This is a genomic window from Stenotrophomonas sp. 10N36 (genome assembly GCF_056395005.1).
The window spans coordinates 54,430-111,277 of the sequence record NZ_JBFTIS010000005.1; the positions used below are offsets into that span (position 1 = coordinate 54,430).

Annotated in this window: 48 protein-coding genes and 1 tRNA gene (2 of these 49 running past the window's edge); 28 read left to right on the plus strand and 21 right to left on the minus strand. The window is 68.0% G+C overall.

Annotated features, from left to right (window positions below; genetic code table 11):
- Positions 1-60, minus strand: partial view of a LysR family transcriptional regulator gene (locus tag AC1DCJ_RS07310; RefSeq protein ID WP_478070551.1) — the 5' portion only. The gene continues 837 nt to the left of window position 1, outside the view; only the first 60 of its 897 coding nucleotides appear in the window; the start codon lies at positions 58-60; the stop codon falls past the left edge of the window.
- A 163-nt stretch (positions 61-223) separates the two neighbouring features.
- Between AC1DCJ_RS07310 and AC1DCJ_RS07315 the strand changes: the two genes are divergently transcribed.
- Positions 224-673 carry a multidrug/biocide efflux PACE transporter gene (locus AC1DCJ_RS07315; protein ID WP_312237916.1) on the plus strand — a complete coding sequence of 150 codons (450 nt, stop codon included), beginning with the start codon at positions 224-226 and terminating at the stop codon, positions 671-673.
- A gap of 304 nt (positions 674-977) precedes the next feature.
- On the opposite strand, the gene AC1DCJ_RS07320 is transcribed toward AC1DCJ_RS07315, so the two are convergent.
- The 4 genes from AC1DCJ_RS07320 to AC1DCJ_RS07335 all read right to left on the minus strand — a co-directional run bounded on the left by AC1DCJ_RS07320 (position 978) and on the right by AC1DCJ_RS07335 (position 4,421).
- Positions 978-2,348: a hypothetical protein gene (locus AC1DCJ_RS07320; RefSeq protein ID WP_478070552.1), complete on the minus strand. Its 1,371-nt coding sequence runs from the start codon at positions 2,346-2,348 to the stop codon at positions 978-980.
- A 413-nt stretch (positions 2,349-2,761) separates the two neighbouring features.
- Positions 2,762-3,457, minus strand: a complete 696-nt coding sequence (locus tag AC1DCJ_RS07325) for a hypothetical protein (RefSeq protein ID WP_478070553.1) — start codon at positions 3,455-3,457, stop codon at positions 2,762-2,764.
- A 119-nt stretch (positions 3,458-3,576) separates the two neighbouring features.
- Entirely contained in the window at positions 3,577-4,089 is a 513-nt protein-coding gene (locus AC1DCJ_RS07330) for a hypothetical protein (RefSeq protein WP_478070554.1), read from the minus strand.
- Between the two features lie 65 nt (positions 4,090-4,154).
- The gene (locus tag AC1DCJ_RS07335) at positions 4,155-4,421 is read right to left on the minus strand and encodes a helix-turn-helix domain-containing protein (RefSeq protein ID WP_478070555.1); all 267 of its coding nucleotides are present in this window, start codon (positions 4,419-4,421) and stop codon (positions 4,155-4,157) included.
- Positions 4,422-4,918: 497 nt separating this feature from the next.
- Between AC1DCJ_RS07335 and AC1DCJ_RS07340 the strand changes: the two genes are divergently transcribed.
- The 3 genes from AC1DCJ_RS07340 to AC1DCJ_RS07350 all read left to right on the plus strand — a co-directional run bounded on the left by AC1DCJ_RS07340 (position 4,919) and on the right by AC1DCJ_RS07350 (position 10,137).
- Complete coding sequence (locus AC1DCJ_RS07340) at positions 4,919-5,515, plus strand: restriction endonuclease subunit S (protein WP_137190681.1); 597 nt, start codon at positions 4,919-4,921, stop codon at positions 5,513-5,515.
- Positions 5,512-7,035: an HsdM family class I SAM-dependent methyltransferase gene (locus tag AC1DCJ_RS07345; RefSeq protein WP_478070556.1), complete on the plus strand. Its 1,524-nt coding sequence runs from the start codon at positions 5,512-5,514 to the stop codon at positions 7,033-7,035. The genes AC1DCJ_RS07340 and AC1DCJ_RS07345 overlap by 4 nt, the downstream gene beginning before the upstream one ends.
- A 213-nt stretch (positions 7,036-7,248) precedes the next feature.
- A complete protein-coding gene (locus AC1DCJ_RS07350; RefSeq protein WP_478070557.1) occupies positions 7,249-10,137 on the plus strand; it encodes a type I restriction endonuclease in 2,889 nt (962 codons plus the stop codon).
- A 469-nt stretch (positions 10,138-10,606) separates the two neighbouring features.
- On the opposite strand, the gene AC1DCJ_RS07355 is transcribed toward AC1DCJ_RS07350, so the two are convergent.
- Both AC1DCJ_RS07355 and ubiA read right to left on the minus strand, forming a co-directional pair.
- Complete coding sequence (locus AC1DCJ_RS07355; protein ID WP_181406170.1) at positions 10,607-12,031, minus strand: short-chain fatty acid transporter; 1,425 nt, start codon at positions 12,029-12,031, stop codon at positions 10,607-10,609.
- Positions 12,032-12,272: 241 nt separating this feature from the next.
- Entirely contained in the window at positions 12,273-13,166 is an 894-nt protein-coding gene (ubiA, locus tag AC1DCJ_RS07360) for a 4-hydroxybenzoate octaprenyltransferase (protein ID WP_137190685.1), read from the minus strand.
- Between the two features lie 155 nt (positions 13,167-13,321).
- On the opposite strand from ubiA, the gene AC1DCJ_RS07365 reads away from it, so the two are divergent.
- Both AC1DCJ_RS07365 and AC1DCJ_RS07370 read left to right on the plus strand, forming a co-directional pair.
- Positions 13,322-13,398: transfer RNA gene (locus AC1DCJ_RS07365), tRNA-Arg, on the plus strand.
- An 83-nt stretch (positions 13,399-13,481) separates the two neighbouring features.
- Positions 13,482-13,946, plus strand: coding sequence for a hypothetical protein (locus AC1DCJ_RS07370; protein WP_478070558.1), 465 nt, complete (start codon positions 13,482-13,484; stop codon positions 13,944-13,946).
- A 165-nt stretch (positions 13,947-14,111) separates the two neighbouring features.
- On the opposite strand, the gene AC1DCJ_RS07375 is transcribed toward AC1DCJ_RS07370, so the two are convergent.
- From AC1DCJ_RS07375 to AC1DCJ_RS07385, 3 genes are all read right to left on the minus strand, one after another.
- On the minus strand, positions 14,112-15,467 hold the full coding sequence (locus AC1DCJ_RS07375) for a Gfo/Idh/MocA family protein (protein WP_478070559.1): 1,356 nt from the start codon (positions 15,465-15,467) through the stop codon (positions 14,112-14,114).
- 53 nt (positions 15,468-15,520) lie between these two features.
- The gene (locus tag AC1DCJ_RS07380; protein ID WP_478070560.1) at positions 15,521-18,493 is read right to left on the minus strand and encodes a TonB-dependent receptor domain-containing protein; all 2,973 of its coding nucleotides are present in this window, start codon (positions 18,491-18,493) and stop codon (positions 15,521-15,523) included.
- A 137-nt stretch (positions 18,494-18,630) separates the two neighbouring features.
- Positions 18,631-21,957: a TIM-barrel domain-containing protein gene (locus AC1DCJ_RS07385; protein ID WP_478070561.1), complete on the minus strand. Its 3,327-nt coding sequence runs from the start codon at positions 21,955-21,957 to the stop codon at positions 18,631-18,633.
- 362 nt (positions 21,958-22,319) lie between these two features.
- Here AC1DCJ_RS07385 and AC1DCJ_RS07390 point away from each other — a divergent pair, with 362 nt between their 5' ends.
- From AC1DCJ_RS07390 to AC1DCJ_RS07415, 6 genes are all read left to right on the plus strand, one after another.
- Positions 22,320-23,477 (plus strand): SIS domain-containing protein, encoded by a 1,158-nt coding sequence (locus AC1DCJ_RS07390; RefSeq protein ID WP_478070562.1) that lies wholly within the window; start codon positions 22,320-22,322, stop codon positions 23,475-23,477.
- A 13-nt stretch (positions 23,478-23,490) separates the two neighbouring features.
- A complete protein-coding gene (locus AC1DCJ_RS07395) occupies positions 23,491-24,417 on the plus strand; it encodes an ROK family protein (protein ID WP_478070620.1) in 927 nt (308 codons plus the stop codon).
- 36 nt (positions 24,418-24,453) lie between these two features.
- Positions 24,454-25,782, plus strand: coding sequence for a D-tagatose-bisphosphate aldolase, class II, non-catalytic subunit (locus AC1DCJ_RS07400; protein ID WP_478070563.1), 1,329 nt, complete (start codon positions 24,454-24,456; stop codon positions 25,780-25,782).
- A 33-nt stretch (positions 25,783-25,815) separates the two neighbouring features.
- The gene (locus AC1DCJ_RS07405; protein WP_137190701.1) at positions 25,816-26,592 is read left to right on the plus strand and encodes a DeoR family transcriptional regulator; all 777 of its coding nucleotides are present in this window, start codon (positions 25,816-25,818) and stop codon (positions 26,590-26,592) included.
- A complete protein-coding gene (locus tag AC1DCJ_RS07410) occupies positions 26,589-27,701 on the plus strand; it encodes an N-acetylglucosamine-6-phosphate deacetylase (RefSeq protein ID WP_478070564.1) in 1,113 nt (370 codons plus the stop codon). Before AC1DCJ_RS07405 ends, AC1DCJ_RS07410 begins: the two co-directional genes overlap by 4 nt.
- Before the next feature lie 118 nt (positions 27,702-27,819).
- On the plus strand, positions 27,820-29,619 hold the full coding sequence (locus AC1DCJ_RS07415; RefSeq protein ID WP_478070565.1) for an MFS transporter: 1,800 nt from the start codon (positions 27,820-27,822) through the stop codon (positions 29,617-29,619).
- Positions 29,620-29,650: 31 nt separating this feature from the next.
- On the opposite strand, the gene AC1DCJ_RS07420 is transcribed toward AC1DCJ_RS07415, so the two are convergent.
- From AC1DCJ_RS07420 to AC1DCJ_RS07445, 6 genes are all read right to left on the minus strand, one after another.
- Positions 29,651-30,499 (minus strand): hypothetical protein, encoded by an 849-nt coding sequence (locus AC1DCJ_RS07420; RefSeq protein WP_478070566.1) that lies wholly within the window; start codon positions 30,497-30,499, stop codon positions 29,651-29,653.
- Between the two features lie 22 nt (positions 30,500-30,521).
- Positions 30,522-31,013 carry a SecDF P1 head subdomain-containing protein gene (locus AC1DCJ_RS07425; protein WP_478070567.1) on the minus strand — a complete coding sequence of 164 codons (492 nt, stop codon included), beginning with the start codon at positions 31,011-31,013 and terminating at the stop codon, positions 30,522-30,524.
- Between the two features lie 45 nt (positions 31,014-31,058).
- Positions 31,059-31,610 carry an HdeD family acid-resistance protein gene (locus AC1DCJ_RS07430; RefSeq protein WP_313245072.1) on the minus strand — a complete coding sequence of 184 codons (552 nt, stop codon included), beginning with the start codon at positions 31,608-31,610 and terminating at the stop codon, positions 31,059-31,061.
- A gap of 63 nt (positions 31,611-31,673) precedes the next feature.
- Entirely contained in the window at positions 31,674-32,702 is a 1,029-nt protein-coding gene (locus AC1DCJ_RS07435; RefSeq protein ID WP_478070568.1) for an SMI1/KNR4 family protein, read from the minus strand.
- A 47-nt stretch (positions 32,703-32,749) separates the two neighbouring features.
- On the minus strand, positions 32,750-33,448 hold the full coding sequence (locus tag AC1DCJ_RS07440; RefSeq protein WP_478070569.1) for a ComF family protein: 699 nt from the start codon (positions 33,446-33,448) through the stop codon (positions 32,750-32,752).
- 109 nt (positions 33,449-33,557) lie between these two features.
- Positions 33,558-34,103, minus strand: a complete 546-nt coding sequence (locus AC1DCJ_RS07445) for a CbrC family protein (protein ID WP_478070570.1) — start codon at positions 34,101-34,103, stop codon at positions 33,558-33,560.
- 174 nt (positions 34,104-34,277) lie between these two features.
- On the opposite strand from AC1DCJ_RS07445, the gene bioB reads away from it, so the two are divergent.
- The 5 genes from bioB to bioC all read left to right on the plus strand — a co-directional run bounded on the left by bioB (position 34,278) and on the right by bioC (position 39,161).
- Positions 34,278-35,327 carry a biotin synthase BioB gene (gene bioB / locus AC1DCJ_RS07450; RefSeq protein WP_428711829.1) on the plus strand — a complete coding sequence of 350 codons (1,050 nt, stop codon included), beginning with the start codon at positions 34,278-34,280 and terminating at the stop codon, positions 35,325-35,327.
- Positions 35,328-35,411: 84 nt separating this feature from the next.
- Positions 35,412-36,623, plus strand: coding sequence for an 8-amino-7-oxononanoate synthase (gene bioF, locus AC1DCJ_RS07455; RefSeq protein ID WP_038685682.1), 1,212 nt, complete (start codon positions 35,412-35,414; stop codon positions 36,621-36,623).
- Between the two features lie 16 nt (positions 36,624-36,639).
- Positions 36,640-37,401: a pimeloyl-ACP methyl ester esterase BioH gene (bioH, locus tag AC1DCJ_RS07460; RefSeq protein WP_478070621.1), complete on the plus strand. Its 762-nt coding sequence runs from the start codon at positions 36,640-36,642 to the stop codon at positions 37,399-37,401.
- Between the two features lie 59 nt (positions 37,402-37,460).
- The gene (locus AC1DCJ_RS07465) at positions 37,461-38,243 is read left to right on the plus strand and encodes an SDR family oxidoreductase (RefSeq protein ID WP_313245079.1); all 783 of its coding nucleotides are present in this window, start codon (positions 37,461-37,463) and stop codon (positions 38,241-38,243) included.
- A 33-nt stretch (positions 38,244-38,276) separates the two neighbouring features.
- Complete coding sequence (gene bioC / locus AC1DCJ_RS07470) at positions 38,277-39,161, plus strand: malonyl-ACP O-methyltransferase BioC (RefSeq protein ID WP_478070571.1); 885 nt, start codon at positions 38,277-38,279, stop codon at positions 39,159-39,161.
- A 293-nt stretch (positions 39,162-39,454) separates the two neighbouring features.
- Here the strand turns inward: bioC and AC1DCJ_RS07475 are convergent, their stop codons facing one another.
- Together AC1DCJ_RS07475 and AC1DCJ_RS07480 are read right to left on the minus strand one after the other, a co-directional pair.
- Positions 39,455-40,066: a YdcF family protein gene (locus AC1DCJ_RS07475; RefSeq protein ID WP_137190713.1), complete on the minus strand. Its 612-nt coding sequence runs from the start codon at positions 40,064-40,066 to the stop codon at positions 39,455-39,457.
- Entirely contained in the window at positions 40,051-41,010 is a 960-nt protein-coding gene (locus AC1DCJ_RS07480; protein WP_038685674.1) for a pyridoxal-phosphate dependent enzyme, read from the minus strand. The genes AC1DCJ_RS07475 and AC1DCJ_RS07480 overlap by 16 nt, the downstream gene beginning before the upstream one ends.
- A 146-nt stretch (positions 41,011-41,156) precedes the next feature.
- On the opposite strand from AC1DCJ_RS07480, the gene AC1DCJ_RS07485 reads away from it, so the two are divergent.
- From AC1DCJ_RS07485 to AC1DCJ_RS07525, 9 genes are all read left to right on the plus strand, one after another.
- Complete coding sequence (locus AC1DCJ_RS07485; protein ID WP_478070572.1) at positions 41,157-41,678, plus strand: hypothetical protein; 522 nt, start codon at positions 41,157-41,159, stop codon at positions 41,676-41,678.
- 480 nt (positions 41,679-42,158) lie between these two features.
- The gene (mnmG, locus tag AC1DCJ_RS07490) at positions 42,159-44,048 is read left to right on the plus strand and encodes a tRNA uridine-5-carboxymethylaminomethyl(34) synthesis enzyme MnmG (RefSeq protein WP_478070573.1); all 1,890 of its coding nucleotides are present in this window, start codon (positions 42,159-42,161) and stop codon (positions 44,046-44,048) included.
- A 468-nt stretch (positions 44,049-44,516) separates the two neighbouring features.
- Positions 44,517-45,047 (plus strand): gamma carbonic anhydrase family protein, encoded by a 531-nt coding sequence (locus AC1DCJ_RS07495; protein ID WP_038685668.1) that lies wholly within the window; start codon positions 44,517-44,519, stop codon positions 45,045-45,047.
- A 169-nt stretch (positions 45,048-45,216) separates the two neighbouring features.
- The gene (locus AC1DCJ_RS07500; protein WP_137190718.1) at positions 45,217-45,906 is read left to right on the plus strand and encodes an RDD family protein; all 690 of its coding nucleotides are present in this window, start codon (positions 45,217-45,219) and stop codon (positions 45,904-45,906) included.
- Entirely contained in the window at positions 45,903-46,895 is a 993-nt protein-coding gene (locus AC1DCJ_RS07505; protein ID WP_463601915.1) for a stage II sporulation protein M, read from the plus strand. Before AC1DCJ_RS07500 ends, AC1DCJ_RS07505 begins: the two co-directional genes overlap by 4 nt.
- On the plus strand, positions 46,885-48,510 hold the full coding sequence (locus tag AC1DCJ_RS07510; RefSeq protein ID WP_478070574.1) for a DUF4129 domain-containing protein: 1,626 nt from the start codon (positions 46,885-46,887) through the stop codon (positions 48,508-48,510). The genes AC1DCJ_RS07505 and AC1DCJ_RS07510 overlap by 11 nt, the downstream gene beginning before the upstream one ends.
- The gene (locus AC1DCJ_RS07515) at positions 48,507-49,712 is read left to right on the plus strand and encodes a DUF4350 domain-containing protein (protein WP_478070575.1); all 1,206 of its coding nucleotides are present in this window, start codon (positions 48,507-48,509) and stop codon (positions 49,710-49,712) included. Before AC1DCJ_RS07510 ends, AC1DCJ_RS07515 begins: the two co-directional genes overlap by 4 nt.
- Entirely contained in the window at positions 49,709-50,731 is a 1,023-nt protein-coding gene (locus AC1DCJ_RS07520) for an AAA family ATPase (protein ID WP_051598689.1), read from the plus strand. The genes AC1DCJ_RS07515 and AC1DCJ_RS07520 overlap by 4 nt, the downstream gene beginning before the upstream one ends.
- A gap of 37 nt (positions 50,732-50,768) precedes the next feature.
- Positions 50,769-52,067 (plus strand): DUF58 domain-containing protein, encoded by a 1,299-nt coding sequence (locus AC1DCJ_RS07525; protein WP_313424988.1) that lies wholly within the window; start codon positions 50,769-50,771, stop codon positions 52,065-52,067.
- Between the two features lie 67 nt (positions 52,068-52,134).
- On the opposite strand, the gene AC1DCJ_RS07530 is transcribed toward AC1DCJ_RS07525, so the two are convergent.
- The 3 genes from AC1DCJ_RS07530 to AC1DCJ_RS07540 all read right to left on the minus strand — a co-directional run bounded on the left by AC1DCJ_RS07530 (position 52,135) and on the right by AC1DCJ_RS07540 (position 54,542).
- Positions 52,135-52,470, minus strand: coding sequence for a hypothetical protein (locus tag AC1DCJ_RS07530; protein WP_478070576.1), 336 nt, complete (start codon positions 52,468-52,470; stop codon positions 52,135-52,137).
- A gap of 326 nt (positions 52,471-52,796) precedes the next feature.
- The gene (locus tag AC1DCJ_RS07535; RefSeq protein ID WP_478070577.1) at positions 52,797-53,975 is read right to left on the minus strand and encodes a glutathionylspermidine synthase family protein; all 1,179 of its coding nucleotides are present in this window, start codon (positions 53,973-53,975) and stop codon (positions 52,797-52,799) included.
- A gap of 3 nt (positions 53,976-53,978) precedes the next feature.
- On the minus strand, positions 53,979-54,542 hold the full coding sequence (locus AC1DCJ_RS07540; protein WP_038685652.1) for a DUF1190 domain-containing protein: 564 nt from the start codon (positions 54,540-54,542) through the stop codon (positions 53,979-53,981).
- A 225-nt stretch (positions 54,543-54,767) separates the two neighbouring features.
- On the opposite strand from AC1DCJ_RS07540, the gene ilvD reads away from it, so the two are divergent.
- Together ilvD and AC1DCJ_RS07550 are read left to right on the plus strand one after the other, a co-directional pair.
- The gene (gene ilvD, locus AC1DCJ_RS07545) at positions 54,768-56,600 is read left to right on the plus strand and encodes a dihydroxy-acid dehydratase (RefSeq protein WP_137190888.1); all 1,833 of its coding nucleotides are present in this window, start codon (positions 54,768-54,770) and stop codon (positions 56,598-56,600) included.
- Between the two features lie 213 nt (positions 56,601-56,813).
- Positions 56,814-56,848 carry the start of a hypothetical protein gene (locus AC1DCJ_RS07550; RefSeq protein ID WP_478070578.1) on the plus strand. 556 nt of this gene lie beyond the right edge of the window, so the window shows 35 of its 591 coding nt (coding positions 1-35); it begins with the start codon at positions 56,814-56,816; its stop codon lies off the right edge, out of view.

Sequence of the window (56,848 nt, forward strand, 5' to 3'; positions counted from 1 at the left end):
GGTGCCGCCGCGCACTACTGCCAGCAGCACCATCAGGTTGTCCCAGGGAAAGTGTTTCATATATGAAACGGCCGCCTACGTTATTGGGGGTTTTTCACCAATTTTGAAACTTATACCATGGCCCCCGGGCGCGCTACGAGCGTTGATCGCCGCCCCCTCCCCCTCCTTCGATCCGCTCCCCGCGCTGCCGGCCCTGCCGGCGGCGACCATCAGGTGCTGCACCATGAAAGCTGAAAAGACCCTCTGGGACCGTGTTGTCCACGCCGTGCTGTTTGAAGGCATTGCCCTGTGCCTGTGCGCACCGGTGATGTCGTACGTGCTGGGCAAGTCGCTGTTCGACACCGGCGTGCTCACCATCGCCCTGGCCACCTGCGCCATGCTGTGGAACATGCTCTACAACGCGATGTTCGAGCGCGTGGAAAAGAAGTTCGGGTTCAAGCGGACCGTGCCGGTGCGCATCGGGCATGCGGTGGGCTTTGAAGGCGGGCTGGTGCTGGTGGTGGTGCTGCTGGCCGCGTGGTGGCTGTCCATTTCCTACTGGGATGCGTTCCTTTTGGAGATGGGGCTGATCGCGTTCTTCCTGCCTTACACGTATGTGTACAACCTGGTGTATGACAAGGTGCGGGAGCGGTTGGTGCGGCGTGGGGATGCTGCGCGGGTTAGCGAGGCCTAACTGAGCATCGGAGTTGGGGCGGAGCGCCTGGTCCGCTCTCTTTTCCGGGGTTGATGTCCGATTCCGGCCAGAAGCGGACATTACAGACACATACGGCTTGAAGAGCAGCGTAGTGCTTCCTTCCAACGGAATTCATAAAGAGCTTAGTTCAGGTATAGCAGAGCTCCACGGCTCCAAGGCGGAATCCCGGACATAGCGCGACTCACTGACTTTGCTGCGATTAGAGTGAGTGGATTGCACCACTCATCATCGCGGCCCCGTTCGACCGCGGCCTTGCATCTGCGGCTCAGTCTCGCACTCACTTTTAGGCATCCTCTTCAAGCTCCTGGATTTCGGGAGGACGCCAACCATCAGACTGGAGAGCATTGATAGCTGCGTCATAGATCAGGATTCGCCGCACACCATGCAGGTGAAGATAGAATCGATCACGAACTTCTACGGGCGGAAGATTATCAACGCCTGTGTCGCGCAGTAGCGCAGCGAGGAGCAGACTGGTATCACCTGCATCCCAATTTTGACCATTATCGATCACAGCATCTAGGACTTGACCTATCTGCTGGCCATTCAAACTGTTAGCGAAGGGCTGTATCAACTCTCTGAAGTTGAGCTCCGAGCGTCGCCAGCCGGCTGAACCTCTGTACTCAGAAAGCACTCTTGGCCAAAGCTGAACACGTGGCAGATGAGCAACTGACTCAAGAAGTTGCTCGCGGCTCATATTTTCGATCAGCGCAAGAAGTGGTTCCCTAAATTTCGGGAAGGAGACGCCCGCAAGAACTCGCTGGTCAAGTACGGGTGCGTTTCGAGCGTTGTCCACCGTTGCCTGCAATGCTATCTGAGTTGGAGGCTGCAGGCGGGGCCAGAAATCATGGAAAGACCCAAGAAAGTCGATGGCCCGGGGCCGATCCGCGGGGGATAAATTGTCTAGCAGCAGTACAATCGCCCCTGCCAGCTCTGGCCAAGCGTCCGGCGTGCGCTCTCGAATCGCTATCAATGATGAAATGATCTTCTGCTGATGTGACTCCCAAGTCACCGGAACTCCCTTAAGCAAAGACTTCGCGAGAACAGTGCCGAAATTTCTGACGTTCTGCGCACGAACTCTCGAAAGATAGCGTTGTTCGACGTAATCCACGATGCGCTCATGAATCGTCGGAAAGCCGAGGGACTGCACATCTACGTCGAAGAGCTCGGAGATCGCTCTGCCCTGCAGGGGCTCTTGGGAAAGAACAAGATCCACCGCATTCACGAGGTGAAGTCGGACCAGCTCGGCTGATGGCTCGAAGAGATCTGCTTCTGCAGAGAAAGCGGGGTGCGCACAAAGATGCCTGTCTTCCCGTAGCCTATCCAACTGTGTCCGCGCAATCCGATTGACCACCTGAGTATTGACGGTAGCATCTTCGATGATCGTGCGTTCCAAATTGAGCAACCGGGAAACATCTCCCGCGGTGGTTGCGTTGTCCCATGAGACTAGGAATGCTGTTGCTGCAGCATCGCCTAGCGCGCTGAGCGCTCGATACTTTGCGATCAAATCGTAGACAATCGCCACCCATGCCGATGTGAGAGCACCGCGTAGTGCCCCAGCCTTGTAGGCCTTTACTGCATCAAGGAAGTAGACCTTGGAGCGCGGATTTCGGATGCGCGTGAGAAGTATATCGAGATCGATAAAGGCCGTATCCACTTCTTTTCATCCATGCGCTTTAAGGGAGTGATAGTTTGGAAGCTGTCGGCGCATCAGACGCCTTTACAGCCCAGGCTCTAGTCCGACCAAGGCATTCCTGCTCTCATGCCTGCCAAATTTTGAGCTTACGTCATCCTCCAACCCAACGCCATTTTATCGTCTTCGGTAAAGCCTAACCAAAAAGCTCCATGGCCGTCTTGAATGGGACAGGTCAGTGGGCGTCCCGATCTTATCTCTTATCTCTTCGCGATGAACAATCATGGTCGAGAATGGCGAGCCCCCGGCAAGCACCCTCCGGCCATGTTCTACTGGCGGGAGTTGAGGAGAGAGCGGCGCACGCAAACCCCATCGACTGAATTGCAAACTTCCACCGCGGCGGGGTCATAACGCCGCCTTGCTGCTTCTGGTCGGCCCTACCCCAAAGCAAACTCGAGCTGATCGAAGAAGCGCGGGATACTCTCGTACTGGTACATCCTCCAGTAGGTGCGCGCTTGCTGGTCTATCCTCATATGCCCAAATAGAAGAAAATCGGGCATCGATGGAAACGTACGCGACGCCGCTGCACGGGAAGCCGCGTCGACATCGTTGAAGTAGTCGCTCCCCATGAAGGGCGCGTCAAAGCTACGTATCACCTCCCCCACGATCACAAGTGCGGCCACTACGTGGACCATATCGAGGAGTTCGAGCTCGTACTCCTGCAAAGAAAGATGCGCCGCTGCGCGATCGGCATGCTGCTTTAGAAGACCGACCCGCTTGTGAAGTCGACCGGGCGCTTTCAGCAGATCAGTATCCGTACGTGCATATTCACGGAAGAATTCTCTTAAGAAGACGAGGGCGCGATGAGCATCATCGAAAGTATTGCCTCCGCGCTCGGACCAGTAGCGCGCATGCTCTTCAAGCACGGCGTCGGACAGGCGCCCGAAATTGCCCCCAGTAAGATCTGGCTTCGCGGCATGATCAAAGACTTTCCGGCAGCTCAGAGACAGTGAGTTCAGCGTTGAAAACTCTAGGTACGACTGTGCAACGCGAAAGGGAAAGTCGTCCGAAGCCTTCGCATCTTCAATAGCGTGCGCGGTGCCAAGGAAGTAGTAGAACGCCGGCAGGATCATGCTCGCACGTGACATGACCCCGCGCAGGAAGTGGACTGATCGTAGCTTGCCGTGGAGCCGAAAAGGCTCCTCCTTCCGTTGCATCCTCTCTGCACGCGCCTCCAGATCGAATTTTCGCCTCATCGCTTCGTGCTCGCCTGACTGCACTTCTCAAGAGTCAGAAGATGACGCTTGATTGGATCCAGAACGCAGATATGAGAACCGCAGAGCTTGTATAAGAGAGCACTTGGCGCAGATTCATTGCGACTCGCGCAGTCAAGGTTCATGCCCTCGATGATCGAATCCGATGTAGCTTCCTCGCTGAAGCACTCCGACCATCCGTCGAACTTTTTAATAGGTTTGACCTGGAACGGCTTCATGCGGCTCAAGAACTCCCGCTCTGCCACTAGCGCGTCGCCTTCGAGCTGGTAGTGCACCTCGTGCAGCACCTCAAACTCGTAAGGCAGGTTCTGGATGTACTTCTTCTTTTCGACCAGGGCGAGCTGGAACTTCTGACTCAGAGATAGCCCGCTGCCGACGACCTTCGTGGTCCCAAAGCTAAGTCGAGACGACGCGCCATACCTAGTGACGCCCATCTTTCGAAAAGACTCGGTGCCATCGGGTGCAAAGAGGCGTGCAAGGTAAAGCCACATTCCATCCAATTTTCGATCTCCGCTTTAAACGAGGCGGCGTATAACCCGATCCGGAAATTTTGACGCTAACGCTTCGCGCTGGTCCGCTTCTTCTTCAACCGAGCCTCAAATTCCGCGACCGCGTCCGCCAGTGAGACACCGCAGACCCCGGCCAAGTCCCTTAGCTCGATCAGGTCCAGGCGTCTCGTACCCCTCTCAACATCACTCAAGTGAGACTGGGTGACACCGAGCTGCGCCGATACGTCGGTCTGGGTGAGACCTGCCTCCAAACGCATTTCCCGGACCAATTCGACTAGAACTGCGTACTCCGGACGATAGATGGTCTTTGGCATGGCCGCGTATATGGGAAGAGCGGCTTCCAAAGCTATATCCCACTTCCATATATCGGAACATACGATACGCTAGAGACTCTTCCAAGGCGGAGAGAACGAATGGATGTGTTGACGTCGGGCCTTCTTCGGCCGTGCGAGAGGCGACTCCAGTGCGGTCGCCGCGGCTCTGACCTTTTTCGACGCCCTCTATGGGCCTTACATAGATGTTGGAACCACGTATCTTTGGCGGCTACTGGATGGCCCCTTGTACAGGTGGCAACTGCGAACGCAGCGCCTATTCTTGCTCCGCGCACCGCCAGCTTGCGCACGAAGACTCCCACCATCACCCCCACCTCTCCAAACCCCCAACTCCAGTTCACCGCATCGTTCGCACCAGCTGCGACCCCCTGCGAGCTTCATCCCACTTCCGCACATCCACCGCACTCCACTTCGCATCATCGCGAATGCTGCCCACCTGTTCGGTTGACCCTCTGCATACCCGAACGCATGGTGCACGCATGAACACACTCACGCGCATTGCCCTGCTCGGCGACGTGGCCAGCATCCGCCAAGGCCACCCCTTTCGCGGTGCCATTGCCGCCGTGCCGGAGGGCCCGGTGCAGGTCATTCAACTCAAGAATCTTGCCCTGGATGGGCTGCAGGAACGCGACCACCTGCTGCGCACCGCACTGCGTGCGCGCAAGCCGCCCGACTGGGTGCAGGATCAGGATGTTCTGATCGCCGGGCGCGGCAATCATCCGCTGGCGATGCTGCTGCACAACCCGCCAGAATCCACGGTGTGCAGCCCGCACCTGTATGTGCTGCGGGTGTGCACGCCCGATCTGCTGCCGGCCTTCCTGGCATGGCAGTTGAACCAGCGCGCGGCGCAAGCCTACCTGCGCCAGCAGGCGGCCGGGTCGCGCCAGCAGAGCCTGCGCAAAACAGCGGTGGCGCAGTTGCCGGTGCACGTGCCACCGGTGGCGCAGCAGCGGCGCATTGTGGGCATTGCCAGTGCGGCGCAGGCCGAACAGCGCTGCCTGGAAGCGCTGATCCACATTCGCCAACAGGAGATTGCCGTGGTGGCCGAGCAGGTGTTGCAAGGGAGTGGTGCATGAAGATGATGGCGGGCCTGCCCGGTGCACATGCCACGCACGCCGCGCTGAGCGCCGCGCGCGAACCCCTCAACGACGCCGCCGATGGCAACGCGGCCACTTACTTGCTGTTGGCGCTGTTGCTGCTCAAGATTGCCAGCGACACCGACGCCGCCGCGCAGGACCCGGATCAAACCTACGGCGCACCGCTGCACTGGCCACCCACCGCACCCGGGGCACAGCTGCTGGTGGTGCCACCCGAGGCGCGCTTTGAGCTGCTGTTTCGCCAGCGTTTCGCCCCCGGCAATGACCGCCGCATCACCACCGCGCTGCAGCAGCTCACCCAGGCCAACCGCGCCACGCTGGCCGAGGTGTTCGATGTGCTGCGCCTGCACGACGGCTGGCCGCGCGACGCCGAGCAGCGCGATGTGGCGCTCTCTCGCGTACTGGGCCGCATGACCGTGCCGGCGCTGGACTTCCGCCCCCTGCGCGGCACCTACCGGGCCGACATCGGGCAAGCCGTGGACCGCCTGCTGGAACGCAGCCAGCCCCGCCGCAGCCCCGCGCCCGTGGTCCACGTGCCCGACCCGCTGGGCTGGCTGATGGCCGGGCTGATGGACCCGCGCGAGGACGAAACCATCTGCGATGTGGCCTGCCACCACGGCAGCCTGCTGCTGGCGGCCAGCCGCTGGGCGCGCACCACCCACGGCGCACGCCGGCACCAGTTGCTGGGGCAGGAAGAGAACGACACCGCATGGGCCTGCGCGCGCCTGCGCCTGCTGTTGCATGGCGAAGACAACCACGCGGTGCATGCGGGCATGCCGCTGCTGCACGACGCCCTGGTGGATGCCACCGGGGAGCTGCGGCGGTTCCACGTGCAGCTCACGCGCCCGCCGTTTGCGCTGGCGTGGTCGCCCGAGCGCGGCATCCGCGATACGCACCAGCGTTTTGTGCATGGCATGCCGCCACGCCAGTGGGGCCACCTGGCGCTGTTGCAGCATATGGTGAGAACGATGGACCGGCACACCGGGCGCATTGCGATGGTGGTGCCGCACGGGGTGCTGTTCCGCGATGGTGAGGAGGCGCTGATTCGCCGCAGCCTGCTGGACGCCAACCTGATTGAGGCCGTGGTCGGCCTCCCCGACCGGCTGTTTGCGGGTAGCCCGGTGGCCACTGCGCTGCTGGTGCTGCGTGCGATGCGCGACGACGAGAACGTGCTGTTTGTGGACGCGCGCCAGCTGCAGCCGGCCACCAAGCGTGGCCCCCGGCTGGACCAGGCCGCTGCAGAGCAGGTGCTGGCGCTGTGCCGCCGCCGCGAGGACGTAGCCGGCGTGGCCTGTCTGGCGACGCCGCAGATGCTGGCCCTGCAGGGCAGCAACCTGAGCATTGCGCGTTATGTGCAGCCGGGCGAGCACACCCAGGTGCCCACGCTGGAGGCGCTGCGGGGGCAGCGTGCACGGTTGCGTTCGCGGTTGGGTGCGTTGGAGCAGGCACTGGACGGTGATCTGGCAGAGCTGGAAGAGCGGCCAGCAAAAGCGGGCTGACACTGCGGCGCGTGCCGGGTTGATTGGCGCCCGCTATGTGCATGCTTCGGTGCATTGAAACTGTTCACTGCACCGTGCAGCGGATGTGCAGGAAACGGAATGGTGCACACGGCGTGGCGCGTAGCGGCTGCGCCAGACTGCGGGCATGCGCTATCGAACCTTCTGCTTCGCCACGCCGCCGCTGTTCCGTTTCCCGCTGCAAGGCGCGCTGTCATGAGCCGCGCACCGGTGCGCGGGGTGGTAACCCGCTCCACCTTGGGCTGGTTGCAGCGCCTGGGCTGGCAGTACCTGGCGCCGAATCGGCGCTGTTCCCTGCGCGGCGATGAGGGCAGCATGCTGCTGGATGGTCGTCTGCGGCAGTACCTGCAACAGCTGCGCTTTGAGGCGCACGGTGAGAAGTGGGCGCTGGATGCGGACGGCATTGCGCAGGTGCTGGCCGCCGTAACCCAAGGCCCGCTGCGGCGCGGATCGCAGGCAGGCAATGACGCCCTTCTGGTCGCGCTGCGCAACGGTGTATGCGTAACGCAGCGGCTGCCAGATGGCCGCACTGTGCGGGCAACGGTGCCGCTGGTGGATTGGGCCGAGCCGCTTAACAACCAATGGGACATCGCCAGCGCGCGTGACGAGGGCCAGCCGCTGCTGGATGCGGCGCCACGGATTGATGTGCTGATGGGCTACGTCAACGGCCTGCCCTTGCTGCGACTGCTGTGCGTGGAGCGCGACGGGCAGGCGCGCTGGGGCCGGGATGCGGCGGCCATTGCCTTGCATGGACGGCAGGTGCGCACCAGCCGCAGTGGGTGCAGCCCACCATTGCTGCTGGCGCTGGACCGGCGCGGTGGGCGCTATGCGTGCAGCGGCGCGCCCGCTGGCGGCTGGGTGCGGTGGCGCGAGCACGGCTGGACCGCGGACGCCGTGCAGCAACTGCGCGATACCGTGCCCATGCCCCGGACCGGTGCCGCAGAGGCCAATGGCCGCTGGCTGCGCGCGGTGCACGCGCCGTTGCTGGCCGGCGTGGCGGCGCCGGCGCGGGTGTTGGCGCTGCTGCGGGGTTTCATGCACACCGGTGCGGACGGCCAACCGCGTATTGCGCGGGCGGCGCAGTTCTTCGCGGTGCAAGCCGGGCTGGCGCAGTTGCGGCGTATCGACGCGCAGGGCTGCCGGGGGCGTGGACACCTGCGGCTGGCAGCGGGCGCCGGCATGGCGCTTACGTGGCACTGGTTGGTGCAGCAGGTGCAGCGCGACCCGTGGTTGCGCCACTGCCGGGTATTACTGGTGCAGCAGCACCCTGCCGTTGCGCCTCAGCCGGGCAGGCGGGGCGAACAGCCGGTGTCGCCCGGGCGGCGGCTGGCAGCCTTCATGGCCGACGGGCGCGGCTGCACCCTGCAGACCACGCCGGGCACGCTGCAGGCCTGGCTGCGCCGCCGCGACGCCGGGCATGACGGTGACGACCTGATCGTGCTGGCAGACGCCCACCTGCAGGCCGGCCAGCCAGCGTGGGTGGAACGCGCGCGTGAGCGGCTGCCGCGTGCGGGGTGGCTATGGCTGGGCAACGGCGCGCCGCCGGAAGCGGTGCCGAACCTAGCGAGCGAGCCGCTGCTGTTTGCATGCAGCAATGCCGACGCCATCGCCGATGGCCTGTTGGCGCCGGTGTACCACCATGCGCTGCAGCCCACGCCGCCACGGCGGCAGAAAGCCAAGCGCGGGGCCACGCTTCTGGTTGAGCCGGCCACGCCGCCCAGCGGCCGCTGGGCGTCCAACATCGCCCAGCACCTGCGCGATACCTTGCAGCACACCGAACGCAACCTGCGCGCGGTGCTGCTGGTGCACGATGCCGACACCATGCGTCGCTACCAGCGTGCCTTTGTCAGGGACGGGGCGATACACAGCGCGATGATCGGCCCCGGCTGCGGGCGGGCCAGCGCGGCGCAGCAGCAGGCGCAACTGCTGATTGCCAGCGACCCGCACGCCCTGCCCTATCTGGATGCACGGCTGGCGCTGGTCTACCTGGACACGGCTGTGGACAGCGCGGGGCTGGCGCGGGTGTTGGCCCTGCTCAACCGCCCGCATCCGCACAAGCACTGCGCGTGGCTGGTGCATCTGCCGGGTGTGCCAGCGCCTTGGCAACACGTTGCGGCAGATGCCTGGGCTCCGCTGCCGTTGCAACAGGTGCAGGCCGGGCTATCGCGCCAGCACCGCCGCCTGCGGGCGTTGCTGCCACCCACCGGTAGCGCGGATTTCCACGCCTGCCGCGCGCACGTGGGGCCGCGATGGGGCGTGGATGCGCTCGGGCAGGAGCGCGACCTGCACCGCCTGCGCCGGCGTTGCCTGCACCAGCGAGTGACGGGCTTCGGCCAGCAGTTGCAGGCCGCAATGCTGGCGCTGCCCGGCGAGGGCAGCGGAGCCGAGCTGGATACGCCGCAGCAGCGTTATCGGTATGACCTGCATTTCTGTTCGCTGCTGCGCGATGCGGTGGCCGCGGAGGCGTGCGAGGCGCATTTGAGTGCGGACGAAGATGTGCGCATTCGCCATTGGGCGCGCGAGCGCGCCCCAGAGGTGCGTGATGCGGGGTGGGACTACCTTGGCGCAGTGGACACGCTGCCGGCCAACCCACGCCGTGAGGCGGATGCGTTGCACAGCCAGCTGCGCCATCAACTGGAAACCAGCACGATCGGGGCCGCCGCACGGCTGCAACTGCAACGGCAGCTGCGGTGCTTGTTGGCCACGCCGCGTACGCCTGCCGAGCGGTTGCATTGCCTGCAGGCGCTGCAGGCATTGCAGGCACTGCGGCTGCGGGCGCTGGAACTTCCCGCTGCCGGCAGCGCGACGCGGGTGCAACTGGCCTGCCGTGGGGTACTGGTGCGCATCCTGGGTGCGCCGAAAAACACCGCGCAGCGGCAGCTGCATCACGCGGTGGCCGAACAGCTGCTCAGCGCCATCGGCGCAGCACATGCGGCACAGCCCCGCGCGCAGCACCTGGCGCTTGCAGACCTGCAACGCCGGCTGGCCCCGGCACTGGCAGCGGTGCTGTCGCCCGCGCACTGCGAGGCGGTGCTGGCACAGTTGCCAACGCTGCTGGCCGACACCGCACCTGCCCCCACGTAGAGCGGGGCTCTACGCGCCATACCCATCAACCTCGTAGAGCGGGGCTCTGCCCCGCTGCCATGGACCCCGAGCAGCCGGGCAGAGCCCGGCTCTACGCCGCGTACCCATCAACATTGTGGAGCGGGGCCGCCCATCAACGCTCGTAGAGCGGGGCTCTGCCCCGCTGCCGTTGACCCGAAGCAGCCGGGCAGAGCCCGGCTCTACGCGGTGTGCCCATCAACATTGTCGCGCGGGGCCGCCCACCAACGCTCGTAGAGCGGGGCTCTGCCCCGCTGCCATGGACCCCGAGCAGCCGGGCAGAGCCCGGCTCTACGCGGCGTGCCCATCAACATTGTCGCGCGGGGCCGCCCACCAACGCTCGTAGAGCGGGGCTCTGCCCCGCTGCCGTTGATCCGAAGCAGCCGGGCAGAGCCCGGCTCTACGCGGCATGCCCGCCAAACTCGTAGAGCGGGGCTCTGCCCCGCTGCCGTTACGGCATGACCGGCGGCACGTAAGTCAACGTCATGCCCAACAGCCACAACAACCCCAGCACCAACGGGATATGCACCAGCAGCTGGATGAACGTAAAGCCCACGATGTCACGCGCCTTCAAGCCCAGTACGCCCAGCAGCGGCAGCATCCAGAACGGGTTGATCAGGTTGGGCAGCGCTTCGGCAGCGTTGTACACCTGCACCGCCCAGCCCAGGTGGGCCTTGAGTTCGTTGGCAGCCTGCATCACATACGGCGCCTCGATGATCCACTTGCCGCCGCCAGAGGGCACGAAGAAGCCCAGCACCGCCGAGTACACGCCCATGACCAGAGCGAAGGTGTCGGCGGTGGCGATGTGCACGAACAGGCTGGACAACCGGTGCGCCAGGGTTTCGTCGCCGCTGCCCACCGCGTGGGTGAGGATCATGGCGATGCCGCCGTACAACGGGAACTGGATCAGCACGCCGGTGGTGCTGGGCACGGCCTTGGCCACGGCGTTGAGGAAGCTGCGCGGGCGCCAGTGCAGCAGCAGGCCCAGCGAAATGAACAGGAAGTTGTAGGTGTTGAGGTTGGCGATGGCGCTCACCAGCGGCTTGTTGGCAAATTCGCCAAACAGCCAGCCAAACGCCAGCAATGAAAGCAGCACGGTGAGCAGCGGGCTGTATTCCAGCCACTCGCCCGGGCGGGTGCGCGGCTGCAGCGGTTGCGGCTCGGCCTGGGCGGCGCCGTCGAAGTCCCGTGCGGTGCGGGCGGTGGCCGGGCCAGGCGCGGTGAGCCAGGCGATCAGCAGCGACACCAGGATCAACGCGGCGGTCAGCGCGATGGACTGCCACAGGAAGATGGTTTCGGTGAAGGGCAGCACCCCGGTGATCTCCACCAGCCCCGGCGGCATGCTGGCCGGGTTGGCCTGCAGCTGGGCGGCCGAGGAACTCAGGCCCATCGCCCACACCGCGCCCAGGCCCAGGTAGGCCGAGGCACCGGCGGCGCGGTAGTCCATTTTCAGGTCCTCGCGGCGCGCCAGCGCGCGCACCAGCAAGCCGCCAAATACCAGCGAGAAGCCCCAGCTGAGCAGCGAGGCCAGCATGCTCACCAGGCCTACGTACACCACCGCGCCACGGCCGGTGCGCGGCACCCGCGCCAGCTGGTCGATGAAGCGCGCCACAATGGGCGCGGTGGCCAGGGCGTAGCCGCCGATGACCACGAAGGCCATCTGCATGGTGAAGGGGATGAGGCTCCAGAAGCCTTCGCCGAAGGCGCTGGCGGTGGCCTGCGGGGTGGCGCCGAAGCCGATGGCGGCGGCCGCCACGATGACCACGCCGAGCACGGCGAACACGTAGGCGTCGGGGAACCATTTTTCCGCCCACGCGGCCGAGCGCAGTGCTGCGCGCGCCATCCAACCGTCTTGTGCTGCTGTCGACGTGGCCATCGCCCTACCCTCCCAGGTGATTCAGATGGGGAGCAGTGTGTGGGTTGGGTGGCGGGCTGTCAGTCGCCTATTGGTCGTAGGGGCGAGGTGCCGTGTGGCGGCCGCGGGGCGGCGCGTCGGGATGGTCGGGAGCCGGCCAGCGGCCGGCACTACCGGGTGCGTGCTGCCGAGCGTGGCTCGGCACTACCGGTTCATGGGCACCTCGACCGGTCGGTAGGCCCCGACCGTTGGTCGGGGCGCCTTAATGAAACGCCAGGGCCGCGGCGATACCGGCGAACAGGGTGGCGCCCACCCAGTTGTTGTGCAGGAACGCCTTGAAGCAGGCATCGCGCTCGCGTTTGCGGCACAACAGGAACTGGTAGGCGATCAGCAGCGCGGCCACGCCCACCGACATCCAGTACGCCGCGCCCAGGCCGGCGCGCAGGCCCACCAGGCTCATGGTGCCCAGGAACAGGGTGAACAGGATGCCCTGGATGACCAGGTCCAGGTCGCCAAACAGGATGGCGGTGGAATGGGAGCCCATCTTGAGGTCGTCGTCGCGGTCCACCATGGCGTACCAGGTGTCGTAGGCGGTGGACCACAGGATGTTGGCGCCATACAGCAGCCAGCCCACCACCGGCACTTCGCCCTGCACGGCAGCGAACGCCATCGGGATGCCCCAGCCGAAGGCCATGCCCAGGTACACCTGCGGCAGGTGGGTGTAGCGCTTGAGGTAGGGGTAGCTGGCGGCCAGGAAGATGCCGATGAAGCTCATGCCGATGGTCAGCCGGTTCAGGGTGAGCACCAGCGCGAAGGCCACCAGCATCAGCCCGGCGAACAGCAGCAGCGCCTCGCGCCCGGACACCCGCCCACTGGCCAGCGGGCGGTCCTTGGTGCGCTTGACGTGCGGGTCCAGCCAGCGGTCGGCGTAGTCGTTGATGACGCAGCCAGCCGAACGCGTCAGCCAGACCCCGGCACTGAACACGAACAGGGTCCACAGCGGCGGCAGGCCACCGGCGGCCAGCCACAATGCCCACCAGGTGGGCCACAGCAGCAGCAGGGTGCCGATCGGGCGATCGGCGCGCATCAGTTTCCAGTACTGGCCCCAACGCGACGGTGCGGGACCGTCGGGGGCTTCAAAACGTTCATAAGCCATGCGCAAAGGATACCGCCAAGCCCCGCCGCCAGCGTTGCCGTGCCGGGCAATTGAACGGGGGGCAGACCTGCGCCGCGTTTACCGCTAGAATGCTCCTCCCGCGCCATCAAGGCGTACGGCGGCCCGCATCGGCGCCCGGGACTGCAGGACACAACGCGCTCGTAGCTCAGCCGGATAGAGTAGTGGCTTCCGAAGCCATTGGTCGGGGGTTCGAATCCCTCCGGGCGCACCATCCTTGCCTTGTGGCCCATCGCCACACCCCCCTGAACGTCCAGAACCCTGCCCTACGTCGCATTGCGATACCTGCAGCCCAGCGTGGACGGCCCGCTTTTCTGGGACACTTCGGCCATGAAACGATCCCATGCGTGGCAACAAGACGGCACCGTGTCGCTCTGGCGTTATCGGGACAACCTGCGCAACTATCCGGGCTGGCACATCGGCGCCGATGCCGCCGGCTGCATGTCGATGCTGGCATTGTTGGATGCGCTGGCGCTGGACGGTCCGGGCGCGACGCGGACGCTGCAGCTCTCCCCACCCAGCCCCGCGCAGTTGGCCGTGCCGAACAACCGCGATGCGCGGTGGGACGCCCCGGCAACGTTACGGCTGACGGTGGATGAGGATGTGGCGTTCTGGCAGTGGGATGTGGACGGCGCGCGCGCCACGCTGCGGCTGGGAGACGCCGCGTTGGGAAATTTTCGACAGGGCGTGGTGGATATTGCCGCGGGTCGAGGCGATTACAGCGTGGGCCAGGGCGTTCAGGCGTTGTGGTTCTGGTGGTAGTGAGCCGACGTTTGAACAGGCAACCCGACAGGCGATGATGCGAGTGCAACTGCCACTGGGCCTGAGTGACAGTGCGATGGTGGATGGCGTCGGCATGGTGCGCACCGATCGTAGCCGGTGCGCTGTGGGACGGCAGCCGACCAACGGTCGGCTCTACCGGCTGGATCAATACGTCCCGTCGAACGCAAAGATCGGCTTGCGCTGCTTCCACAGCCCGGCGGTGAAGTCCGGGAATTCCAGCGTCTGGAAGCTGTTGGCGATGGACTGCTCCGACAGCGGGGTGATCGCACTCCAGGTGATGGCGTCGTAGATGTCGATCGGCATCGGCGCGCGGGCCTTCAGGGCCTCAACGAACGCATGGATCACGAACCAATCCATGCCACCGTGGCCGGCGCTGGCGGCGGTGTCGGCGTGCTGCTTCCACAGCGGGTGCTCGTACTGGTCCTGGTAGCCCTTGAAGTCTTCCCACTTGTGCGGCGGGCTGCGGCCTTCGATGTGGATGGACTGGTTGACGTCCATCCACAGGCCCTTGGTGCCCTGCACGCGGAAGCCCATCGAGTACGGGCGCGGCAGCGAGGTGTCGTGCTGCAGGATGATGGTTTCGCCGTTCTCGCAGGCCAGCGTGGTGGTCACCACGTCGCCCAGCTTGAACGCCACCTTGGTGCTGGGGTGGGTGGTGCCGCCGCTCTTGGCCACGGTGTAGTCGTGCAGGCCACGCGCCTTGCTGGCAAAGGCGTTGATGTGGGTGAAGCGGTTGCCGCGGTTGATGCCGGTGTACATGGCGCACGGGCCGATGCCGTGGCTGGGGTACAGCTCGCCGTTGCGCTTGACCGAGTGCTCGGTGCGCCAGCGCGCCTCGGACCAGCCCTTGGCGCCGAACTCCACGCCACTGTCATAGGGCTGGCTGGGGTCGCCGGAGTTGAACTTCACCCCGCGCAGGTCGTGCTGGTAACCGGCCTGCAGGTGCACCAGTTCGCCGAACAGGCCCTGCCGCACCATCTGCAGCGCGGCCATCACATCGCGCCGGTAGCAGACGTTCTCCAGCAGCATGTACGGGGTGCCGGTGGACAGCTGGGTCTTGAGCACGTCCCAGTGGTCCTGCAGGGTGATGCCGGCCACCACTTCACAGCCAACCGCGATCCTGGCCTGCATGGCCGCGATGGCCATCGGGGCGTGGTACTCCCACGGGGTGGCGATGACCACGCCGTCCAGCCCGCGCTGTTCCAGCAGGCGCTTCCAGGCGTTGACGTCGCGGTCCTGGCCGTAGGTTTTCGGCGCCGGCTTGCCTGCCTTGGCCACCATCTCCACGGCGCGGCCGAGCATGATCGGTTCGATGTCGCACAGCGCCACCACCTCCACGTCGTCGCGGCGCACCAGTTCCTTCAGCAGCACCTGGCCGCGCATACCCGTGCCGATCAGGCCCAGCCGCACCTTGCGCCCGCGCGCCCAGGCCGGTACCTGCGGCAGCAGGCTGCTGGCGGCGACGGCGGCGCTGGCCGCGATGAATTCCCTACGTTGCATGGATCACTCCTCCTCTTGAGACCTCGCCGGCGGGGGCCGGCGCGGTGGAACCGTCAGAACTTGTAGCCGACGGTCAGACTGTAACCACGACCGAAGATGGTCGCGTAATCGCTGGAATCGCCCAGGAAGCTGTTCGGATCGTAGAACGGCAGGCGGTCGAACAGGTTCTTGATGGTGAAGCCCACGTTCCAGTGGTCGTCCGGGCGCCAGGCCACGCTCAGGTTGGCCGTCCACCACGACGGAGCGCCGTCGCACTTGCTCTGCTCCACCGGCAGGTAGCCGGCGGTGCAGGTCTGCGGGTTGTTGTCTTCTTCATCGATCTGCTGGAGCGCCCACTTGGTGCCGCCCACGTAGTTGATGAACATGCTGGTGGTGACCTGCTTGTAGCTCCAGTCGGCGTTCAACGTGGCCCGCAGGCGCGGGTTGTTGTAATAGCCCACCAGGTCACCGTAGTACCAGCCGCTTTCGTCGTCCAGGTAGGAGCGGTTGCGGTTGGCGATGGTGGCGGCCACGCCGATGTTCAGGTTGCCCCACTCGCCCAGCGAGAAGCGGCTGCGCGCGTCGATGTCGAAGCCGTCGATCAGGGTCTTGCCGCGGTTCTTGTACTGCCCTACCACGCTGGCCACGTTGCCGGTGCTGTAACCGGGCAGCGTGCCGGGGCAGCTGACGCCGGTGGCCGGGTCGGCGCACATGGCCGCCAGCGCCGCCTGGTTGGCGCGGTCGGCCTCGGTGATCGGCGAGCGGGTGGAGGAAATGATGTCTTCGTCGCGGGTGTAATCCGGCGCGACGATCTCGTTGGTGCGGTAGATGAACCAGTAATCGGCCGACACCGACAGCCACGCGGTGGGTTCGTAGACGAAGCCCAGCGTGGTGATCTTGGCCTTCTCCGGCTTCAGCTCCGGGTTGGGCTGGGTCATGCGCGCCACGGTACGGCTGCAGTCGCTGTTGAGCAGGGTCTTGCCCAGGTCCACGTCACCGCCGCGCTGGGATTGCAGCAGCAGGTTGGCAATGGCGTTGGTCTCGTTGCAACGCACTTCGTCGCGGTAGCCGCCGAGCTGGGCGAACACACCGCCGTTGCCGGATTCGGCCAGGCTGGGGGCACGGAAGCCGGTGGAATAGGTGCCGCGCAGCATCAGCTGGTCGAACATCTGGTACTTCAGGCCCACCTTCGGGGCCAGGTTGGCGCTGAAGTCGGGGTACTTGTCCACGCGCAGCGCCGCGTCCAGTTCCAGCTTCTCGGTGAGCGGGGCCACGGTTTCGGCGAACAGCGCGTAGGTGTTGCGCTTGCCGTCGAACCACGAGCCGCCCTGCTGGGTGATCAGGCCGTTGGCCGCGTCCGGGTTGCCGGGGGTGTAGAAGGTTTCGCGGCTGGCATTGAAGCCGAAGGCCGCGCGCACTTCACCGGCGGGCATCTGGAACAGCGGGCCTTCAATCTTGCCGTCCAGGGTGTGCAGGCGGGTCCAGGACTGGATGTCGAAGGTGGGGAATGCTTCGCGGATCAGCGCCGCGTTGGCTTCGCTGTACTCGCCGAATTTATAGGCCGGGTGGTCGGAGATGATCACCCGCCCGGTGCCCGGGTCGACGCTGTACGGGCCAAACGCCTTCTCGAAGCCGGCCAGGTTGACGTTGGTGGTCTGGTAGGTCACCGAGTGGCTGCCGGCGGTGGCAAAGGCGGTTTCCCAGTTCCAGTCGCCCACGTCGCCCCGCAGGCCGGCCACCACGCGGTAGCTCTGGTCGGTGTTGCGCTGGCCGAAGTGGTTGGCGCCTACGTCCTGCAGCAGGTAGTTCAGGCCCACCACGCCGCCCATCAAGGCTTTCAGTTCGGGCGAGGCGTGGTTGTATTCGTTGTTCGGGCCGAGGTACGGGTACAGGAACTGGTTGACCGTGGTGCCGGTGTTGCGCGAGAACCAGCTGGTGGGGTTGCCGGTGGTGGTGCCGTAGGCACGCGGGGTGCCGCCATTGGCAGTCAGGTCGATGTCGGTGTAGGTCGCTTCGGCGAACGCCTCGGTGCTGTCGCCGATCAGGAAGTGGGCGTTGACGTAGGCGGTGTTGCGCTCGGACTTGGCACCGGCGTCGATCTCGTTGTTCATCCACGTCTCCCAGATACAGCGCGGGCCGGCCGCTTCACTGGTGAGCACGTTGTTGCAGCCCGGCGCGGCTTCCTGCACGCGGCGGCCGGTGACCGGGTCGAAGGCGAAGTAGCTGCCCGGGTTGAACTCGCCCGGCTTGCTGCCGGTGCCCAGGCGCAGGTTGGGCAGGTAGTTGGGGTTGTTGACGTAGTACTGGGACGGGCGCTTGTCGTAGAAGTCACTCAACGGAATCGCATCACGCCGGTACAGGTTGACCGAGGCGTACACGTTGTAGCGGTCTTCATCCAGGTCGCCGAAGCCGGCGGTGATGCTGCCCTGGTGTTCGCCGTAGGAGCTGATGCGCGACGATTTGTCGGTGGTGAGGTTGATCTCCGCGCCCTGGTAGGAGCGCTTGGTGATCACGTTGATCACGCCGGCCACCGCGTCGGTACCGTACACCGCCGAGGCGCCGTCGGTGAGCACTTCCATGCGTTCGATCGCCGCGGCGGGAATCGCATCGATGTTGACGAACTGGGTCTGGAAGCCGGCGGGCGCGCCGTAGTACGACAGGCGACGGCCGTTCAGCAGCACCAGCGTGCCCTGCGCGCCGAGGCCGCGCAGGTTGGCCTGCGAGGCGCCGTCGGAACCGGTGAACAGCGAACGGGAATCCTGCTGGGCCGGCCGCGCGGCGGGCAGGTTGTCGAGCACCTGCAGCAGCGTGCGCGCGCCCATGTTCTCGATGTCCTGCTTGCTGATCACCTGCACCGGCGAGGCGGTTTCCACGTCGCTGCGGCGGATGTTGGAGCCGGTCACTTCAATGCGCTGCAGCTCGGTGGCCTTGGCAGCGGGCGCGGCCTCCTGCGCACCGGCGTTGCCGACCACGGCAAGGGCCAGGCCCAGTGCGATGGACAAGGGGGTAGCGGGGATGCAGCGATGGCGATGGCGTTCGGTCAACATCTGTGTCTCCTTGTTCGATCCGCAGCGTGGGGCTGGCGGTGGATGGGTGTTTTCGGGCAAACGTCCCCCGTGCCGCGGCCACACGGCCGCAGACGGGAAACGGAGAGAACTGTTTTTCTGAACGCGTGTTGCGTCGGTTACGGCGACACGATGCTGGCGGTATCGCCCTCCTGTCCGATCAGCGCGGCGTTGGCCCAGTTACCGCAGACCTGCGCGGGGTGGTCGCCCTGCGCGCCCAGCGTGCGCAGGCTCAAGGTATGCAGGCCGCGCACGTCCAGCTCCGGTTTGACCACGCCGGGCGCCTTGACCAGGCCGCTGTCATACAGCAGCCGGTTGTCGCCCCACACCTGGAACTGCATGCCGCCGGCGGCGCGGCACTGGTCATCGATGCCGAGATCGGCGCGCAGCAGGCGCCAGCTGCCGGTGAGCTTCAGGTCGATGCGGCTGTTGGCATTCACCCCCAGGCCGCGGCGGAACAGCAGGCCGTTCATGCGCAATGCCGCCTGGCCGCCAAAGGCGTGGTCGCTGGCCACGCTGGCCTGCAGCGCGGCCGGCAGCGTCAGCGCAGACAGGTACAGCTGCTGGGCCGGGGTGGTGGGCTGCGGATGTTCCAGCACATGGAAGCTGGACAGCACGATGGGGCCAACGTCGCGCGGCTGCAGCGCATCCACTGCACGGGCCACGCTGCCCTGCGCGGCGGTCACCATCGGATCACTGGCGCCGGCACCGTCGCCGTCGGGGTTCTGCGTGCTCAGCACACGGAAGCGCAGCAGGCGGCCGGCGTGGGCGGGGAAGTCGATCTGCTGCGTGCCCTGCTGCAGGGTGAGGCGGCCACGCTTGACCGGTTCGCCCCACTCGCCGTTGCTGTCGGCCAGGTAGATCTCGTAGTCGCGGATCTGGCCGTTCTTCCAGTGCGGGTCGTTGCGCGGCGCCAGCGCGATGCCGTCGATCAGCTTGCGCTCGCCGAAGCCGAGCACCCATTCGTGCGCGCCGGTCTTCACCGATTGGTTGCGTACCGTGCGGAACCAGGTGGCCGGGTCGTCATCGAAGGCCTTTTCCAGTTCGTAGCCCTGCTCTTCGGCCGGGCGGTTGACCACCAGCAGGCTGTCCGACGGCAGTGCGCGGCCCAGCTCCGGCGCGGCCGGGTACGCGTCGTCCGCAACGGCGGCGGCTACCGGCAGGGCCAGCTGCAGCGCCAGCGGCTGGCGGATGTCGGTGGGCGCAGTGCGTACATGCAGCGTGCCGCGACGCTCGGCGGCATCGAAGTACCAGCCTTCGCTGGCCGCCTGCCACGCCGCCTTGTCGGCCAGCATCGGCAGCGTGCGCTCGCCCAGAGTGACCGCGGTGGGGCGCTGGCGGCTGAGCACGCGCAATGCGTAGCGGCGTTGCGGCAGCTGGCCGGCGTACTGGCCCTGCACCGCACCGATGGTGACCTGCACCGGGCCCGTGCCCTGCGCGGGCGCTGTGACGGTCACCTGCTGGGTGCTGGATTCGCCCTTCTCGTAGCGCCGGGTGTTGCCGTCGTCTTCGTACAGGGTGTACTGCGCATCGCCCTGCGGGTACAGGTCGAAGGTGACTTCATCCAGCGGCTTCTGCCCGTCGTAGAGCATGTCCGGGTACATCGGAATGATCGCGCCGGCCCGCACGAACACCGGGATCGTGGCCAGGTCCACGGCACGGTCCAGGGTGCGGCCGTCGGCACCGGCGTGCAGTTGGCGGCCGTCCCAGTAGTCGATCCAGCGGCCCTGCGGCAGGTGGATGTCACGGCGCCAGCCACGGCTGGCCGCCTGGCTGCGGTATACCGGCGCGATCAACAGTTCGCGGCCGAGCAGGAACTGGTACTTGTAGGCTTCGGTGTAGGCCTGCGGGTCCTGCGGGTAGTCCCACATCAGCGCGCGCAGCAGCGGCGCGCCGGTGGTGGCCGCGTCATGCGCCAGCCCGTACATGTACGGGGTCATGCGCATCTTCAGCTTGAGGTAGTCGCGGTTGACGCTGCGGTAAGGCTCGTCGAACCACCACGGGTGCTTGCGGGCGTTGCCGGACCAACCGGACATGCCCATCAGCACGGGGGTGAAGCTCTTCCACTGCAGGTCGCGGGTGAAGGTTTCAGCGCTGCCGCCGAAGATCGCATCCACATCGCCACTGGCGTAGGCCATGCCCGAGAGCCCCGAGCCGACCAGGGTGGGAATGTGCCAGCGGATGTAATCCCAGCTGCTGCTCTGGTCGCCGGTCCACGCCACCGCGTAGCGCTGGATGCCGCCCCAGCCCATCACCGTCCACAGGAACGGGCGCGAGTCGGAGTTGTGCAGGATGCCGTTGAACGCGGACTGGTTGGCGTCCATCGCGAACTGGTAGCCCTTGCCGGTCCAGGCCACGTCCAGCTTCTGCACGCGGCTGCCGGCGGTGCCCACTTCCCAGGCAATCTTGTCCACGCCGTTCTCGGTCCACAGCCCGGTCTTGAAGCCGTACTTCGCCAGGCCCTGCACGGTCTCGGGCAGCTTCTTGTAGCCGCAGCCGTAGCCATCGTTGGGCAGGATCCAGCCACCGGGCATGTCGTGGTCGCGGTACTGTTTGGCCACGCTGTCCACCACGTCGGGGGTGGTGCCGGTGGGACCGTCGCTCCAGCCGTCGGGCACGCTGCCGGGCTTCTTGATGTTGTCGCCGTCGTTGTAGCAGTCGGCGTCGCCGTAGGAGAACGCCCAGCGCGGCAGCAGGCCGGCGCGGCCGGTCAGCGCGGTGTAGCGATCCAGCAGCGTGTGCAGGCTGGGACCGACGAAGTAGTACGCATCAAAGCGGTCTTCGCGGTGCAGCAGCGTGGCCTGGTCGGCCTGGCGCAGATCGTAGGTGCCATCGCTCCAGGTGTTGCGCAGCATGCCCCAGCCGCGTGCGCTCAGCAGCATGGGCGCGGGGTTGGGGCGGTCGCCCTCCTCCCAGCCACCGGAATAGGACACCTCCAGTTCGCGGCCCTTGAAGGCGAAGCGGCCGTTCTGCTGGCCGCCACCGAAGAAGTGTTCGTCGGCATCGCTGGACAGCACCTGCACGCTCTGGTCCTTGCCCAGGTCCAGCGGCTGCAGCTCGCGCCACAGCGGCACCGCGCCGCCTGCGTCGCGGCGGTCCAGTGCCAGGCGAAGCGGCTGGCGCTGGATGTGCAACACCAGCGCAGCGGTGCGGATGCGGACTTCGGTGCCGTCTTCTTCCAGCTGGGCGGCAACCTTCGCGGCCGACTGCGGCACCACGATCGGGGCGGCCTTGTCGCCCGCGCCGCTGAGCGTGCCGTTGCGTCCGGCCTGCACGCGCAGCATGTCCTCGCCCAGCAGGTCCACGCGCAGCACCATGCCGTTGTCGGTGCGGATATCCCAGCCGGGGCTGCCGTCCTTGTTGGGAGCAGCGCTGATACGGGCCAGGTTGCCCAGGGGCTCGGCCACGGCCGGTGCCGCCGCCAACGCGGACAGCAGGGCCACCATCAGGCCAGTACGTCGAAACCGGGATTCCACCTTGCCCCCAAGCCCGCGGTCAGCGGGAATCTGAAACCAGTGCGGCCGACTCTAGGGCAGGGTCTCGAAAGATGTCAACAAATTGCAAAGAAAAAGGAAGGATATTTTCTTTAAAACGAAAGATATGCCGGGAGCCGCTTTCTATATAGCGGCTGAATACGCGATTGTTGCCGCCTGAAACCTTGCTGCGGTGCGGCATCCGCAGGGAGGCGCCCTGGGGTCGAGCTGATGGATTCGTAAAAACTGTGACCGCCCTAGCTTTTCTTTATCTTTCGATATTTGACATTTCGAAAGAAAACGCAGAAGGTGCGGTCGCCCAACAGGAATTGCGAATGGACGCTTCTGTGCTTACCGACTTGCCCGCGTGGCAGCGCCTTGGCGGCGCCTATACCGCCGAAGAAATCGCCCAGCAGCCGCGCATGTGGACTGCCCTGGCCGACCTCCTCGATGACGCGCAGGCGCGCATCGACCGCTTCCTTGGGGAGGCACTGCGCCAGCCCGGCCAGTTGGTGATCTTCACCGGTGCCGGCAGCTCGGGCTTCATCGCCGAAATGGTGGCTGACCACCTCAATGCGCAGTGGCCCGCCGAGGTCCGCGCGCTCCACACCACCAGCCTGCTCACCCACCCGGCGCTGTACCTGCGCCGCGACCGCCCGACCCTGCTGGTGTCGTTCGGGCGCAGTGGCTCCAGCCCGGAAAGCGTGGCGGCGGTGGAACTGGTGCGCGACCGGGTCGACGACGCGCGCTTCCTGGACATCACCTGCAATGCCGACGGCGAACTGGCCCGGCGTGGCCATGGCCGCAGCGACACGCTGTCGTTGCTGATGCCGCCGCCCAGCTGCGACCGCGCCTTTGCCATGACCAGCAGCCTGAGCTGCATGCTGCTGGCCGCGCTGAGCGTGTTCGACGGCGCGCCGTGGCCGCAGCGCGTGCAGCGCCTGCGCAGCCTGGCCAGCCACGGCGAACGTGCCCTGCTGGCGTGGGACGGTGCCGTGCGCACGCTGGCCCAGGCCGCGTATTCGCGTGTGATCTACCTGGGCAGCGGCCCGCTGGAAGCACTGGCCCGCGAAGCGGCGCTGAAGGTGCTCGAGCTCACCGCGGGCCAAGTGCTGGCGCTGGCCAACACCCCGCTCGGCTTCCGCCACGGCCCCAAGTCCACGCTCAATGGCGACACCCTGGTGGTGATGCTGCGCAGCGCGCAACCGCTGTCGCGCCGCTACGAACAGGACCTGCTGGACGAACTGCGGGGCGATGGCATCGCCGCACGGGTGATCTCGGTGGGTCCCGATGGCGATGACCGCGCCGACGGCGACTTCGTGCTCGACGCACCCGCGCTGGACGACAGCTGGCTGGCCCCGCTGTGGCTGCTGATGCCGCAGTGCTATGCGCTGCAGCGTTCGGCGGCGCTGGGCATGACCCCGGACAACCCCTTCCCCGACGGCACCGTGAACCGGGTCGTGCAGGGCGTGACCATCCATTCCCATGGCTGAGCAGGGCATGCCCATGCAGTGCTGGTACGGCATCGACGTTGGTGGCACCAAGATCGAGCTGGTGGCCTACGACGCCACCCTGCGCGAACTGCACCGTGAGCGGGTGACCACGCCCACGCAGGACTACGACACCTTCCTGCAGGCGATCACCGGGCTGGTGCACAGCGCCGACCGCACGTTGGGCGGCGCGTGCCGCGCCATCGGTATCGGCCTGCCGGGCGTGCGCGACCGCAGCACCGGGCGGCAGCTGAGCGCGAACGTGCCCAGCCTCACCGGCCGCCTGGTCGGCGAGGACCTGCAGGCCCGGCTGCACCGGCCGTTGCAGTTCGGCAACGACCTGCAGTGCTTCGCCCTGAGCGAAGCCCATGGCGGCGCGGGCGCGGGGTACCCGAGCATGTTCGGCGCGATCCTCGGCACCGGTGCCGGCGGCGGTTTCTGCGTGGGTGGCCAGTTGCTCACCGGTGCCAACGGCATCGCTGGCGAGTGGGGGCACTGGAGCATTCCGGCCACCCTGCTGCAACGCCACGCGCTGCCGGTGCTGCCCTGCGCGTGCGGCCTGCGCGGTTGCCTGGAGCGTTACGTGTCCGGCAATGGCTTGGCCCTGATCCACGAAGGCCGCGGCGGTGACGCCGTGGACGCCACCGCCGTGGTGGCGCTGGCCCACGCCGGCGATGCCATCGCCACGCAGGCGCTGGCGATCCACCGCGACCTGCTGGGCTACAGCTTCGCCAACCTGATCCTGGCCATCGACCCGCACGTGATCGTGCTGGGCGGCGGCCTGTCCAAGCTGGAGCAGCTGTACCACGACCTGCCCGCCGCGATCGTTCCCTACCTGTTCCAAGGGGTGCGCGTGCCGCCGATCCTGCCGCCCACCTTCGGCGATGCCGGCGGTGCGCGTGGCGCGGCGCTGCTGGCCCGCCAGCACCACCCTGCCTGCTGATACCCCCTTGTTGCACCGCTTGTTTCCGGAGTTGCCATGTCTGCCATCCAATCGCTGATCGCCGCCCATCGCCAGGGCCATCCCGTGGGCCTGTACAGCGTGTGCTGCAGCAATGAACAGGTGCTGCTGGCGGCCATGCAGGTCGCCCAGCGCTACGACACCCTGCTGCTGATCGAGGCCACCTCCAACCAGGTGGACCAGTTCGGTGGCTACACCGGCATGACCCCGCCGCAGTACCGCGACTACGTGCTCCACCTGGCGCGCGATGCCGGCTTCCCGGCCGAGCGGCTGGTGCTCGGCGGCGACCACCTGGGCCCCAATGCGTGGCAGAAGGGCCCGGCCGAGGTGGCGATGGCCAACGCGCGCACGCTGATCGAAGCGTACGTGGCCGCAGGCTTCCACAAGATCCACCTGGACTGCAGCATGTCCTGCGCCGATGACCCCACCCCGCTGCCCGATGCGGTGGTGGCGGCACGCTCGGCCGAGCTGGCCCGCATCGCCGAGCGCACCGCCGCCGCGCACGGCCTGCCGCCGCCGGTGTACGTGATCGGCACTGAAGTCCCCATCCCCGGCGGCGAAGCCTCGCTGGCCGGTGGCCTGCAGGTCACCACGCCGGCCGCGGCAGCCACCACCCTGGCCATCCACCGCGAGGCGTTTTCCGCGCCGGACCTGCTGCCGGCGTGGGAGCGCGTGATTGCGATGGTGGTGCAGCCCGGCGTCGATTTCGACCACAGCAGCGTGCACTACTACGACCCGTCCGCAGCGCGCGCGTTGTCGGCGTTTGTTGACGCGCAGCCGCGCATCGTGTTCGAGGCGCATTCCACCGACTACCAGACCGAAGTCGGCCTGCACGCGCTGGTGCGCGACCACTTCGCCATCCTCAAGGTCGGCCCGGCCGCCACCTATGCCTTCCGCGAAGCGGTGTTCGCCCTGGCCATGATCGAAGCCGAGCTACTGCCGGCGGCGCAGTGTTCCAACCTGATCGACGTACTGGACCAGTGCATGCGCGACAAGCCGGGCAGCTGGCGCAGCTACTACCAGGGCGACGAACGCGAACTGCGGTTGCTGCGCGCCTACTCGCTGAGCGACCGCAGCCGCTACTACTGGGGCGAGCCGGCGGTGGTGGCCGCGCTGCAGACGCTGGTGGCCAACCTGCGCCAGCACGCGCCGCCGCAGATCCTGCTCAGCCAGTTCCTGCCCAACCAGCAGCTGGCCATTGAAGCCGGCGAGCTGACGGCCGAGCCGTTGGCGCTGATCCAGCACAAGGTGGCCGAACGGCTGGGCGAGTACGCCCGCGCCTGCAATCGCAACCGCGCCGGGGCCAATAACGAAACTTTCCGGGCCACGGAGCTTTCGGAACGGTAAGCTTTGGCTTTCCTTCCGAACGGAATCGCCCCCATGCGCAATACCCGCCAGCGTCGCCAACAGATCCTGCAGTTGCTGGTCGAGCACGGCAACGTGCAGGTCAGCGAGCTGGTCGCGCGTTTCGGCGTGTCGGCGGTGACCATCCGCGCCGACCTGACCCACATCGAATCGCAGGGCCTGGCCACGCGTACCCATGGCGGCGCCACCCTGGTGCGCACCCCGCCGCAGGAACAGGACATCCACGAGAAGGACGCCCTGAACCTGCCGGTGAAGGACAGCATCGGCACGCACGCGGCCGGGCTGGTCAAGGCCGGCGACAACATCATCATCGACTCCGGCTCCACCACGATGACCCTGGCCCGGCACCTGCGCGGGCACCGCGACGTGACGGTGATGACCAACGGGCTGAACATCGCCTGGGAACTGGCCAACGCACCGGGCGTGGAACTGCTGCTCACCGGCGGCCTGCTGCGCAAGCAGTCGCTGTCGCTGCAGGGCAGCCAGGCCGAGGCCAGCCTCAACACCTACAGTTTCGACACCCTGTTCCTGGGCGTGGACGGCCTGGACCTGCAGTTCGGCCTCACCACCCACCACGAGGCCGAAGCCAGCCTCAACCACCGCATGGTCGAGCGCGCACGCCGTATCGTGGTGCTCACCGATGCCTCCAAGTTCGGCCGGGTCAGCCTGCACCGCATCGCGCGGCTGGACCAGGTCCACACCGTCATCACCGACGCCAGCATCGACGCCGAGTACCTGGAAGGGCTGCAGCGGCTGGGCATCGAAGTGATCATCGCCGAGTCCCCCGCGTGACCCAGACCCGCTCCCTTTATGGCCGCATCCTCACCCCGCTGGGGTGGCGCCGCGGCCACGTGCACTTCGACACCCATATCCGGCAGCTGCAGGTGGACGACCACAGCGGCGCCGATAATCCGCAGCTGCCGGTGATCCTGCCCGGCTTCATCGACCTGCATGTGCATGGCGCGGCCGGCGTGGACCTGATGCAGGGCGGCGACGTGGCCCGCACCATCGCCCGCACCCACGCGCGTTTTGGCACCACCACGCTGCTGGCCACCACCATGACCGCCGGCCTGGATGAGATCGCCCATGCGCTGCAGGGCGTTGCCGCCACCATGGCCGCGCCCGACGCCGCGGCCGCCTGCATCGCTGGCGTACACCTGGAAGGCCCGTTCATCAGCCCGCAGCGGCTGGGCGCGCAGCCCAACCGCACGCTGGAGGCGACGCTGGCGCTGGTGCAGCAGCTGCATGCGCTGGCACCGATCCGGGTGATGACACTGGCCCCGGAGATCGGCGCGCACACCGCGCTGATTCCCGCGCTGTGCGCACTCGGCATCCGCGTGCAGCTGGGCCACAGCGCCGGCACCTACGAAGACGGCGTGGCCGCCTTGCAGGCCGGTGCCTCCGGCTTCACCCACCTGTTCAACGGCATGACCGGCGTGGACCACTACCGCCCCGGCATGGCCGCCGCCGCCCTGGCGCATGCGCAGTACGCCGAGATCATCCCGGACCTGCAGCACCTGCACCCGGGCGTGATCCGGCTGGCCGCACGGGCAATTCCGCGCCTGTATGCGGTGACCGACGCCACCGCCGCCACCGGCATGCCCGACGGCGAGTACGCGCTCGGCGAGCAGCGCGTGCACAAGTGCGGTGGCTGCGTGCGCCTGGCCACCGGTTCACTGGCCGGCAGCGCGCTGACCATGGACCAGGCACTGCGCAACCTGGTGCAGGTGGGGCTGGAGCTGGCCGATGCATCGCAGCGCGTGTCCACCTTCCCGGCCCAGTACCTGGGCCTGGACGACCGCGGCAGCATCGCCCCGGCCGGGCGCGCGGACCTGGTGGTGCTGGATGCCGCCCTGCAGTTGCAGCAGGTGTTCGTCACCGGCCACCCGATCCCCCTGTAATGCCGGGCGCTGCCCGGCCATGCCCCGTAGCGCCGGGCTCTGCCCGGCCAGCAGCCAACCTTCGCCAGGCCCGGCTGCTGGCACCGCCCCCTCTTCCCGTCTTTCCAGGAACGCGTAGATGACCACCGCCGCCGCCACTGCCGTTCCCACCGCCGACGCCCCGCGCTGGCCAATCCGCTACCTGCTGTTCATGGGGGGCATGGGCGGCCTGCTCTACGGCATCGACATCGGCATCATCGCCGGCGCCCTGCCCTACCTGGAGGCCACCGCCACCGCCAGCTGGCACCTCACCAGCCAGCAACTGGGCTTCGTGGTGGCCGCGGTGCTGCTGGGCAGCGTGCTGTCGTCGCTGTTCGCCGGCATGGTGGCCGACCTGATCGGCCGACGTGGCGCCATGTTCGTGGCCGGCGTGCTGTTCACCGCCAGCATTCCGATCATGGCGCTGTCCGACGGCTATGCCGCGCTGCTGATGGGGCGACTGCTGCAGGGCATCAGCGGCGGCCTGATCGGCGTGGTGGTGCCGCTGTACCTGGCCGAAGTGCTCAGCCCCGAACGGCGCGGCCGTGGCGCGGCGATGTTCCAGCTGCTGCTGACCATCGGACTGGTGCTGGCCGCGGTGATCGGCCTGTACCACGCCCATGCGGTGGACGCGGCCACCGAAGCGGTGCGCCAGCTGCCCGTTGCCGAACAGCAGCGCCTGTTGTTCGACGTCAAGGACCACGCATGGCGCACCATCTTCTGGACCTGCCTGCTGCCGGGGCTGGTGTTCACCGGCGGCGTGCTGCTGATCAGCGAATCGCCGCGCTGGCTGGTACGCCGTGGCCGTATCGATAAGGCGCGGGCTGCCCTGCAACGCACGGTGGCGCCCCGCGATGTGGAACCCACCCTGCAGCGCATCCAGGCACCGGATGCCGTGCAGACCGGCGCCAGCGGGAAGCGCGACCCGCTGCTCAGCCGTCGCTATGTATGGCCGTTCGTGCTGGCCTGCCTGGTGCTGGCCTTCACCCAGGCCACCGGCATCAACTCGGTGCTGGCCTATGCGGTCAACATTCTCAACCAGGCCGGCCTGCCCGGGTCGGTGGCCAATGGCGCCGACGTGGCCATCAAGCTGCTCAACGCGGTAATGACGGTGGTGGCGCTGGTGCTGGTGGACCGCAAGGGCCGCAAGTTCCTGCTGATGCTGGGCACCGGTGGCATCACCGTGGCCCTGCTGGCCGCCGCGCTGCTGTTCGTCAAAAGCGAGCACGGGCGGCTGGACGTGCAGGCACAGCTGCAGCAGCAGGTGGCCGGCAGCAGCCTGTCGTTGCCGTTGGATGCGGCCCAGTGGCACCGCCTGGACCGCAACGCCGGCGGCGCCCCGCAGCAGCTCACCGTGTCGTATGCGTACGGCGGTTTCAGCAACGTGCGCTCGCTGCGCAGCGACAACCCCATCGACGCCACGCTGCAGATCCGTCGCGAAGACGCGGTATCGGCCGACAGCGTGATCGGCGCGTTCTTCCGCCGGCTGCACCTCAACCCCTTCCCCGATCCCGCCCACGCCGCACAGGCGCCGCTGGTGATCGAGCGCGCAATGATCGGCCCGGTGCCTTCGCCCACCCACGGCTGGCTGGTGGCCGGCTGCATCCTGCTGTTCGTGGCGTTCTTCGCGGTGGGTCCGGGCGTGTGCGTGTGGCTGGCGCTGTCCGAACTGATGCCCACCCGCATCCGCTCCAACGGCATGAGCATCGCGCTGCTGATCAACCAGTTCGTGTCCACCGTGATCGCCGCGATCTTCCTGCCCACCGTGGGCCACCACGGCTACGCCAGCATGTTCTTCTTCTGGGCAGCGTGCACGCTGCTGTACTTCCTGATCGCCGCGTTCTGGCTGCCGGAGACCAAGGGCAAGTCGCTGGAACAGATCGAAGCCAACTTCCGCTGACGCATACTGCCGGGCTCCGACTCTGCCCGCCCTACCGTAGCGCCGGGCTCTGCCCGGCCGCCTGCCCGACCGTCCCAACGGCGGGCAACGACGCGGTATACAGAGGCACGGTGTAATTACCGTCATACCCCGACTGCACACGGTCGCCAGCGGCATACCCCACCGACGCGTCGCCCACGCGCTGATTGCCAAACGCGCGTACCCCACACACCGGCGCGCACACCCACGCCTCACCGCCGTGGGCACCCACGCGTACGCCCAGCGGTGCGAGCCCACGCAGCAGATAGCCCGCCGGCGCGTAGTCGGGCAGGTTCGGCCGCCCCAACCGCTGGCTGGCATGCACGTTGCCCAGCAGTGCAATCACCCGCCGGCCGGGTTGCACCGCACGCGCGATGTGCTCGGCCATACCCACATCGCGGGCACCGATGCGTTCCTCGTCCACCGCAATCACCGCGATGCGGCGGCCGTCGGCATTCAATCGGCGCAGCCGTTCCAGCAACGCCAGCATCGCGGTGCTGGACCGCCCGTCCTGGGTGGATCGGGTCCAGAACGGGCCGGCCAGCACCGCCGCCCGCGCGGCCGGGGTGCCCGCCGACGCGAGGTAGGTGTCCAGCCGCGGCTGTTCTTGGGCGCTGATTTCCAGCGCAACGGTCACCGCCGTGCCATCGGCCGAGGCGGCGCAGGCCAGTTCACCTACCAGTGCCGGCGTTTCCACGGTGCCATGGACTTCGCCCACCAGTACCAGCGCGCGCACCGGCATCGCCTCCGGCCAGGTGCAGCGCTCGCGTGCGACGGCGCCCACGGGCAATGCCAGGCCCAACATCATCAACACCGTCATCCAGTCTTTGGCCATGTCGCGCAGACGCCTGTTCTGGTCCATCGGTCCCTGCGGGCGGTCGCGCTCAGGGTTGTTTGCCGGTGATCTCGGTGAACATGCGCTGTGCCGCGGCCGGGTCGCCCAGCCCCGCCACCTGCATCGCCTTGCCGAACGGGCCACGGATGGTGGCCACCGACAGCACCTTGTCATTGATGCTGAAGGCGACGCGGCGACCGACGCGTGCTTCGGTGGCGGCCTGGATGCGCGGGGCGGCAGCGTCGGTCATGGTCAGGTTCAACACCGGCTCCTGGCCCTGTTCGGTCCGGGCCAGGGCGATCGATGCGATGTCCGCAGTGGTGATCAGGGCCGGCTCAAGGACCGCCAGCGGCCGCCCGTCGGTGTCCTTGAGCAGCGTGGCGCCGGCGTGGCCCTGTTCGTCCACCTCGCGCAGCAGCAGGCGCGCCTGGGGTAGGGGGGCCGCCGAGGAAGGCGGATCGAACACCTGTTGGATCTGCTGGCAACCGGCCAGGCCGACCGTGCCGGCCAGCAACATCACGGCAAGAAACATCCTGCGCATACGCCCTCCTCCTTGTTGGGGGGTGCGGGCCTGGCCCGGCACCGGTCAGCGCAGGCGGCGAAGGCGGAACGCCACCACCACCTGCAGTACGCCATAGATGAGGCTGCCGATTCCGATCCACAAGGTGGTGACGGCGACACCGGCCAGCGGGTTGGCCACCAGCAGCGCGCCCAGCACGATCGCCAGCACGCCGCTGAGAATCAGCAGCCATTCGCCCTGGATGTGGCGGCGCACGCGCACCGCGAACACGATGCGGTGGATGCCGGCCACGATCAGCCACACCGCCAGCAGCAGCACCAGCACGCTGGCCGTGGCCAACGGATTGATCACCGCCAGCACGCCGAACACCAGCGATGCCAGCGCGTACACCGCCAGCCAACCGCGCGATACCCCGCTGTTGCCGCCGAACAGTGCAACCAGACTGATCACGCCCTCCACCACGGCCATCACGCCGATCGCCCATGCCAGCGCGGTGGCGGCCGCGAGCGGCTGCAGGATGGCCACCGCACCAAACACCAGCGCGACCAGGCCGTACAACAGCAGCACCCACCAGCTACGGGCAAGCAGCGACACCACAGGCGATACCGGAATGTTCATGGGCAGCTCTCCATGCAGGGAGGGGGACTGCCCCATGCTAGCGCCGGCGCATGAAAGCCGCAGTCACACCACAGCGTGGCCGGGCACTGCCTTCAGCTCATCCAGCAGCGCCTGTTCGGCCGCCGCGCTGAAGCGCCAACCGCCGTCCACCGGCGCGATCGCCCCCTCGGCCACCCGCGTATCCCACCACTCTTCGACGAAGCCGGGCGCGAACCCACCGGTCTTGAAGCCGAAGGGCGCCACGACCAGGTCGAACGGCACCATGAGTTCATAGCACGGCGTTGCGTAGTCGTTCTGCTCGGCGGGGAGCTTGAGGAAATGCGTGAACGAGGTGGCCGTGGTCAGCTGCGAGTACAACCAGAACATCAGGTCGTACACCCGGTGCGAATCGGGATCGGCATGCAGCGCGAAGAAGCCCTTTTCCTCGGTGATCCGGCGCGCCAGTGCACGCAGCGCGCGCTCGCCCTCGGGCAGCACACCGGCCGATGCATCCAGCGCGCGCTGCACGATCGGCGACAATGTGCCGCGGTCCACCGTGACCAGATCGATCTCCAGGGTTTCGGCTGCATCGTCGAACGCTTCTTCATCCACCAGTCCGTGGATGAACGTGACGAAGTCCGGGGCGACCACGGTGATCGCGTAGTCTGCCTCCTGGTCCACGTGCACCACCTGGGGTTCGCCCTGCGGGCCGCACTGGCGGTAGTCGAGCATCACCAGGTCGTGCCCGGCGCTGGGGCAGTCTGCGATGACGATACCGATATCCGGGTAGCCCCACTCCTCCTGCATGAAGCGCGAACCGAATTCGCCGCCCAGCGCGTAGGGCTTCTGTCGCCCAAGCGCGTACAGACCGCAGACCTGCACGTGATCCTCGGCCCAGCTGGTGGCCTCGTCCATCGGGTGGCAACTGCGCTGCAGCAGGCCGCCGTTGTGGCGGCGGGCCAGTGCGATGTACGCATCGGGGATGCGATAGCCCAGCTCGGCCTGCAGCTCGGCAATGAGCGCATCGCTGGGCGGCGGTTCCTGATAGTTCTGCTGCGAGTACTCGCAGTCGTCCCAGAAATCGGCGAAGTCGAACGTGGCGAACGGATCCATCGGCGGCGGTCTTTTTCTGTGACAGCCCCGGAGTATAGAGCGGCCACTCACGGCACCCGCGCGCAGACCCACACCGCGGGATCGGGCAGGCCAACGCGCTGCAACGCGTGCACGGCCGCGTCGAGCGTGGCGCCGGTGGTCATCACGTCATCCACCACGGTCAACCGCGCCGGCGGGGGGGTGGTGATCGCAAAGGCATCGTGCAGGTTGCGCCGCCGCGCATCGGCATCCAGCGCCGACTGCGCGGACGTCAACCGATCCCGATGCAGTCCGCACCACAACGGCTGCCGCAGCGCGCGCGCCAACGGCCGGGTGAGTTCCAACGCCTGGTCGTAACCGCGCGTGCGCAGTCGCTGGCGGTGCAGCGGCACCGGGGCCAGCGGGCCGATGACGAAACCGGGCACCCGCTGCAGCATCAACTGCGACAGCAGACGCCCGGCGGCCAGGTCGTGGTGGAACTTGAAGCGACGCAGCAGCTGGTCCACCGGCGCGGCGTACAAGAACGCCGCGGCAGCGGCAGCCTGCCGGGGCGGGTCATGCAAGCAGACACCACAGCACCGTGCAGGCGTGCCCTCCGGCAGCGGCAGCGCGCACAGCGGGCAGGCGTGGTCGTTCCAGGGCAGGGCGGCATGGCAGGCCGCGCACAGGTCCAGCCCGGCGCTGCCGGGTTCTTCGCAGACCAGGCAGCGCAGTGGCAGGGCCTGCTGGCCCAGCCAGGTCAGCGCAGCAGACGCCCGGGAAAGCACGCGATCACCGTTTGAAGAGGCCGGCCCCCAGCGTGGCGGCCCGCCCCAGACGTGTCTGTCGGTGCTTGCCGGTGCGTGCGGTCAGCCTTCTACCGGACGCACCCGCCGATCAATCGCAGTCCTGGTAGCCACCCAGTTCGCCACAGTGGGTGCAGCGGAACATGTACGCGGTGGGCGATCCGTCCTTGCGCAGCGCGCCGAAGAAATGGTCCCACTGCGGGCCATCATCCAGCCCGGTGCTGTCCTGGATCGCCGCGATCGCGCCTGCACCCAGTGCCTGCAGTTCTGCCTGCCCGGCACGGCCAATGAACTGGCCCGCGTCCCCGCAATGGGTCCACCACTTTTCCTGCTGCCAGGCGCTGAAGCCGGGGGTGCGCCGCGCGACTTCCTCGACCACCGCCTTCGGCACTTCGTCCCATTCACCGCCGCCGCCAATGCCTTCGTCATCGGTGAAGCTGGCATCGAGCCGCGCGCTGGCCGACCCGTCGGCAATGCACCACGGGCAGATCTCCGCGTCGTACTCCTCTTCGGCATACACCGGGCCGGTGTAGACGTAGCCGCGCGCCTGGTGGCAGCTGACGCAGACCGTGGGGGAGGCGATGACGCTGCCGGTGGCGAGCGGGTCGGGGTGGTAGGTGAAACGGGGCAGGGACATGCGGTCTCCTTCTGGTGCTTGGGTGGAGACTGTAGTGAGTTTGGGGTTGGCTGGGTTGCCGGCCGGCGGCCGGCACTACCGGGCTGTAAACCTTAGACTCTGATGGTTGGTTGACAGTGGGTTGGGTCGGCGACCACACTGCCGCCCCCGTTCCTGCACGCCGAGGGCTGCTCCATGCCAAGCGACATCCGCCACGACTGGCGCAGCGAGGAGCTGCTGGCCCTGTTCGCGCTGCCGTTGCCTGCACTGCTGCACCGCGCCGCCAGCGTGCACCGCGAGCACTTCGATCCGGCGCAGGTGCAGGTGTCCACGCTGCTGTCGGTCAAGACCGGCGGCTGCCCCGAAGACTGCGCGTATTGCCCGCAGGCCCAGCGCTACAGCACCGGGGTGGATGCGCAGAAACTGATGGCCACCGAGGACGTGGTGGCCAAGGCGCGGCAGGCCAAGGCGGCCGGCGCGTCGCGGTTCTGCATGGGCGCGGCCTGGCGTTCGCCCAAGGAACGCGACATCCCCAAGGTGGCGGCGATGATCCGCGAGGTGAAGGCGCTGGGCCTGGAAACCTGCGCCACGCTGGGCATGCTCAGCGGCGACCAGGCCGTGGCCCTGCGCGAGGCCGGGTTGGACTACTACAACCACAACCTGGACACCGCGCCGGACTATTACGACTCGATCATCCACACCCGCCAGTACCAGGACCGCCTGGACACCCTGGGCCACGTGCGCGACGCCGGGTTGAAGACCTGCTGCGGCGGCATCGTGGGCATGGGCGAGACCCGCGAGCACCGCGCCGGGCTGCTGCTGGCACTGGCCAACCTGCCGGCCCATCCCGATTCGGTGCCGATCAACCGGCTGGTGCAGGTGGCGGGCACGCCCCTGCACGGCACCGCCGAACTGGACCCGTTCGAGTTCGTGCGGATGATCGCGGTGGCCCGCATCGCCATGCCCCGCGCGATGGTGCGGCTGTCGGCCGGGCGCGAGGCGATGAGCGACGAGCTGCAGGCCCTGTGCTTCCTGGCCGGGGCCAACTCGATCTTCTACGGGGAAAAGCTGCTGACCACCGGCAATCCGGACACCGAACGCGACCTGGCCCTATTCGCACGGCTGGGCCTGCGCCCGATGCCGGTCCAGGTGGATGCGGCCGACCACGACCATCCCGGCACGGTCCATGCCGACATCACCCAGGACACCGGGCGGTGCGGGGGCGGCTGCGAGCAGGCGGCCTGAGGCCCGCCCGGTGCCCGCCCCCCGGGGCAGCGCCGCGCCCGCCAACCGGGTACGCTAACCGCCCATCCATGCCAGCCGACGACCATGGCCCGCCCCGACCTGCACGACCGCATCCAGGCCCAGCGCAAGCTCCGCGACGCGCAGGGCCGCATCCGCGTGCGCCGCACGGTGACCCGTCGCGACGGCGTGCGGCTGGAGATCGACGGCCAATGGCTCACCGGCTTCTGCAGCAATGACTACCTGGGGCTGTCACAGCAGTTCGGGGTGGTCAGCGCGCTGCAGGACGCCGCCGCACGCGAAGGCGCCGGTGCCACCGCTTCGCACCTGATCTGCGGCCACCATGCGCTGCATGAGGCGCTGGAGCGGGAAATGGCCGAGTGGCTCGGCTACCCGCGCGCGCTGCTGTTTGGCAGCGGCTTTGCCGCCAACCTGGCGGTGCAGCAGGCGTTGCTCAGCGAAGAAGACGATGTGTGCGTGCAGGACCGGCTCAACCACGCCAGCCTGCTCGACGCCACGCGCCTGGCCGGTTGCCGGCTGCGCCGTTACCCGCACCTGGACACCGAAGGCGCGCTGCGCCAGTTGAAGCACGCGCCCGACGGCGCGGCGATGCTGGTCACCGATGGCGTGTTCAGCATGGACGGCGACATCGCCCCGCTGCGCTCGCTGTCGCTGGTGGCGCGCATGCAGGAAGCGCTGTTGTACGTGGACGACGCGCATGGCATCGGTGTGGTGGGCGAACATGGCCGCGGCTGCGTGGCCGATGCCGGGCTGGGCGTGGCCGACGTGCCGCTGCAGCTGGCCACCCTGGGCAAGGCGCTGGGTGGCAGTGGCGCGGTGGTGCTGGGCGATGACGCCCTCATCCAGCACCTGGCCGAAACCGCCCGCCCGTACATCTACACCACGGCGGTGTCGCCGGCACAGGCGGCCGCCTCGCTGGCCGCGGTGAAACTGGCCCGGCGTGACGACTGGCGACGCGAAAAGCTCGGTGAGCTGATCGCCGTGTTCCGCGCCGGTGCGCGCCAGCATGGCTTGGAACTGATGCCGTCCGATACGCCGATCCAGCCGTTGCTGTGCGGCGCCGAGTCCACCGTGATGGCCTTGTCGGCCGCGCTGGAAGCATCCGGGTTCCTGGTCAGCGCGATCCGCCCGCCCACCGTGCCGGAAGGGAAAGCGCGCCTGCGCGTGACCTTGTCGGCACTGCACACCCCGGCGCAGGTGCGCGCGCTCACCGACGCGATCGGGCACGCGCGCGATACCGTCCTGCGTCAGCAGTCGCTGGATGCACTGAGCGCGTGAGCCCGGTGCTGTGAGCCTGCATATCGAGGTGGTCGGCAACGGGCCGGCGCTGGTGCTCATCCATGGCTGGGCACTGCATGGCGGCGTGTTCGCGCCGCTGGTGGACCGCCTGGCCGCGCACTACCAGCTGCATCTGGTGGACCTGCCCGGCCATGGGTTCAGCCACGACGATGCCACGCCGCTGCGGCTGCCCCACGTGGTCAACGCCATCGCTGCCGCCACGCCACCGGCGGTGTGGTGCGGCTGGTCGCTGGGCGGGCTGTTCGCCCTGCATGCCGCCGCCACGCTGCCGCAGGTGCGCGCGTTGGTGATGATCGCCGCCACCCCGCGTTTCGTGCGCGGCGACGACTGGCCACACGCGGTGGAACCGGCGGTGTTCGAACAGTTCGGGCAGGACCTGGCGCAGGACTACCGCGGCACCCTGGAGCGTTTCCTGGCGCTGGATGCGATGGGGTCCGAACACGCCCGGCAGGAACTGCGCACCCTGCGCGACATGCTCGTCGCGCGCGGTGAGCCGGGCGCGCGTGCGCTGCAGGAAGGGCTGCGCCTGCTGGAGACCACCGACCTGCGCGGCGCGCTGGCCGGGCTGGGCAAGCCCAGCCTGTGGCTGGCTGGCCAGCGTGACCGGCTGGTCTCCGCCCGGGCCATGGCGGCCGCCGCCGCGCTGTCGCCGGGCGCGCAGGCGCATGCGGTCGCCCAGGGCGGCCATGCGCCGTTCTTGGGTCACACCGACCAGGTGGCCACGCAGCTGCAACACTTCGTTGCCGGCCTTCCCTGACCCATCCACCGCGCGCATCGCCGATCATGTACGCCCGTCTTTCACTGCAGGAGTGACCCATGGATCTTGGAATCGCCGGTCGCTGGGCGCTGGTCTGCGCGGCCAGCAAAGGCCTGGGCCTGGGCTGCGCCCGTGCGCTGGTGCGCGAAGGCGTGAACGTGGTGGTGGCCGCACGTGGTGAAGACGCGCTCGACCGCGCGGTGCTGGAACTGCAGGCGCTGCCCGGCGCGCGCACGGTGATCGGCGTGGTCGCCGACATCACCACCGAAGCCGGCCGCGACGCGGCCCTGGCCGCCTGCCCGCAGGTCGACATCCTGGTCAACAACGCCGGCGGCCCGCCCGCCGGGGATTTCCGCCAGTTCACCCGCGACGACTGGATCGCCGCGCTGGATGCCAACATGCTGGCGCCGATCGCGCTGATCCGCGCCACCGTGGACGGCATGATCGAACGCGGCTTCGGCCGCGTGGTCAACATCACCTCCTCATCGGTGAAGGCGCCCATCGACATCCTGGGGCTGTCCAACGGCGCGCGCTCGGGCCTCACCGGCTTCGTCGCCGGCCTGGCCCGCAAGACCGTGGCGCACAACGTCACCCTCAACAACCTGCTGCCCGGTCAGTTCGACACCGACCGCCTGCGCGGCAACTTCGCCTACCTGGCCCAGCAGCAGGGCATCGACGCCGGCCAGATCGCCGAGCGCAAACGCACCCACATCCCGGCCGGCCGCTTCGGTACCGCCGATGAGTTCGGCGCCGCCTGCGCCTTCCTGTGCAGCGCGCACGCCGGCTACATCACCGGGCAGAACCTGCTGATCGACGGCGGCGCCTACCCGGGCACGTTCTGACCTTCGCACCCTTGTTTTCGCAGTGAGCCTTCCATGACGTCCAGCTTCGATCCCCGCCACGTCCGCCGCGCGTTCTCGCGTGCCGCCGCCAGCTACGATGCCGCCGCCGCGCTGCAGCGCGAGGTGGAAAAACGCCTGCTGGAATCGTTGGACTACCTGGAAGACCGCCAGCCGCAGGTCGTGCTGGACGTGGGCAGCGGCACCGGTCATGCCAGTGCGGCGATGAAGAAGCGCTGGCCCAAGGCGCAGGTGATCGCGCTGGACCTGGCCGAACCGATGCTGCGCGAAGCGAAGAAGCAGGCCGGCTGGTGGAGGCCGTTCACCCGCGTGTGCGCCGATGCGCAGGCCCTGCCCTTGCTGGACCAGAGCGTGGATGTGATCTACAGCAACCTGTGCCTGCAGTGGGTGGAAGACCTGCCGACGGTGTTCGCCGGGTTCCGCCGCGTGCTCAAGCCGGGCGGGCTGCTGCTGTGCTCCACCTTCGGCCCGGAAACGCTGATCGAACTGCGCGATGCCTTCACCCAGGCCGACGCGGTGCCGCACGTGAGCCGCTTCGCGCCAATCGCGCAGTTCGGCGACGCGCTGATGATGGCCGGCTTCCGCGACCCGGTGCTGGACCGCGACCTGTTCACCCTCACCTACGACGACATGACCGCACTGATGCGCGAGCTGCAGGCCATCGGTGCCACCAACGCGCGCCATGACCGCCGCCACACGCTCACCGGCCGCGGCCGCTTCGCCGCCGCCCGCGCCGCCTACGAACCGTTGCGCCGCGAAGACGGCAAGCTGCCCAGCAGCTGGGAAGTCATCTACGCCCACGCCTGGGCCCCCGAAGCCGGCGCCCCGATCCGCGAACGGGGCCACGACGTGGCCAGCGTACCCGTATCGGCCATCCCGATCCGCCGCCGCACCCCCTGAAACCGCCCGGGGGGTAGAGCCGACCGTTGGTCGGCTGCACGTATACCCGCCCGGCGGTAGAGCCGACTGTTGGTCGGCTGCACGTGTACCTCCCAGCGGTAGAGCCGACCGTTGGTCGGCTGCCCGTATACCGGCCCAGCGGTAGAGCCGACCGTCGGTCGGCTGCCCGTATACCGGCCCAGCGGTAGCGCCGACCGTTGGTCGGCTGCCCGTATACCCGCCCAGCGGTAGAGCCGACCGTTGGTCGGCTGCCCTTACGGCGGCCAGGCAATCCAGCCGCCCAACGGTCGGCTCTACGCCGGAAACAGATCCCGGTGGAAGAAATAGATCTCCTGCACCAGGAATTTCCAGCTGGTGTGGAAGCTGCGGAAGCGCGTGCTCGGCGTGGACGATGCCAACGCATCGATGCCCAGCTCGCGCGCCAGCCGCAGCGCGCGCGCCATGTGCAACGGGTCGCTGACGATGATCACCCGGTGCAGCTTGCGCTGCTGCATTAGCCGCCGTGCCTCGATCAGGTTCTGGCGGGTGGTACGCGAGGCGGTCTCGATCAGGATCGCCTCGTCCGGAATGCCCTGCTTGAGCGCATAGCGGCGTGCCACCTGCGATTCGGAGAAGCGCGCGCCGGTACCGCCGTAGCCGCCGGTGAAGATCAGCAGCGGCGCATAGCCGGCCTCGTACAGATCCAGGCCATGCCGGATGCGTTCTTCAAACACCGGTGACGGCTTGGCGTCATACGCGGCCGCGCCCAGCACGATGATCGCGTCGGCCTTGGCCGCCTGGTCGCGCTCGCCTACCCATACGATCCACGCGGTGACGCCCAGCAGCCAGGCCACCAGCAGAATGCACAGCCGCCACACCCACCCCAGCAGCCCTACCCCGGCACGGCGGCTCATGCGCGCGCCCAGGGCAAGGCATCCAGGTCGACATTGCCGCCGGACAGCACCACGCCCACCCGCTGCCCGGCAAACCGCTGCGGCGTGGCGAGGATGGCAGCCAGGGCGATTGCCGACGACGGCTCCACCACCTGCTTGAGCACCTGCCAGAGCAGGCGCATGGCGGCCACGGTGGCGCTATCGGCCACGGTGATGACCTCGGCCGCGCCATGCAGCAGCGCGAAGTTCGGCGCGCCCAGGGTGGTGCGCAGGCCATCGCACAGCGTGTCGGGGGTGAAATCGATGCGGCGTTCGCCGGCGGCCAGCGAACGTGCGGTGTCGGCCGCGCCCTCCGGCTCGGCCAGCACCAGCCGGGTCTGCGGTGCCAGCGCCTGCAGCGCCAACCGCGTGCCCGACGCCAGCCCACCGCCGCCCACCGGCACCACCAGCACGTCGAACGGGCCGTGGCTGCGCAGCAGCTCCAGCGCCGCCGTGCCCTGCCCGGCGATCACCCGCGGGTCGGCATAGGGGTGCACCAGGCTCGCGCCGGTCTGGGCCTGCACCTGCGCGCACATGGCTTCACGCGCGGCGATGCTGGCCTCGCAGCGCCACACCGTGGCGCCGTGACGGGCGATGTTGGCCAGCTTGGCGCCCACCGCGCCCTGCGGCACCACCACGTTGCAGGCGATGCCGCGGGTACGCGCGGCCAGCGCCAGCGCGGCACCGTGGTTGCCCGAGGAATGGGTGACCACCCCGCGCGCGGCCTGGTCCGGGTCCAGCGACCACACCGCATTGCAGGCCCCCCGGAACTTGAAGGCCCCGCCGCGCTGCAGGTGCTCGCCCTTGAACAGCAGCGACGCCCCCGCCAACCCGTCCAGCGCGCGCGAGTGCAGCACCGGGGTCACGCTGGCATGCGGGGCAATGCGTGCGGCGGCCGCCAGCAGGTCGTCGACACAGGGCAAGGGTGAATCGCTCATGACGCAAGATTAACGTATGGCCCCGGTTCGCACCGCCCCGGCTGAACGTGACACGATGGCAATCATTCAGCGGATCGGCCCGGAGTTAAGGGCCGATTCAATGCGCCGGGCCGAAGCTGGCCACATACCCTCGGGGGGAACCCATCATGAAAATGCGCCTGATCCTTGCCGGTGGCCTGTTGTTGGCCCTGTCCGGCTGCGCCACGTACGACTACGTCGGCGGTGGTGCTGGCAGCGGCTACTACCACGGCGCGCCATCGGTGGAGTACCGCTACCCGTATGGGTACCCGTCCGGTTACGGCCCGGGCTACTACGGTGGCGGGTACTACGGCGGTGGCTATGGCTACGGCAACCCGTATTACCGCCCGCATCCGAACTATCGCCCGCCGCACAACCACCGCCCGCCGCCGCGCCCCGGCAACGGCGGCAATCCGCCGGTCCGGCCTGATCGTCCGGATCGCCCGCGCCCGTCGTACAACGGCGGTTCGCCGTGGCGGAACATGGATTCGCTGGGGGGCCGGCAGCAACAGCAGCGTCCGCAACCGCAGCAGCGCCCGTCGGCGCCGCCGCAGGCACGTCCCGCGCAGGCACCGCGCCCGGCCCAGCGGTCCAACGGTTCTCCGTGGCGGAACATGAACAATTTGAACCAGCGCACAGTTGAGCCCTGATCCATCTTGATTTTCACCACCCACCCGGTTCAATCTAGGCGGGTGGTGACGGCTTCGGTCGCAAAGTGACAAAAGCGACACAGCACGTCACATCCAGTTCTATGTCGATATCCGCCGGGATTCTCTGGATCCCCCCTGTTCCGGCCCTGTCGGATGTCGGCACCTACAACGCAGAAGGCCCCGCCATGGCGGGGCCTTCTGTTTTTGGATCGTGGCATGGGCTGAAAAAAACAGGGCCGGCAGTCCCCCGACTGCCGGCCCTTCTGCTTCCCCTGGTTGCGCATGGACCGGCCCCTGTTCCAATTCCGGTCCGTAACGCCAAACGACGCCTGCCAGCCTGGGTGCTATTGGGTTATCTGCAGAAAACGTGCCAACTTGAGGGTTGATTTCAGCGACAGGCCCGATTGGCGCTAAAATCACCACCCCACGCCCTGCGTCCAGGGCCGTTCCGGGCCCCCCGCGCCCCCGAGCCCCATCGAAATGACCGACTCCTTCTACCGTTACGACGTCATCGTCATCGGCGGCGGCCACGCCGGCACCGAAGCTGCGCTGGCGGCTGCGCGCAGCAGCGCGCGCACCCTGCTGCTGACCCACAACGTGGAAACCATTGGCGCGATGAGCTGCAACCCGGCCATCGGCGGGATCGGCAAGGGCCACCTGGTCAAGGAGATCGACGCCCTGGGCGGGGCCATGGCGCATGCCGCCGACCGCGCCGGCATCCAGTGGCGCACCCTCAATGCCTCCAAGGGCCCGGCCGTGCGCGCCACCCGCTGCCAGGCCGACCGCAACCTGTACCGCATGGCGATCCGCCAGATCGTGGAAGCCCAGCCGAACCTGACCGTGTTCCAGGCAGCGGTGGACGACCTGATCATCGACGGCGACACCGTGCGCGGCGCGATCACCCAGACCGGGCTGACCTTCCACGCCGCCGCCGTGGTGCTCACCGCCGGCACCTTCCTGGCCGGCAAGATCCACGTGGGCCAGACCCAGTACGCCGCCGGCCGCATGGGCGACCCGCCGGCCACCACGCTGGCCGCCCGCCTGCGCGAGCGCCCGTTCGTGGTCGACCGCCTGAAGACCGGCACGCCGCCGCGCATCGACGGCCGTTCGCTGGACTACCGCGTGATGGACGAGCAGCCCGGCGACGACCCGCGCCCGGTGATGTCCTTCCTGGGCCACCAGGCCGAACACCCGGCCCAGGTGAGCTGCTGGATCACCCATACCAGCGAGCGCACGCACGACATCATCCGCAGCGCCCTGCACCGCTCGCCGCTGTACAGCGGGCAGATCGAAGGCATCGGCCCGCGTTACTGCCCGTCGATCGAAGACAAGGTGGTGCGCTTTGCCGAGAAGGCCAGCCACCAGATCTTCGTCGAGCCCGAAGGGCTGGACGTGGTGGAAATCTACCCCAACGGCATTTCCACCTCGCTGCCGTTCGACGTGCAGCTGGCGCTGGTGCGCAGCATCGGCGGCTTCGAGAACGCGCACATCACCCGCCCCGGTTACGCGATCGAGTACGACTTCTTCGACCCGCGCGGGCTGGACAACACCCTGCAGACCAAGAGCGTGTCCGGGTTGTTCTTCGCCGGCCAGATCAACGGCACCACCGGCTATGAAGAAGCCGCCGCGCAGGGCCTGCTGGCCGGCATCAACGCCGCCCGCCATGTGCGCGAACAGGCCGGCTGGTGCCCGCGCCGCGACGAGGCCTACCTGGGCGTGCTGGTCGACGACCTGATCACCCACGGCACCACCGAGCCGTACCGCATGTTCACCAGCCGCGCCGAGTACCGCCTGCAGCTGCGCGAGGACAACGCCGACGTGCGCCTGACCGGCACCGGCCGCGAGCTGGGCCTGGTGGATGACCACCGCTGGGCCGCGTTCCAGACCAAGCAGGAGGCAGTAGCCACCGAATCGGCGCGCTTGCGCGCGCTCTGGGCCACGCCCGGCAACGCACTGGGCCGCGAAGTGGAAGCCACCCTGGGCGTGGCGGTCAGCCGCGAAACCAACGTACTGGACCTGATCAAGCGCCCCGAACTGGACTACGCCCAGCTCATGCAGGTGCCGTCGCTGGGCCCGGCGGTGGCCGACCCGAAGGTGGCCGAGCAGGTGGAGATCGGCGTGAAGTACGCCGGCTACCTGGACCGCCAGCGCGACGAGATCGCGCGCCAGCAGCGCCACGAGAACACCGCCATCGCCAGCGACTTCGACTATGCCGGCGTGCGCGGCTTGTCGGCCGAAGTGCAGCAGAAGCTCGAGCGCGTGCGCCCGCAGACCATCGGCCAGGCCCAGCGCATCCCCGGCATGACCCCGGCGGCGATCTCGCTGCTGCTGGTCCACCTGGAACGCGCGCGCCGCATCCGCGCCGCATGACACGCCACCCCGCCAGGTAACGCGGCACCCACCGGGTAGAGCCGACCGTTGGTCGGCTGCTCCAAATGCCCGGTAGAGCCGACCGTTGGTCGGCTGCTCAGCACACGTTGTCCGGCTGCTCCAGGTCCCGCGCAGCCGACCAACGGTCGGCTCTACCGGGTCCAGGCGCAAGGCATTGCGGCTGGTGTCCAAATCCAACCCGACCTGTCCGAATGGCTACGCTCGCTGATCGTGTACCGGCAGGACGATGCGGCGGTGGCCGCGCCGCTGGATCGGGTAGAGCCGACCGTTGGTCGGCTGCCAGGAACCCGGCGGCGGATGCTGTGCAGCCGACCAACGGTCGGCTCTACCCCCCCGGGTGGGTGCGTGCCGATACGCATGGCGGGCGTCGGGCGCCCCCGCGTTATCATCGGGGGCCGGGACAACGCTGCAGGCGGCGTCCCTGCCCTGCGTTGCCGGAGTTTGCACATGTCCCCGATCCGCCCCTTCCTCGACACGCTTCCCGTCCTTGGCCAGCGCTGCTACATCGACCCGGCCTGCACCATCATCGGTGACGTGGTCCTGGGCGATGACGTATCGGTCTGGCCGGGCACGGTGATCCGCGGCGACGTCAACCATGTCCGGATCGGCGCGCGCAGCAACATCCAGGACGGCACCATCATCCACGTCAGCCACCATAGCCCGTACAACATGGAAGGCTTCCCGACGCTGATCGGCGAGGGCGTGACCGTGGGCCACGGCACCATCATCCATGCCTGCACCATCGGCGATTACAGCCTGATCGGCATGGGCGCGTGCATCCTCGACGGGGCACGGGTGGAGCAGCACGGCTTCGTCGGCGCCGGTGCCGTGGTGGGCCCGGGCAAGGTGGTGGGCGAAGGCGAACTGTGGGTGGGCAACCCGGCGCGCCTGGTGCGCACGCTGACCAGCAAGCAGATCGAATCGCTGCACTACTCGGCCGACCACTACGTCCGGCTCAAGGACAAGTACCTGGGCTGATCCCGGTCGCGGCGGTCGCATCCGCCACCGCCCCGCCCCCGGTGCTGGGCATCGGCCCGGCCGCACGGTAAAGTCCACAGCCGACCAGGAAGCAGTCGAGAACCCGCATGCCCCCGCTGGCAGCAGACCGGAGAGGATTCCGGCACATCTTTTCCGGCCCCGTGCGCGCATGAGCGCGACGATGCTGGACACCTACCGTGAAGTGATCACGCCCGAAGGCGTGCCGCTGCACCTGCCGGCCGCCGGTCCGGTGCCGCGTGCGCTGGCGTGGGCGATCGATTTCACCCTCCGCGTCGGCGCGTTGATGATGCTGAGCATTCCGCTGGCCTTCCTCGGCGAGTTCGGCCAAGGCCTCTACCTGGCGCTGATGTTCCTGTTGATGTGGGCCTACACCATCGTGCAGGAAGCGCTGTGGGGCCGCACCGTGGGCAAGCGCGTGCTGGGTCTGCGCGTGGTCGCGCGCGATGGCGCACCGATTGGCTGGATGGCCGCCATCACCCGCAACCTGCTGCGCACCGTGGACATGCTGCCGTTCGGCTACGCGCTGGGCCTGCTGTCGAGTCTGTTCGATGCGCACGGGCGCCGCCTGGGCGACCTGGTGGCCGGCACCGTGGTGATCCACGACAGCGCGCGCCCGGCGCTGGGCAGCGTGCCCATCGACACCGTACTGGCGCCACCGCAACCGTTGCAGCCGGCCGAACAGGCCGCCGTGGTCGCCTTTGCCGAACGTGCCGCGCGGCTGTCGGCCCCGCGCCAGCAGGAACTGGCCGGTATCGTCGCCCCGCTCAGCGGCGGCGGTGGCCAGGTGGGCGTGTTGCGCCTGTATGCGATGGCCAACTGGTTGCTGGGGCGCCGATGAGGCAGGAACAATTCGTCGCCCGCTACCAGCACGAATGGCAGGCGCTGGAGCACTGGCTGGCCACGCGCGGCGACAACCCGCGCAGTGGGCGCGGGCAACCGGCAGCCGACGGGCTCAATGATGAGGACATTCCGCAGCACTACCGGCGCCTGTGCCAGCAGCTCGCGCTGGCCCGCAAGCGCGGCTACAGCCCGCAGCTGGTGGCACGCCTGCAGCTGCTGATGCAGCAGGGCCACCGCCTGCTCTACCGCACCCCACCGCCCCGCTGGCGGCGTGCGCTGGAATTCCTGTTCGCGGATTTTCCGCAGTTGGTGCGCAGCCAGGCGCGCAGCATGTGGGTGGCCACCGCGTTGTTCGTGGTGCCGTTGGTCGGCACCTTCGCGCTCGTGCAGTGGTACCCGCAGTTCATCCACCTGCTGATGGACAACACGCAGATCGCCGCGATGGAGCGCATGTACGACCCGGCCGCACCGCACCTGGGGCGCGACAGCGGCACCGACTGGATGATGTTCGGCTACTACATCATGAACAACATCAGCATCGGCCTGCGCACCTTCGCCAGTGGCCTGCTGGCCGGCGTGGGCACGGTGCTGATCCTGCTGTTCAACGGGCTCACCATCGGCGCGGTGGCCGGCCATCTGCAGCACGTGGGCCACGGCGAACCGTTCTGGCGCTTCGTGGTCGGGCACGGTGCGTTCGAGCTGACCGCGATCGTGATCGCCGGTGGGGCGGGCCTGCAGCTGGGCATGAAACTGCTGGCGCCGGGGCGCAGGCGCCGCATCGATGCCTTGATCGAAGGCGGCGTGATCGGCGCGCGGTTGTGCCTGGGCGTGGCGGCGATGCTGCTGGTGGCCGCGTTCATCGAAGCCTTCTGGTCCTCGATCGCCGAGATCCCCGCGTGGGGCAAGTTCGCCGTGGCCGCGGTGCTGTGGAGCGCGGTGTTTGCCTGGCTGTGGCGTGGTGGGCGTGGGAGCGGGCATGCGCATTGACCAGCTCGACGTAGTGCTGCGCGCACGCAGTGGCTGGGAAGCAGTGGAACTGGGCACGGCACTGGTGCGCCGGCACGCACGCGCGATCTGGGCGCCGATCCTGCTGCTGGGCCTGCCGGTGTTCGCACTGGTCAACGCACTGGCGTGGTGGGCCGATGCATTCGGCTGGGCATGGCTGCTGATGTGGTGGCTCAAGCCGGTGTTCGACCGGCTGGCCCTGTACGTCATGTCGCGCAGCATCTTCGGCGATGCGCCCAGTGCCCTGCAGACCCTGCGCGCACAGCGGCAATGGGGCTGGAGCGGGTTCTGGGGCTACCTGGGCTGGCGCCGTTTCAGCCCACTGCGCGCGCTGTTGCTGCCGGTGAACCTGCTGGAAGGCAACCCGCCCGAGCACCGCGGTGCGCGCCGCCGCGCCATTGCCGGCGGTGCATTCGGGCATGCCGTGCTGCTGGCCGCCACCTGCATGGCCTTCGAGTTGGTGCTGGTGACAGGCTGCATCGCCGCGGTCTTCCTGTTCGTGCCGTTCGAACTGCTGTCCGACTCATGGCGCGCGGCGTGGGCCATGGTGCGCGACGACACCCCCGCCTGGGCCCTGCTCGGACTCAACCTGGTGTGCTGGCTGTCGGCGACCTTGATCGGGCCGTTCTACACCGGCGCCGGCTTCGGGTTGTACTTGAACCGGCGCACCGAGATGGAAGCGTGGGACGTGGAGATCGCCTTCCGGCGCCTGCGCGACCGCCTGCAGCAGGCCGCGCCGCTGCTCGTGCTTGCGCTGGTGCTGGCATGGCCCGGCACGGCCGTGCATGCCCAGCCGGCCGATGCGGATGCGCCCTCGCTGGAGCAGCTGCTGGACGATGCAGAAGCGGAGGCAGAGACGGACACGCGCGACGCCGAACGTCCCACCGCCACCTACGCCAACGACCCGACCAATACCGCCGCAGGCATCTTCGGCGCCGACCCGGTGGACACCGCCGGCTTCCGCCAGGCGGTGCAGCGCGCCTATGAGGATCCGTTGCAAAGCCCCACCCGCCAGGTCAGCCGCTGGGAACGCATCGACCACGATGCCGCCAAGAAAGAAAAGAAGAAACCGGACCCCAAGGACGCCGACACGGCGCGCAAGCGCAAGGGCCCGCTGCTGCCGGCGCAGATCGCCGAATGGATGCTGTGGGGGCTGGTTGGCATCCTGCTGGTGATCCTGGTGGTCACCGCACCGCGCTGGCTGCGCTGGTTGCGTGGCGATGGCGCGCGGCGCCGCGGCACGGTGTCGGCCGTGGTGGAAGATGACATCACCGTGCCGCAGGAGGTCCCACCGGACGCGGCGGCGCGCGCACGCGCCCTGTGGCAACAGGGGCGGCCACGCCAGGCGTTGGCGCTGCTGTATCGCGCCAGTGTGGACTCGATGAGCGAACGGGCGCAGATGGCGCTGCCGCCCGGCGCCACCGAGGCGCAGTGCCTGCGCGTATCGCGGCGCATGCCCGACGCGGCCGACCGCAGCCTGTTCGCGCGTGTCGTGCGCGTGTGGCAGTACGCCGCCTATGCCGGACGACTGCCCGACGATGAGGCTTTCGAGAGCCTGGCCAGCACCCTGCAGCAGCAGTTCCGGTGGCGCGGATGAGCGTGCGCCTGCGCTGGCTGTTGGTGGTGATGGGGCTGCTCGCGATCGGCGTGCCGCTGACGATCCTGTTCCTGCGCTCGCATGAGCGCATCACCGAAACCCAGCACCTGCCCCCGCAGGGCGAAGCCAGCTACAACCCGTTGTACGTGCTGGGGCAGGCCTTGCGCGCCGATGGCATCGAGGTGCATTCGCAGCCGCGCGTGGACCTGACCACGATGGCGCTGCAGCCGCACGACACCCTGGTGCTGCTGCAGGACAGCGCGCTGCTGCCCGCCCCCACCGCCAAGGCGCTGCTGGACTGGGTGGCACGCGGCGGCCACCTGCTGGTGCGCACGCCGCCGATCACCGGTGACGAAGCACTCGAGCGCAATGGGCCGTTGCTGGACGCGCTGGGCGTGGACAGCATCGATGGGGAGGCCGGCTGCCAGCCCTTCCACGTGCGCGATGACCCGCAGCACGTGGAATTCTGTGGCGGCCGCCGCTTCAGCGTGGCACCACCACCGGGCGTCACGCTTGCGCGCAGCTGGGGCGAGCACGACGAAGACAACGAGGCCTACGGGCTGGTGTTCGCCCGCCTGCACCACGGCCAGGGCAGTGTGGACGTGCTGGCCGATATGGAATTCATGAAGGGCCTGGGCCACCCGGCGCCGTCGGACACGCCCAGCGCCAAACAGGGCGACCTGGTCGACGGACTGCACGACAAGGCGCACCGCGACCTCACCCGCTACCTGCTGGCCCCGCGCTATGGCCAGGGCACGATGTGGCTGGTGTACGGCTCGCGCCCGCCCTCGCTGTGGCACCGGATCTTCTACCAGGGCTGGCCGGTGTGGGTGCCGCTGCTGCTGGCCCTGCTGGCCTGGCTGTGGCAGCGCGCGCAGCGCATGGGCAGCCTGTTGCCGTCGCCGGCGATCGAGCGCCGCTCGCTGCTGGAACACGTGCGCGCCAGTGGCGAACACCTGCTGCGATACGGCAAGGCCCCACTGTTGTACGACGCGGTACGCCGTGCGTTCCTGGCACGGCTGCGGCGGCGGGCACCGACGGCCGCCGCGCTCACCGGCGAGGCGCAGGTACAGGCCATCGCCACGTTGCTGCAGTGGCCCCACGGCCGCGTGCAGACCGCCCTGCACGTCCCCGCTTCGCAAGACCTCACCGCGCTGCGCGAGCGCACCCGCCTGCTGATCCAGATGAGAAACCTGCTATGACCGAGTCCATCCAGCCGCCGCCGCTGTCCCCGCCCGACCCCAGCCCGGCCCCGGCCGCGCTGTCCGGCCCCAGCCTGGTTGAACGCGTCGATGCCGTGCGCGACGCGGTCGGCCGCGCGTTCATCGGCCAACCGGAGGTCCTCGACCAGATCCTGATCGCGCTGCTGGCCGGCGGCCACGTGCTGATCGAAGGCGTGCCCGGGCTGGGCAAGACCCTGCTGGTGCGGGCACTGGCCCAGGCGCTGGAGCTCGACTACGGCCGCGTGCAGTTCACCCCTGACCTGATGCCCAGCGACGTCAGCGGGCACGCGGTGTACGACCCCAAGTCGGAGAGCTTCAAGATCCGCCGCGGCCCGGTGTTCACCAACCTGCTGCTGGCCGATGAAATCAACCGTGCCCCGGCCAAGACCCAGTCGGCGCTGCTGGAAGTGATGCAGGAAGGCCAGGTCACCATCGAAGGCAAGGCGTTCGCGCTCACCCCGCCGTTCCTGGCACTGGCCACGCAGAACCCGGTGGAGCAGGAAGGCACCTACCCGTTGCCCGAGGCGCAGCTGGACCGGTTCCTGCTCAAGGTGTTGATCGACTACCCGCAGCTGGAAGACGAGAAGCGCATGGTGGACGCGATCACCACCGGGCGCAGCGCGGCCGACTTCGACCTGTCGCAGGTGCCGCGCGTGCTCACCGCCGCCGAGGTGGTGGCGCTGCAGCAGGCCACCGCCGCGATTACCGTGGATCCGGAAGTGATCGACTACGCGGTGCGGATCGTGGCCGCCACGCGCCAGTGGCCGGGCATCGCGCTGGGCGCCGGTCCGCGCGGCAGCATCGCGCTGGTGCGTGCGGCGCGCGCGCAGGCGGTGCTGGCCGGTCGCGATTTCGTCACCCCCGATGACGTGCGCGATATCGCCAAGCCGGCGCTGCGCCACCGCATCGCGCTGGCCCCGGAACTGCAGATCGAAGGGCAAAGTGCCGACGATGCGCTTGAAGCGTTGCTGGCCAAGGTGGAAGCACCGCGCAAATGAGGTCCTGCCGCGCCATTGACGCCTGGGGGCTGCGCCGATGAGGCCAGCGCCGTTGCTGCTGGTGTTGCTGCTGGCCTGGAGCCTGCTCGGGCTGCCGGTGGCGTTCGGGCTGTGGCCGCGCTGGAGCTGGGCCGCCGCCGGCGCTGCAATCGCGGTGCTGGCGCTGGTGGATCTGTTGCGGCTGTGGCGGCAGCCCTCGCCCAGCATCCAGCGCGACATGCCCGAGGCGTTGGCCTTGAACGTGGCACGGCCGGTCACGCTGCGGCTGGAATCGAGCCTGCGCCAGCGCGTGGAGGTGTTCGACCTGGCACCGGGCCAATGGACGCTGCAGGGTCTGCCGCGCCGGCTCACGCTCAAGCCGATGGTGGCCAGCAGTTTCCAGTACACCGTGACCCCCACCGCGCGCGGCCGTTTCGAGCTGGACGGTGTGCACCTGCGCGTGCATGCGCCGTGGCGGTTGTGGTGGCAGCGGCGTACGTTGCCGCCCGCGCTGAGCGTGCGGGTGTACCCCAACTTCGCCCCGCTGACCCGCTTTGCGCTGTTCAGTGCCGAACAGGCCTCGCGGCTGGTCGGCGCACACCTGAAGCGTCGCCGTGGCGAAGGCACCGATTTCCATCAGATGCGCGAGTACCGCATCGGTGACAGCCTGCGCCAGATCGACTGGAAGGCGACCTCGCGCGCGCGCAAGCTGATTTCGCGCGAGTACCAGGACGAGAAGAACCAGCAGCTGATGCTGATGATCGACACCGGCCGGCGCATGATGGCCAGCGAAGGTGGGTTGTCGCATTTCGACCACGTGCTCAACGCCTCGCTGGTGGTGTCCTACCTGGCGCTGCGCCAGGGCGACGGCGTGGGCCTGTTTGCCAGCGGCGGCGACAGCCGCTGGGTGGCACCGCAGCGCGGCATGGGCGCCATCGATGCACTGCTGCGCGCCAGCTACGACCTGCAGGCGCGACCGGTCGCCACCGATTACCTGGCCGCCGCCACCGAACTCACCCTGCGCCAACGGCGGCGTTCACTGGTGATGCTGGTCACCAACGTCCGCGACGAAGACATCGAAGACCTGCTGGCCGCGGTGCGGCTGCTGCAACGCCAGCATTTGGTATGCGTGGCCAGCCTGCGCGAACGCGAGCTGGACGACGCGCTGGACCAGCCGGTGGACACCCTGCAGGACGCCACCCAGGCCGGCGCCATTGCGCGTTACCTGCAGCAGCGCAGCGACGCCCACGAGGCCCTGCGCAGCCATCGGGTGATGGTGTTGGACGTCACCGCCGATGCATTGCCCGGCGCGCTGGTGGAGCGGTATCTGGCGGTCAAGCGCGACGGGTTGTTGTAGGCCACGACCGTTGGTCGTGGCGGACGGTACATCGGCGCGCATGCATGTACCGACCAACGGTCGGTACCTACCGGATCGCGTTGGCCTTGGCGATCAGACGGGCGGTGGCCTTCTGCAGCAGCACGCGGTTGCGCGCCAGTTTCATCCACTGCGGCAGGCGCGAGAACATTGACCCATTGGCGATACCGGTGCTCTCGCGCAGCGACGCAGTAGCGTAGTCGTGCAGTGCCTGTAGGTGAGCCGCGTTGTATGCCCACAGCAAGCCGGCGGCCGTCTTCTCAACCAATAGCAGCGACATGCCGAAATGCGGGTCGACCGCTTCGCTGCCGCGGACCTGCACTACGCTGACGGTGACATCGCTGCTGCGTCCACATTGGGCGCAGTTCGCCGCAAGGGATTTCATTGGCGGCGAGGCCACCTTGCGTGTCGCTGCGGCACTCACCCACTGATGGCCACAGTAGCCACAGGGACGCCGGCCGCTGTAACGCACCGGCCCCACCCAGTCGCCAGGCCCGCAGCGGCTGCAACCGCAGCCACCGTCCAGCGCAACGCTGCAGTTCAGGCACCGAAAGCTGGCGGCTTTCTCCTGTCTGATCACCCATCCAGGCGATTGGCAGCGGTGGCAGCGTACCGCCACCCGATCCGCGTACCGCCATAGACCATGCCCATCATCCAGATGCCGGCCGGCCAACGGGCGGCCGCGCAGATCGCGACGGTAAATCATGGCCATCAGAGGTAGATACGCGTCGGCGCTTCGTCGATGATCGCGTGCGGCACGAAGCGCGCGCTGTCGCGGGTGATGCGGCTGTTGTCTTCGCGGATGCCCAGGCCGCAGGCCTGGTCGCCCACCACCCAGCTACCCACCAGCGGGTAACCGCCGTCGAACGCGGTGAGCGGGTGCGCGGCCTGGCGGATCGCCGGGCCGGTGTACGGGCCTTCGCTCTCCTGCCAGCTGCCATCGGCCAGGTGCATGGCCACGTTGGCGCCTTCGCGCGAGAACAACGGCTTGCGCACCCAGCCACGCGGCAGTTCACTGCCATCGTCGAACTCGGCCGGCAGCAGGTTGGGGTGGCCGCGGTGGCGCTGCCACAACAACGGCAGCACGCCCTTGTTGCTCAGGATCGCTTTCCACGCCGGTTCCAGCAACTGCACGCCCGACCCGGGCAAGGCCTGGCCGAACGACTCGGTCATCAGGTCTTCCAGCGGGTACAGCTTGAACAGGCTGCCAATGACGGTGTCATCCATCGCGGTGAAGCGGCCGTCTTCGGACAACCCGATGTCCTCGATCGCGATCGCCTCGCCGCGCAGGCCGGCCTGGGCCGCGCAATCGCGCAGGTAGGCCACCGTGCCCTGGTCTTCCTCCGAGCTGCCCACCGCGCTGAAGTACAGCGGCGGCGGCAACTGCGCGGACAGCTGTGCAAAGCGGTCCACCAACGCCTCGTGGATCGCGTTGAACTGGTCGGCGTGCGGCGGCAGGCGGTTCTGGTTGCGCTGGTCTTCCAGCCACTGCCACTGGAAGAACGAGGCCTCGAACAGCGACGTGGGCGTGTCGTAATTGAGCTCGTAGAGCTTGGCCGGGCCCGTGCCGTCGTAGGCAAAGTCCAGGCGCCCATACAGGTGCGGCTCACCACGGCGCCAGCTGTCGGCGATCCAGTCGCGGAACGCCGGCGGGATGGCCAGCTGGTCCATCAGCTGTTCGCTGCCCACCACCTCGTCCACCAACCCCATTGCCATGGCGTGCAGCTCGGCGCTGGGGTCTTCGATGTCCTGCTCGATCTGGCGCAGGGTGAAGGCGTAATACGCGGTTTCATCCCAATACGGCAGGCCGTCGATGGTGTGGAAGCGGAAGCCGGATTCCTCGGCCCGGGCGCGCCATTGGCTGCGCTCGGCAATACGGACACGCTGCATCGATCAGCCGCCGACGCTGCTGCGGCCGCTGCTGGTGCTGCCGAAGCCACCACGGCTGGCGGTCACGGCGCGGTTGGGGGTGGCGTTTACCGGGGCCAGGCCGGCCTTGCCGGCGCCGATGCCGCTGGCGGTGTTCAAGCCGCCGCTGCCACCCGGTGCCGGGCGTGCCCAGCCCTTGGCCTTGTCCTGGTAGGCCGGGCTGGCCGCCGGGGCCTGGGCCAGGCCGGCGCCGCGGTTGCCGAGCATCTGCGACATGAAGAAGCCCATCATCATCGGGCCGATGAACGAGTGGCCGGTGGAGGTCTTCTGTTCCACGCACTGCTCGGCGTTGTACTCGGCTTCGCATTCGGCACGCGAGGCGTACTTGGGCGCCGCATCGGCCGACTGCTTCTTCGCCTCGGCAAAGGCGGTGCGGCAGCTGGACGGGTCACCGGTGGCTTCGGTACAGGCCTCCACCGAGGTGTACAGCCCTTCCTGCGTCTGGACGCCGGCGTCCTTCTGGCAGGCGGTGAACAGCAGCGGTGCGGCGCTCATCAACAGCAGCGCGGTGGTCCTGGAACGTTTCATGGCGTCATGCCCCCTAGTGCGGTTATCGGTTCAATCATGCCTCATCGGGCCGAACAACCAAAACCGGCAAAGCCGGGAAGATGAATGGCATTTCAGAAATCCGTTGCGGGAGGTGGCCCGCCCTGCGCACGGGCGGCACGCGCTTGGTTGCAAACGCAACCGGAATTTTTCGGCAGAATCGAGGTGAAACGCGCCCCCACGGCCCGCCAGATCCTGCCAGCCACCATGCCTGAATACCGCTCCCGCACCTCCACCGCCGGCCGCAACATGGCCGGCGCCCGCGCCCTGTGGCGCGCCACCGGCATGACCGATGGCGACTTCCACAAGCCGATCATCGCCATCGCCAACTCCTTCACCCAGTTCGTGCCCGGCCACGTGCACCTCAAGGACCTGGGGCAGCTGGTGGCGCGCGAGATCGAGCAGGTGGGCGGCGTTGCCAAGGAGTTCAACACCATCGCGGTGGATGACGGCATCGCCATGGGCCACGACGGCATGCTGTATTCGCTGCCGAGCCGCGAGATCATCGCCGACTCGGTGGAGTACATGGTCAACGCGCACTGCGCCGATGCGCTGGTGTGCATTTCCAACTGCGACAAGATCACCCCCGGCATGCTGATGGCCGCGTTGCGCCTGAACATCCCGGTGGTGTTCGTGTCCGGCGGCCCGATGGAAGCCGGCAAGACGCGCTTGTCCGAGCACAAGCTGGACCTGGTGGACGCGATGGTGATTGCCGCCGACGAAAGCGCCAGCGACGAGAAGGTCGCCGAGTACGAGCGCAGCGCCTGCCCCACCTGCGGGTCGTGTTCGGGCATGTTCACCGCCAACTCGATGAACTGCCTGACCGAAGCACTGGGGCTGTCGCTGCCGGGCAACGGCTCCACGCTGGCCACCCACGCCGACCGCGAGCAGCTGTTCCGTCGTGCCGGGCGCCTGATCGTGGAGCTGTGCCATCGCTGGTACGGCGGCGAGGATGCCAACGCGCTGCCGCGCACCATCGCCAGCGTGGCTGCGTTCGAAAACGCGATGACCCTGGACATCGCCATGGGCGGTTCCACCAACACCATCCTGCACCTGCTGGCGGCCGCGCAGGAAGCGGAGGTCGACTTCGACCTGCATGCCATCGACGCGCTGTCGCGGCGCGTGCCACAGCTGTGCAAGGTGGCCCCGAACACGCCGAAGTACCACATGGAAGACGTGCACCGCGCCGGCGGCGTGTACGGCATCCTGGGCGAACTGGCGCGCGGTGGGCTGCTGCATACCGACGTGCCCACCGTGCACAGCCGCAGCCTGGCCGACGCGATCGCGCGTTGGGATGTGGCCGTGAGCGACGATGACAAGGTGCACGACTTCTTCCGTGCCGGTCCGGCAGGCATTCCCACCCAGGTGGCCTTCAGCCAGGCCACGCGCTGGCCCACGCTGGACGTGGACCGCGCCGACGGCTGCATCCGCAGCGTCGCCCATGCCTACTCGGCCGAAGGCGGGCTGGCCGTGCTGCGCGGCAACCTGGCCGTGGACGGGTGCGTCGTCAAGACCGCCGGCGTGGATGAGTCCATCCACGTTTTTGAAGGGCGCGCACGCGTGTTCGAAAGCCAGGACGCGGCGGTGGCCGGCATCCTCGCCGATCAGGTGGTGGCCGGCGACGTGGTGGTGATCCGCTATGAAGGCCCGAAGGGGGGGCCGGGCATGCAGGAAATGCTGTACCCGACCAGCTACCTGAAATCCAAGGGCCTGGGCAAGCAGTGCGCGCTGCTCACCGACGGGCGCTTTTCCGGCGGCACCTCCGGGCTGTCGATCGGCCACGCCTCGCCCGAGGCCGCGGCCGGCGGCGTGATCGGGCTGGTGCAGGAAGGCGACCGCATCCGCATCGACATCCCCGCACGCCGCATCGACCTGCTGGTCGATGACGCCACGCTGGCCGCACGCCGCACCGCGCAGGACGCGCTGGGCTGGGCGCCGCGCGACGCACGCCCGCGCAAGGTCACCGGCGCGCTGAAGGCCTACGCGCTGCTGGCCACCAGTGCCGACAAGGGCGCGGTGCGCGATTTGTCGAAGCTGTAACCGGCATCTATCGCACACCCCGGTAGTGCCGGCCGCTGGCCGGCAGCCGCACACCCGTAGTACCGGGCTCTGCCCGGCAGCGTTTGCCTGGCTGGGGAGCCGGCCAGCGGCCGGCACTACCGATCCGCGTTGGCATGGCCAACGGTGACCGTTGCCCATGCGGGAACCGCACGCAGCCTTCATACTTGGCGTCCTTCACACATGGACGTGACGATGCGGCTGACTCGATGCCTGATGTTTCTTGCGCT

Excerpts from the sequence above, each read along its gene's own strand:
- AC1DCJ_RS07330 (WP_478070554.1), bottom strand. The coding sequence starts at position 4,089 with ATGTGGCTTTACCTTGCACGCCTCTTTGCACCCGATGGCACCGAGTCT.
- AC1DCJ_RS07510 (WP_478070574.1), top strand. The coding sequence starts at position 46,885 with ATGCGCATTGACCAGCTCGACGTAGTGCTGCGCGCACGCAGTGGCTGG.
- AC1DCJ_RS07385 (WP_478070561.1), bottom strand. The coding sequence starts at position 21,957 with ATGGTGGCCCTGCTGTCCGCGTTGGCGGCGGCACCGGCCGTGGCCGAG.
- AC1DCJ_RS07530 (WP_478070576.1), bottom strand. The coding sequence starts at position 52,470 with ATGAAATCCCTTGCGGCGAACTGCGCCCAATGTGGACGCAGCAGCGAT.
- AC1DCJ_RS07465 (WP_313245079.1), top strand. The coding sequence starts at position 37,461 with ATGGATCTTGGAATCGCCGGTCGCTGGGCGCTGGTCTGCGCGGCCAGC.
- AC1DCJ_RS07480 (WP_038685674.1), bottom strand. The coding sequence starts at position 41,010 with ATGAGCGATTCACCCTTGCCCTGTGTCGACGACCTGCTGGCGGCCGCC.
- bioB (WP_428711829.1), top strand. The coding sequence starts at position 34,278 with ATGCCAAGCGACATCCGCCACGACTGGCGCAGCGAGGAGCTGCTGGCC.
- AC1DCJ_RS07485 (WP_478070572.1), top strand. The coding sequence starts at position 41,157 with ATGAAAATGCGCCTGATCCTTGCCGGTGGCCTGTTGTTGGCCCTGTCC.
- AC1DCJ_RS07345 (WP_478070556.1), top strand. The coding sequence starts at position 5,512 with ATGAAGATGATGGCGGGCCTGCCCGGTGCACATGCCACGCACGCCGCG.
- AC1DCJ_RS07395 (WP_478070620.1), top strand. The coding sequence starts at position 23,491 with ATGCAGTGCTGGTACGGCATCGACGTTGGTGGCACCAAGATCGAGCTG.
- AC1DCJ_RS07515 (WP_478070575.1), top strand. The coding sequence starts at position 48,507 with ATGAGCGTGCGCCTGCGCTGGCTGTTGGTGGTGATGGGGCTGCTCGCG.
- AC1DCJ_RS07315 (WP_312237916.1), top strand. The coding sequence starts at position 224 with ATGAAAGCTGAAAAGACCCTCTGGGACCGTGTTGTCCACGCCGTGCTG.
- AC1DCJ_RS07325 (WP_478070553.1), bottom strand. The coding sequence starts at position 3,457 with ATGATCCTGCCGGCGTTCTACTACTTCCTTGGCACCGCGCACGCTATT.
- AC1DCJ_RS07535 (WP_478070577.1), bottom strand. The coding sequence starts at position 53,975 with ATGCAGCGTGTCCGTATTGCCGAGCGCAGCCAATGGCGCGCCCGGGCC.
- AC1DCJ_RS07425 (WP_478070567.1), bottom strand. The coding sequence starts at position 31,013 with ATGCGCAGGATGTTTCTTGCCGTGATGTTGCTGGCCGGCACGGTCGGC.
- AC1DCJ_RS07415 (WP_478070565.1), top strand. The coding sequence starts at position 27,820 with ATGACCACCGCCGCCGCCACTGCCGTTCCCACCGCCGACGCCCCGCGC.
- AC1DCJ_RS07445 (WP_478070570.1), bottom strand. The coding sequence starts at position 34,103 with ATGTCCCTGCCCCGTTTCACCTACCACCCCGACCCGCTCGCCACCGGC.
- AC1DCJ_RS07540 (WP_038685652.1), bottom strand. The coding sequence starts at position 54,542 with ATGAAACGTTCCAGGACCACCGCGCTGCTGTTGATGAGCGCCGCACCG.
- AC1DCJ_RS07420 (WP_478070566.1), bottom strand. The coding sequence starts at position 30,499 with ATGGACCAGAACAGGCGTCTGCGCGACATGGCCAAAGACTGGATGACG.
- mnmG (WP_478070573.1), top strand. The coding sequence starts at position 42,159 with ATGACCGACTCCTTCTACCGTTACGACGTCATCGTCATCGGCGGCGGC.
- AC1DCJ_RS07340 (WP_137190681.1), top strand. The coding sequence starts at position 4,919 with ATGAACACACTCACGCGCATTGCCCTGCTCGGCGACGTGGCCAGCATC.
- AC1DCJ_RS07335 (WP_478070555.1), bottom strand. The coding sequence starts at position 4,421 with ATGCCAAAGACCATCTATCGTCCGGAGTACGCAGTTCTAGTCGAATTG.
- AC1DCJ_RS07375 (WP_478070559.1), bottom strand. The coding sequence starts at position 15,467 with ATGCAACGTAGGGAATTCATCGCGGCCAGCGCCGCCGTCGCCGCCAGC.
- AC1DCJ_RS07390 (WP_478070562.1), top strand. The coding sequence starts at position 22,320 with ATGGACGCTTCTGTGCTTACCGACTTGCCCGCGTGGCAGCGCCTTGGC.
- AC1DCJ_RS07355 (WP_181406170.1), bottom strand. The coding sequence starts at position 12,031 with ATGGCCACGTCGACAGCAGCACAAGACGGTTGGATGGCGCGCGCAGCA.
- AC1DCJ_RS07495 (WP_038685668.1), top strand. The coding sequence starts at position 44,517 with ATGTCCCCGATCCGCCCCTTCCTCGACACGCTTCCCGTCCTTGGCCAG.
- AC1DCJ_RS07350 (WP_478070557.1), top strand. The coding sequence starts at position 7,249 with ATGAGCCGCGCACCGGTGCGCGGGGTGGTAACCCGCTCCACCTTGGGC.
- ubiA (WP_137190685.1), bottom strand. The coding sequence starts at position 13,166 with ATGGCTTATGAACGTTTTGAAGCCCCCGACGGTCCCGCACCGTCGCGT.
- bioF (WP_038685682.1), top strand. The coding sequence starts at position 35,412 with ATGGCCCGCCCCGACCTGCACGACCGCATCCAGGCCCAGCGCAAGCTC.
- AC1DCJ_RS07400 (WP_478070563.1), top strand. The coding sequence starts at position 24,454 with ATGTCTGCCATCCAATCGCTGATCGCCGCCCATCGCCAGGGCCATCCC.
- AC1DCJ_RS07435 (WP_478070568.1), bottom strand. The coding sequence starts at position 32,702 with ATGGATCCGTTCGCCACGTTCGACTTCGCCGATTTCTGGGACGACTGC.
- AC1DCJ_RS07525 (WP_313424988.1), top strand. The coding sequence starts at position 50,769 with ATGAGGCCAGCGCCGTTGCTGCTGGTGTTGCTGCTGGCCTGGAGCCTG.
- AC1DCJ_RS07505 (WP_463601915.1), top strand. The coding sequence starts at position 45,903 with ATGAGGCAGGAACAATTCGTCGCCCGCTACCAGCACGAATGGCAGGCG.
- AC1DCJ_RS07380 (WP_478070560.1), bottom strand. The coding sequence starts at position 18,493 with ATGTTGACCGAACGCCATCGCCATCGCTGCATCCCCGCTACCCCCTTG.
- ilvD (WP_137190888.1), top strand. The coding sequence starts at position 54,768 with ATGCCTGAATACCGCTCCCGCACCTCCACCGCCGGCCGCAACATGGCC.
- bioC (WP_478070571.1), top strand. The coding sequence starts at position 38,277 with ATGACGTCCAGCTTCGATCCCCGCCACGTCCGCCGCGCGTTCTCGCGT.
- AC1DCJ_RS07500 (WP_137190718.1), top strand. The coding sequence starts at position 45,217 with ATGAGCGCGACGATGCTGGACACCTACCGTGAAGTGATCACGCCCGAA.
- AC1DCJ_RS07520 (WP_051598689.1), top strand. The coding sequence starts at position 49,709 with ATGACCGAGTCCATCCAGCCGCCGCCGCTGTCCCCGCCCGACCCCAGC.
- AC1DCJ_RS07405 (WP_137190701.1), top strand. The coding sequence starts at position 25,816 with ATGCGCAATACCCGCCAGCGTCGCCAACAGATCCTGCAGTTGCTGGTC.
- AC1DCJ_RS07430 (WP_313245072.1), bottom strand. The coding sequence starts at position 31,610 with ATGAACATTCCGGTATCGCCTGTGGTGTCGCTGCTTGCCCGTAGCTGG.